General features: G+C 67.5%; 46 protein-coding genes and 1 riboswitch. Of the genes, 17 read left to right on the top strand and 29 right to left on the bottom strand.

All coding sequences use genetic code 11. From position 1 onward, the window contains the following. Nucleotides 1–188 precede the first annotated feature (188 nt). Both dtd and AC1DXX_RS23465 read right to left on the bottom strand, forming a co-directional pair. Nucleotides 189–629: a D-aminoacyl-tRNA deacylase gene (gene dtd, locus AC1DXX_RS23470; RefSeq protein WP_478136609.1), complete on the bottom strand. Its 441-nt coding sequence runs from the start codon at nt 627–629 to the stop codon at nt 189–191. Next, the gene (locus AC1DXX_RS23465; RefSeq protein ID WP_478136608.1) at nt 626–1,543 is read right to left on the bottom strand and encodes a cation diffusion facilitator family transporter; all 918 of its coding nucleotides are present in this window, start codon (nt 1,541–1,543) and stop codon (nt 626–628) included. The genes dtd and AC1DXX_RS23465 overlap by 4 nt, the downstream gene beginning before the upstream one ends. Before the next feature lie 154 nt (nt 1,544–1,697). On the opposite strand from AC1DXX_RS23465, the gene AC1DXX_RS23460 reads away from it, so the two are divergent. Together AC1DXX_RS23460 and AC1DXX_RS23455 are read left to right on the top strand one after the other, a co-directional pair. After that, nucleotides 1,698–2,195, top strand: a complete 498-nt coding sequence (locus AC1DXX_RS23460) for a FecR family protein (protein ID WP_478136607.1) — start codon at nt 1,698–1,700, stop codon at nt 2,193–2,195. Nucleotides 2,196–2,200: 5 nt separating this feature from the next. Next, the gene (locus tag AC1DXX_RS23455; RefSeq protein ID WP_478136606.1) at nt 2,201–2,812 is read left to right on the top strand and encodes an OmpA family protein; all 612 of its coding nucleotides are present in this window, start codon (nt 2,201–2,203) and stop codon (nt 2,810–2,812) included. A 4-nt stretch (nt 2,813–2,816) separates the two neighbouring features. On the opposite strand, the gene tyrS is transcribed toward AC1DXX_RS23455, so the two are convergent. Next, nucleotides 2,817–4,049, bottom strand: a complete 1,233-nt coding sequence (tyrS, locus tag AC1DXX_RS23450; RefSeq protein WP_478136605.1) for a tyrosine--tRNA ligase — start codon at nt 4,047–4,049, stop codon at nt 2,817–2,819. A gap of 159 nt (nt 4,050–4,208) precedes the next feature. Here tyrS and AC1DXX_RS23445 point away from each other — a divergent pair, with 159 nt between their 5' ends. Both AC1DXX_RS23445 and AC1DXX_RS23440 read left to right on the top strand, forming a co-directional pair. Then, nucleotides 4,209–5,555 (top strand): peptidoglycan DD-metalloendopeptidase family protein, encoded by a 1,347-nt coding sequence (locus AC1DXX_RS23445; protein WP_478136604.1) that lies wholly within the window; start codon nt 4,209–4,211, stop codon nt 5,553–5,555. 38 nt (nt 5,556–5,593) lie between these two features. Then, complete coding sequence (locus AC1DXX_RS23440) at nt 5,594–6,718, top strand: anhydro-N-acetylmuramic acid kinase (RefSeq protein WP_478136603.1); 1,125 nt, start codon at nt 5,594–5,596, stop codon at nt 6,716–6,718. 15 nt (nt 6,719–6,733) lie between these two features. Here AC1DXX_RS23440 and mdtD read toward each other — a convergent pair whose 3' ends face one another. From mdtD to rplM, 4 genes are all read right to left on the bottom strand, one after another. Continuing rightward, nucleotides 6,734–8,170 carry a multidrug transporter subunit MdtD gene (mdtD, locus tag AC1DXX_RS23435; protein WP_478136602.1) on the bottom strand — a complete coding sequence of 479 codons (1,437 nt, stop codon included), beginning with the start codon at nt 8,168–8,170 and terminating at the stop codon, nt 6,734–6,736. Between the two features lie 93 nt (nt 8,171–8,263). Further along, complete coding sequence (gene erpA / locus AC1DXX_RS23430; RefSeq protein ID WP_013543663.1) at nt 8,264–8,629, bottom strand: iron-sulfur cluster insertion protein ErpA; 366 nt, start codon at nt 8,627–8,629, stop codon at nt 8,264–8,266. Nucleotides 8,630–8,812: 183 nt separating this feature from the next. Next, nucleotides 8,813–9,205, bottom strand: a complete 393-nt coding sequence (rpsI, locus tag AC1DXX_RS23425; protein WP_007827948.1) for a 30S ribosomal protein S9 — start codon at nt 9,203–9,205, stop codon at nt 8,813–8,815. 12 nt (nt 9,206–9,217) lie between these two features. Next, a complete protein-coding gene (gene rplM, locus AC1DXX_RS23420) occupies nt 9,218–9,649 on the bottom strand; it encodes a 50S ribosomal protein L13 (RefSeq protein ID WP_028259766.1) in 432 nt (143 codons plus the stop codon). A 230-nt stretch (nt 9,650–9,879) separates the two neighbouring features. Here rplM and AC1DXX_RS23415 point away from each other — a divergent pair, with 230 nt between their 5' ends. Continuing rightward, entirely contained in the window at nt 9,880–10,830 is a 951-nt protein-coding gene (locus tag AC1DXX_RS23415) for a 23S rRNA (adenine(2030)-N(6))-methyltransferase RlmJ (RefSeq protein ID WP_478136601.1), read from the top strand. 9 nt (nt 10,831–10,839) lie between these two features. On the opposite strand, the gene AC1DXX_RS23410 is transcribed toward AC1DXX_RS23415, so the two are convergent. The 4 genes from AC1DXX_RS23410 to ahcY form a co-directional block, all read right to left on the bottom strand. Then, nucleotides 10,840–11,463, bottom strand: coding sequence for a septal ring lytic transglycosylase RlpA family protein (locus AC1DXX_RS23410; protein ID WP_478136612.1), 624 nt, complete (start codon nt 11,461–11,463; stop codon nt 10,840–10,842). A 92-nt stretch (nt 11,464–11,555) separates the two neighbouring features. After that, a complete protein-coding gene (metF, locus tag AC1DXX_RS23405) occupies nt 11,556–12,380 on the bottom strand; it encodes a methylenetetrahydrofolate reductase [NAD(P)H] (protein WP_478136611.1) in 825 nt (274 codons plus the stop codon). A 10-nt stretch (nt 12,381–12,390) separates the two neighbouring features. After that, entirely contained in the window at nt 12,391–13,158 is a 768-nt protein-coding gene (locus AC1DXX_RS23400; protein WP_478136600.1) for a TlyA family RNA methyltransferase, read from the bottom strand. An 8-nt stretch (nt 13,159–13,166) separates the two neighbouring features. After that, on the bottom strand, nt 13,167–14,606 hold the full coding sequence (ahcY, locus tag AC1DXX_RS23395; RefSeq protein WP_478136599.1) for an adenosylhomocysteinase: 1,440 nt from the start codon (nt 14,604–14,606) through the stop codon (nt 13,167–13,169). A 63-nt stretch (nt 14,607–14,669) separates the two neighbouring features. After that, nucleotides 14,670–14,738: riboswitch (S-adenosyl-L-homocysteine riboswitch) on the bottom strand. A 118-nt stretch (nt 14,739–14,856) separates the two neighbouring features. On the opposite strand from ahcY, the gene AC1DXX_RS23390 reads away from it, so the two are divergent. From AC1DXX_RS23390 to AC1DXX_RS23355, 8 genes are all read left to right on the top strand, one after another. Further along, nucleotides 14,857–15,489: a hypothetical protein gene (locus AC1DXX_RS23390; RefSeq protein ID WP_478136598.1), complete on the top strand. Its 633-nt coding sequence runs from the start codon at nt 14,857–14,859 to the stop codon at nt 15,487–15,489. Between the two features lie 139 nt (nt 15,490–15,628). Then, the gene (gene phaP, locus AC1DXX_RS23385; protein WP_478136597.1) at nt 15,629–16,126 is read left to right on the top strand and encodes a TIGR01841 family phasin; all 498 of its coding nucleotides are present in this window, start codon (nt 15,629–15,631) and stop codon (nt 16,124–16,126) included. Nucleotides 16,127–16,140: 14 nt separating this feature from the next. Beyond that, entirely contained in the window at nt 16,141–17,058 is a 918-nt protein-coding gene (locus tag AC1DXX_RS23380) for an alpha/beta fold hydrolase (protein WP_478136596.1), read from the top strand. A gap of 22 nt (nt 17,059–17,080) precedes the next feature. Beyond that, nucleotides 17,081–17,500, top strand: coding sequence for a hypothetical protein (locus tag AC1DXX_RS23375; protein ID WP_478136595.1), 420 nt, complete (start codon nt 17,081–17,083; stop codon nt 17,498–17,500). Further along, nucleotides 17,497–18,570: an alpha/beta fold hydrolase gene (locus tag AC1DXX_RS23370; RefSeq protein ID WP_478136594.1), complete on the top strand. Its 1,074-nt coding sequence runs from the start codon at nt 17,497–17,499 to the stop codon at nt 18,568–18,570. The genes AC1DXX_RS23375 and AC1DXX_RS23370 overlap by 4 nt, the downstream gene beginning before the upstream one ends. Next, nucleotides 18,567–19,169 carry an N-acetyltransferase family protein gene (locus tag AC1DXX_RS23365; RefSeq protein ID WP_478136593.1) on the top strand — a complete coding sequence of 201 codons (603 nt, stop codon included), beginning with the start codon at nt 18,567–18,569 and terminating at the stop codon, nt 19,167–19,169. The genes AC1DXX_RS23370 and AC1DXX_RS23365 overlap by 4 nt, the downstream gene beginning before the upstream one ends. Nucleotides 19,170–19,236: 67 nt before the next feature. Further along, a complete protein-coding gene (locus AC1DXX_RS23360) occupies nt 19,237–20,865 on the top strand; it encodes a peptide chain release factor 3 (protein ID WP_478136592.1) in 1,629 nt (542 codons plus the stop codon). A 7-nt stretch (nt 20,866–20,872) separates the two neighbouring features. Beyond that, entirely contained in the window at nt 20,873–21,529 is a 657-nt protein-coding gene (locus AC1DXX_RS23355; protein ID WP_478136591.1) for an SIMPL domain-containing protein, read from the top strand. Between the two features lie 9 nt (nt 21,530–21,538). Here the strand turns inward: AC1DXX_RS23355 and AC1DXX_RS23350 are convergent, their stop codons facing one another. The 3 genes from AC1DXX_RS23350 to AC1DXX_RS23340 are packed head-to-tail and all read right to left on the bottom strand — an operon-like array spanning nt 21,539 to nt 24,179. Then, nucleotides 21,539–22,342 (bottom strand): ABC transporter permease, encoded by an 804-nt coding sequence (locus tag AC1DXX_RS23350; RefSeq protein WP_478136590.1) that lies wholly within the window; start codon nt 22,340–22,342, stop codon nt 21,539–21,541. Between the two features lie 2 nt (nt 22,343–22,344). Further along, nucleotides 22,345–23,127 (bottom strand): ABC transporter permease, encoded by a 783-nt coding sequence (locus AC1DXX_RS23345; protein WP_478136610.1) that lies wholly within the window; start codon nt 23,125–23,127, stop codon nt 22,345–22,347. Nucleotides 23,128–23,183: 56 nt separating this feature from the next. Continuing rightward, nucleotides 23,184–24,179 (bottom strand): ABC transporter ATP-binding protein, encoded by a 996-nt coding sequence (locus AC1DXX_RS23340; protein ID WP_478136589.1) that lies wholly within the window; start codon nt 24,177–24,179, stop codon nt 23,184–23,186. 93 nt (nt 24,180–24,272) lie between these two features. Here AC1DXX_RS23340 and AC1DXX_RS23335 point away from each other — a divergent pair, with 93 nt between their 5' ends. Then, nucleotides 24,273–25,109 carry an HAD-IIB family hydrolase gene (locus tag AC1DXX_RS23335; RefSeq protein ID WP_478136588.1) on the top strand — a complete coding sequence of 279 codons (837 nt, stop codon included), beginning with the start codon at nt 24,273–24,275 and terminating at the stop codon, nt 25,107–25,109. Here the strand turns inward: AC1DXX_RS23335 and AC1DXX_RS23330 are convergent. Then, nucleotides 25,099–26,364 carry an MFS transporter gene (locus AC1DXX_RS23330; RefSeq protein ID WP_478136587.1) on the bottom strand — a complete coding sequence of 422 codons (1,266 nt, stop codon included), beginning with the start codon at nt 26,362–26,364 and terminating at the stop codon, nt 25,099–25,101. The two genes, AC1DXX_RS23335 and AC1DXX_RS23330, sit on opposite strands and share 11 nt — an antisense overlap. Nucleotides 26,365–26,452: 88 nt before the next feature. Between AC1DXX_RS23330 and AC1DXX_RS23325 the strand changes: the two genes are divergently transcribed. Continuing rightward, the gene (locus tag AC1DXX_RS23325; RefSeq protein WP_478136586.1) at nt 26,453–27,052 is read left to right on the top strand and encodes a TetR/AcrR family transcriptional regulator; all 600 of its coding nucleotides are present in this window, start codon (nt 26,453–26,455) and stop codon (nt 27,050–27,052) included. On the opposite strand, the gene AC1DXX_RS23320 is transcribed toward AC1DXX_RS23325, so the two are convergent. The 4 genes from AC1DXX_RS23320 to uvrA all read right to left on the bottom strand — a co-directional run bounded on the left by AC1DXX_RS23320 (nt 27,009) and on the right by uvrA (nt 36,088). Further along, nucleotides 27,009–27,986, bottom strand: a complete 978-nt coding sequence (locus tag AC1DXX_RS23320) for a Bug family tripartite tricarboxylate transporter substrate binding protein (protein WP_478136585.1) — start codon at nt 27,984–27,986, stop codon at nt 27,009–27,011. The genes AC1DXX_RS23325 and AC1DXX_RS23320 overlap by 44 nt on opposite strands. A gap of 97 nt (nt 27,987–28,083) precedes the next feature. Continuing rightward, entirely contained in the window at nt 28,084–29,130 is a 1,047-nt protein-coding gene (locus AC1DXX_RS23315) for a histone deacetylase family protein (RefSeq protein ID WP_478136584.1), read from the bottom strand. A 36-nt stretch (nt 29,131–29,166) separates the two neighbouring features. Next, nucleotides 29,167–30,216, bottom strand: coding sequence for an ornithine cyclodeaminase (locus AC1DXX_RS23310; RefSeq protein ID WP_478136583.1), 1,050 nt, complete (start codon nt 30,214–30,216; stop codon nt 29,167–29,169). Between the two features lie 118 nt (nt 30,217–30,334). Continuing rightward, a complete protein-coding gene (uvrA, locus tag AC1DXX_RS23305) occupies nt 30,335–36,088 on the bottom strand; it encodes an excinuclease ABC subunit UvrA (RefSeq protein WP_478136582.1) in 5,754 nt (1,917 codons plus the stop codon). A 174-nt stretch (nt 36,089–36,262) separates the two neighbouring features. Here uvrA and AC1DXX_RS23300 point away from each other — a divergent pair, with 174 nt between their 5' ends. Together AC1DXX_RS23300 and AC1DXX_RS23295 are read left to right on the top strand one after the other, a co-directional pair. Then, entirely contained in the window at nt 36,263–37,375 is a 1,113-nt protein-coding gene (locus tag AC1DXX_RS23300) for an ABC transporter substrate-binding protein (RefSeq protein ID WP_478136581.1), read from the top strand. A 182-nt stretch (nt 37,376–37,557) separates the two neighbouring features. Then, nucleotides 37,558–38,670, top strand: a complete 1,113-nt coding sequence (locus AC1DXX_RS23295; RefSeq protein ID WP_478136580.1) for an ABC transporter substrate-binding protein — start codon at nt 37,558–37,560, stop codon at nt 38,668–38,670. Between the two features lie 16 nt (nt 38,671–38,686). Here AC1DXX_RS23295 and AC1DXX_RS23290 read toward each other — a convergent pair whose 3' ends face one another. The 10 genes from AC1DXX_RS23290 to AC1DXX_RS23245 form a co-directional block, all read right to left on the bottom strand. Continuing rightward, on the bottom strand, nt 38,687–38,833 hold the full coding sequence (locus tag AC1DXX_RS23290; protein WP_478136579.1) for a hypothetical protein: 147 nt from the start codon (nt 38,831–38,833) through the stop codon (nt 38,687–38,689). Nucleotides 38,834–38,943: 110 nt separating this feature from the next. Continuing rightward, on the bottom strand, nt 38,944–40,638 hold the full coding sequence (locus AC1DXX_RS23285) for an MFS transporter (RefSeq protein WP_478136578.1): 1,695 nt from the start codon (nt 40,636–40,638) through the stop codon (nt 38,944–38,946). 167 nt (nt 40,639–40,805) lie between these two features. Beyond that, the gene (locus tag AC1DXX_RS23280) at nt 40,806–41,450 is read right to left on the bottom strand and encodes a DsbA family protein (protein ID WP_478136577.1); all 645 of its coding nucleotides are present in this window, start codon (nt 41,448–41,450) and stop codon (nt 40,806–40,808) included. Beyond that, nucleotides 41,447–41,704: a DUF1289 domain-containing protein gene (locus tag AC1DXX_RS23275; protein ID WP_478136576.1), complete on the bottom strand. Its 258-nt coding sequence runs from the start codon at nt 41,702–41,704 to the stop codon at nt 41,447–41,449. The genes AC1DXX_RS23280 and AC1DXX_RS23275 overlap by 4 nt, the downstream gene beginning before the upstream one ends. Continuing rightward, the gene (locus tag AC1DXX_RS23270) at nt 41,701–42,189 is read right to left on the bottom strand and encodes a YbaK/EbsC family protein (RefSeq protein ID WP_478136575.1); all 489 of its coding nucleotides are present in this window, start codon (nt 42,187–42,189) and stop codon (nt 41,701–41,703) included. The genes AC1DXX_RS23275 and AC1DXX_RS23270 overlap by 4 nt, the downstream gene beginning before the upstream one ends. 4 nt (nt 42,190–42,193) lie before the next feature. Continuing rightward, nucleotides 42,194–43,114: a hydroxymethylglutaryl-CoA lyase gene (locus AC1DXX_RS23265; protein WP_478136574.1), complete on the bottom strand. Its 921-nt coding sequence runs from the start codon at nt 43,112–43,114 to the stop codon at nt 42,194–42,196. A gap of 130 nt (nt 43,115–43,244) precedes the next feature. After that, on the bottom strand, nt 43,245–43,535 hold the full coding sequence (locus tag AC1DXX_RS23260; RefSeq protein WP_478136573.1) for an acylphosphatase: 291 nt from the start codon (nt 43,533–43,535) through the stop codon (nt 43,245–43,247). Nucleotides 43,536–43,548: 13 nt separating this feature from the next. After that, nucleotides 43,549–44,718: an acyl-CoA dehydrogenase family protein gene (locus AC1DXX_RS23255; RefSeq protein WP_478136572.1), complete on the bottom strand. Its 1,170-nt coding sequence runs from the start codon at nt 44,716–44,718 to the stop codon at nt 43,549–43,551. Continuing rightward, nucleotides 44,715–45,947, bottom strand: coding sequence for a CaiB/BaiF CoA transferase family protein (locus tag AC1DXX_RS23250; RefSeq protein ID WP_478136571.1), 1,233 nt, complete (start codon nt 45,945–45,947; stop codon nt 44,715–44,717). The genes AC1DXX_RS23255 and AC1DXX_RS23250 overlap by 4 nt, the downstream gene beginning before the upstream one ends. Nucleotides 45,948–46,077: 130 nt before the next feature. Beyond that, a partial coding sequence (locus AC1DXX_RS23245) for a Bug family tripartite tricarboxylate transporter substrate binding protein (RefSeq protein WP_478136570.1) occupies nt 46,078–46,382 on the bottom strand: 305 nt, incomplete at its 5' end.

Below are 46,382 nucleotides of genomic sequence, written 5' to 3'. Positions count from 1 at the left end.
GGCTGGTGCCTTGCAAGCGCGGGCAACGCCGCAGACGGCCCCTTTGCGAAGCAACCCGAAGGGAAGCTCGCCACAGCCCGCCCCTCGGCGTTGCGTTCCTTGTGCGTGCGGACGCACGCACGGCGTCACGCGCCTTGATGGGCGGGCTGTGGCGAGCTTCGCGACCCCTTGCATAGCGTTAACAGGCCCTAGTTCATCTGCAGCGGAATCGTCACCGGCCCGTCGTTGAGCAGGTGCACCTGCATGTCGGCGCCGAACTCGCCGGTCGCCACCACCGGATGCACGGCACGCGCCTGCGCCACGAAGTATTCGTAGAGTCGCCGCCCCTCGTCGGGCGGCGCGGCCAGCGTGAAACTGGGGCGGTTGCCGCCGCTCACATCGGCCGCCAGCGTGAACTGGCTCACGACCAGCAGCCCGCCGCCGATGTCCTGCACGCTGCGGTTCATCTTGCCGGCCTCGTCCGGGAAGATGCGCAGCTTGAGGATCTTGGTGAGCATGCGACCGGCGAGCGCATCGCCGTCACCGCGCTCGGCACACAGAAGGATCAGGAGACCGGCATCGATGGCGCCGACGGTCTCGCCGGCGATGTCGACGCGCGCGTTCGCGACGCGCTGGAGGATGGCTTTCACGGATGTTGTGGTTCCACGATTTGAGTCGCGCGCGCTTCCATGGTCAGCGGCAGCAATTGGATGGTGACGCGCAGGCCGGGCACGGCGTCCATCAGGGCCTGCTCCAGTTCGTCGCGCATGCCGGCGGCACGCTGCAGGGTCCAGTCGCCGGGCACGTGCATGTGCAGGTCGGCGAAGCGGCGCTGGCCGGCGCCGCGCGTCACCATGTCGTCGAAGCGCAGCCGGTTGCCATCGGGCTGGCGTGCCGCGAAGGCATCGAGCGTGGCACGCACGGTCGCGAGCGTTTCGGCGTCGAGGGCCTCGTCCATCAGGCCCTGCGACGAGCGCCACACCAGCTTGAAGCCTTCGCGCGCGATGTTCAGCGCCACGCCGATGGCCAGCAGCGGGTCGAGCCAGAGCCAGCCGCTGAAGTGCACGGCGACGATGCCGACCACCACCCCGGCCGAGGTCCAGACGTCGGTCATCAGGTGGCGGCCGTCGGCCTCCAGTGCAATGGAGCGGTAGGTGCGCGCCGCACGGAACAGCGCAACGGCCAGCGCCGCATTGAAGCCCGAGCTGACCACCGACAGTGCCAGGCCCCAGCCCAATTGCTCGAGCGGCTGGGGCGACAGCAGCCGCTGCACGGACACCCAGAGGATCGCCGCTGCGGCCCCGATGATCAGGATGCCTTCGAAGCCAGAGGAAAAATACTCGGCCTTGTGATGGCCGTAGGGATGATCCTCGTCGGCCGGCCGCTCGGCGATGGTCACCATGGCCAAGGCGAACATGGCGCTGGCAAGATTGACGAAGGACTCCATCGCATCGGAGATCAGGCCCATCGAATTCGTGATGTAGCCTGCCAGGCCCTTGAGCACGATCGTGAGCAAGGCGACGGCGACGGAGACGCGGAGCAGTGTTTTGGGCGTGAGCGCCATGGACAATCGGAGCGGCTTATCGACAAAAGACGACGCCAAAAGCGGCAAAAGGCCGCAAGATGACGCTGAATTATGGGCGCAGTGTCCATGTGTAACGCCTTCGCCTTAGTATTTATGACTATTGCGAAACATTCCATTCGCAGAGAGTCGGACGATGAAAAATTTCCTGATCGCTTGGGGTGGCCTCACCCTGCTGGGCGCCACCCTGCTGGCCCAGGCCCAGACGTCTCCGCCCGCCCCGGCAGCGCCGGTTGCGGCCACCGCCGAGCTCCAGGCCGGCTTCGTGAAGTCGGTGCGCGGTGACGTGCAGCTGCTCAGCGGCGCCGGCACCGCGCGCCGCGCGAGCCCGGGCGATGCGCTGGGCGCCGTGGACCGCATCGTGACGGGCCCGGACTCCTCGGCCTCCGTGGTGCTGCGCGACGACACGACCCTGGTGGTCGGCCCCTCGTCGCGGATGGACCTGAAGGAGTTCCACTTCGACGCCACCACGCGCGACGGCGGCCTGCTGGTGTCGCTGCTGCGCGGCTCGATGCGCATGATCACCGGCCTGATCGGCAAGACGAACCCGGACGCGGTGCGGGTCGAGACGCAAACGGCCACCATCGGTATTCGCGGCACCGACTTCATCGTGCAAGCCGACGCCCAGCCATGATGACGATGACGTTGCACCGCCCTCCACTCCTTCTTGCAACCGCACTGACCACCGTATTCCTTGCCGCTTGTTCGACGCCGGGCACGCGGGTGGTCCTGCTTCCGCAGGCCGACGCCACGCCGTCCGCCGTCGTGGTGCGCGCCAAGGACGGGGAAGAAGTCCTCTCCAAGCCCTACCAGCGGGCAACGGCCGCAGTGGGCGCCAGCGGCGCTCCGGTGGTCGACCAGGCCGATGCGGCCCGGGTTCAGGCCGAGAACAAGCCGCTTTTCGACATGCGTCCACCTCCGCCGCAGCGCTACACGGTGTTTTTCGAGGTCGGCGGCACCACGCTGACCCCGGCTTCGCAGCAGATCATGACCGAGGCGCTGGCGGCGGCGCTGGCGCGCAGCGGCGGTGACATCGTGGTGACGGGCCATACCGACACCAAGGGCAGCGGCGAGCAGAACGACCAGTTGTCGCGCCGCCGGGCGCAGGAAGTGGTTCAGCTGTTCGTGGAGCGCCAGTTCCCGGCCAGCCGCATCGAGGCGGTCGGCCGCGGCGAGCGCGACCTGGCCGTGCAGACCGCCGACGAGGTGGACGAGCCGCGCAACCGGCGCGTCACCATCGAAGTCCGGTAATCGATCAGCTCAGCGTGACCCGCGCAAACTTGCGCTTGCCGACCTGCACCACGTAGCTGCCCGCGGGCAGCTTCAGTGCCTTGTCGCTGATCACCGCCGAATCGACCCGCACGCCGCCGCCGTCGATCAGGCGGTTGCCCTCCCCGGCTGAAGACGCCAGATTCGCCTGCTTGAGCACCTGCGCGATGCCCAGCGGTGCGCCAGCGAGCGACACCTCGGGAATCTCGTCCGGCACGCCGCCCTTGCTGCGGTTGATGAAATCCTGCTCGGCCGTGTCGGCCGCCGCCGCGCTGTGGAAGCGCGTGGTGATTTCCTTGGCCAGCGCAACTTTCGCATCCTTGGGGTTGCGGCCGCCCGCAATCTCCGTCTTCAGCGCTTCGATCTGTGCCAACGACTGGAAGCTCAGCAGCGTGTACCAGCGCCACATCAGGTCGTCGGAAATCGACAGCACCTTGGCGAACATGGTGTTGGGGTCTTCGCTGATGCCGATGTAGTTGTTCTTGCTCTTGGACATCTTTTCGACGCCGTCGAGCCCCTCCAGCAGAGGCATAGTGAGTATGCACTGCGGCTCTTGGCCATATTCCTGCTGGAGATGGCGGCCAACGAGCAGGTTGAATTTCTGATCGGTACCGCCCAGCTCGAGGTCGCTCCGGAGCGCCACCGAGTCGTAGCCCTGCATCAGCGGGTAGAGGAACTCGTGCACCGAGATCGACTGGCCGGCCTTGAAGCGCTTGTTGAAGTCGTCGCGCTCCATCATCCGGGCCACCGTGTACTTGGCGGCAAGCTGGATCATGCCGCGGGCGCCCAGCGGGTCGCTCCACTCGGAGTTGTAGCGAATCTCGGTCTTTTCGGGGTCCAGCACCAGGCTGGCCTGCCTGTAGTAGGTCTGGGCGTTGGCCTCGATCTGCTCCCGGGTGAGCGGCGGGCGGGTGTTGTTGCGCCCGGAGGGGTCGCCGATGGTGCTGGTGAAGTCGCCGATCAGGAAGATGACCCGGTGTCCCAGGTCCTGGAGCTGGCGCATCTTGTTGAGCACCACGGTGTGTCCGATATGAATATCCGGGGCGGTCGGATCGAGCCCCAGCTTGATGCGCAGGGGGGTTCCGGTGGCCTCGGCGCGCTGGAGCTTGCGCACCCACTCGTCCTGGGGCAGCAATTCATCGGCGCCGCGGAGGGATATTTCGAGCGCACGTCCTACACTATTTGAGAGGCTCATGGATGTAACAGATTCGGCGTTCATGGGCTTTTTTTAGCTGACTTTGGGTTGCCGAAGCTATACTCAGCCCGACCTTTCAAGCGCCGAATTCTAAGCGGCGCTTTTTCCGCACCGTCTCCTGCCGCCCTGAACGCACTGGGCCTTGCAGCACGGATTTGCAGAACCTGAGCTGGAATTCAAAGTTTGATCAACGGCATTCTTGCCGCCGAGGAGCTTCTCGCTTCTCGCGTGGCCTATACGTTCCGGACCTACCCCAAGCAGATCACCGCTGTCATCGCGGCGGCCTTGCTGAGCGCCGGCACCCTCGCGGTGGCCTCGCTGGGTCCTGACGCCTCCGACCTCCCGGTCCACCAGATTCTCGAAGCCACCGCGCCCCAGTCCTTCTCGGACCAGACCGCTTCGCTCGAAAACTTCAGCTTCACGCTGTTTCGCACCGATATCACCCGCTCGAGCGACACGGCCGAGGCCCTGCTGAAGCGCCTGGGCATTTCCGACCCCGCCGCCACCGCCTTCGTGCGCGGCAGCGGCGAAGCTCGCAATGCGCTGTTCGCCCGCGCCGGCCGCACCATCACGGCCGAAGCCACGCAGGAAAACCAGCTCAAGAAGCTCAGCGCCCGCTGGATTCCCGACGGCGACGGCGGCTTCAAGCGCTTCGTCATCGAGCGCACGCCGGTCGGTTTTGTCGCCCTCACCGAGCGCGATACGCTGACGCCAGGCTCCCGCCTTGCCAGCGGCACCATCCGCACCTCGCTGTTCGCCGCCACCGACGACTCGCGCATTCCCGATGCGGTGGCGAGCCAGCTGGCCGACATCTTTGCAGGCGACGTCGATGTGCGCGCGCTGCGCAAGGGCGACCGCTTCGCCGTGGTCTACGAAACCTTCGAAGCCGACGGCCAGGCGCTGCGCAGCGGCCGCGTGCTCTCGGCCGAGTTCGAGAACAACGGCAAGATCCACCAGGCCGTGTGGTTCCAGCCCCCGGGCGCGGGCCAGAAGGGCAGCTACTACCGCCCGAACGGCGACAGCCTGCGCAAGGCCTATCTGGCCACGCCGGTCGAGTTCTCGCGCGTGTCGAGCGGCTTTGCGATGCGCATGCATCCGATCCTGAACAGCTGGCGCCAGCACAACGGCATCGACTACGCAGCGCCCACCGGCACCTCGGTGCGTACGGTCGGCGACGGCACTGTCGATTTCGCGGGCACGCAGAGCGGCTACGGCAACATCGTCATCATCAATCACCGCAACAACCAGCAGACCGCGTATGCGCACCTGAGCCGCGTCGACGTCAAGGCCGGCGACAGCGTGACCCAGGGCCAGACGGTCGGCGCGGTGGGCTCCACGGGCTGGGCCACCGGACCTCACCTGCACTTCGAATTCCGCGTGGGCGGCGTCTACCAGGACCCGACTTCCATCGCGCAAGAAGGCGGTGCACCGATCACCGCGGCACTGCGCCCGGCCTTCGAGCGGATCGCCGTCGGCGCCCGCACCGAGCTGGCTGCAGCGTTCTCCGTCATCCAGGCCAGCGCGGACTGATCCGTCCCGCAGCGCAGCCTTCTCGCGTCGAACCCGGAATGGCTGCCGAACTTTTCATCGGCCTGATGTCGGGCACATCGCTCGACGGCGTCGACGGTGTGCTCGCAGACTTTTCCGACGGCCGCATCGCGGTGCAGGCCTACGCCACCGCCGAGTTTCCCGTGTCCTTGCGCGCAGAGCTCATGGCGCTCAACACGCCGGGCGACAACGAACTGCATCGCGCGGCGCTGGCTGGCAACGAACTCGCCACGGCCTATGCCGGCGTGGTCCACCAGCTCCTGGCGGACAGCGGCGCCACCGCCGGAGCGATCGTCGCCATCGGCGCGCACGGGCAGACGGTGCGCCACCGGCCGCTCGAGTTCGACGACGTCGGCTATACCCTGCAGATCAACAACCCCTCGCTGCTGGCCGAACTGACGGGCATCGACGTGGTCAGCGACTTTCGCAGCCGCGATCTCGCTGCCGGCGGCCAGGGCGCTCCGCTGGTGCCGGCGTTTCACCGCGCACTGTTTGCGCGCGCCGACGAAACCGTTGCGGTGCTGAACATCGGGGGCATTTCCAACCTGAGCCTGCTGCCGGCCACCAACGCACCCGAGGGCGCCATCGTGCGCGGCTTCGATTGCGGACCCGGCAACGCGCTGATGGACCACTGGTGCCAGACCCACCTGGGCCAGCCCTTCGACCGCGGCGGCCAATGGGCAGCCAGCGGACAGGTGCTGCCCGAATTGCTGGCACAACTGCGGGCCGAGCCGTATTTCACCCAGTCGCCGCCGAAAAGCACGGGGCGCGACCTGTTCAATCCGACCTGGCTCGCCACCTGCCTCGGTACCACGACCATGGCACCGGCCGATGTGCAGGCAACGCTGGCCGAATTGACCGCCAGCACCTGTGCAACCGACGTCGCCAGCCACGGAAAAGACAGCAAATTGCTGATCGTGTGTGGCGGTGGCGCGCTGAACGACCATCTGCTCGAGCGCCTGCGCGCGCTGCTTCCCGGCGTGCAGGTGGTGGCGTCGGCCGAACAAGGCCTGCCGCCCCAGCAGGTCGAGGCCGCGGCATTTGCCTGGCTCGCCCGCTGCACCGTGCGGCGCGAAGCGGGCAATCTCGCCAGCGTGACCGGCGCGCGCGGGGCACGGGTGCTGGGCGCCATCTACCCCGCCTGAGGGCCACCCGGTCCGTCAGCCCTGACCGGAAACTTCCGGCTGCGCAGGGTGGGCAGCACGCACTTCTGCCGGCAAATGCCAGAATATCAGCGCAGATGCCACCGTGATCAGCCCCATGCTCGCAAAAGTGGCCTGAAAGGCGTCCAACGTGCGGGCCGGCGTCTCGGCACCGAAAATGCCGTTGTAGCCTGCCAGCACGGCACCCGCGGCCGCCACGCCCAGGCTCATCGCCAGCATCTGCACCATCGACAGCAGGCTGTTGCCGCTGCTGGCCATGCTGCCGTCCAAGTCCTTGAGCGTGATCGTGTTCATCGCCGTGAACTGCAGGGAATTGACCGCRCCGAAGGCCAGCAGCTGCAGCACATGCAGTACCACAGGCTGGTCGGGCGCCGTCAGGCCAAAGCTGGCCATCGCGAGCCCCACCAGCACGGTATTGACCACCAGCACCCTGCGGTAGCCGTGGCGCGTGATCAGCGGCGTGGCAAAGCGCTTCATCGCCATGCCGGCCAGCGCGATCGGCAGCATCATCAGCCCCGCACGCAACGGCGAATAGCCCATGGACACCTGCAGCAGCAGCGGCACCAGAAAAGGCATGCAGCTGCTGCCGAGCCGCGAGAACAGGTTGCCGATCAGGCCGATGCTGAGCGTCGGCACGTTGAACAGCGATGGCGCGAACAACGGCTCGGGCGTGCGCGCCGCCCGCAGCCAGTAGGCCACCACGCTCGCGAAGCCGAAGATCAGCACGACCATCACGCCGCCCTGGCGCAGCCCCAGTTCGGACACGCCGTCGAGCGCCAGCGAGATCGCCACCATGCCGAAGGCCAGCATCCCGTAGCCCACGCTGTCGAAACGCTTCTGGATGACGCCGCGCAGGTCCGGCATGTACTTGAGCGTGGCGATGCAGCCTGCCAGCCCCACCGGCACGTTGATCAGGAAGATCCAGTGCCAGGAGGCGTACTGCACCAGCCACCCACCCAGCGTGGGGCCCAGCAGGGGCCCGATGAGCCCCGGGATGGCGACAAAGCTCATCGCCTGCAGGAACTCGCCGCGCGGCACGGTTCGCAGCAGCGCCAGGCGCCCCACGGGCAGCAGCAAGGCGCCGCCCAGGCCCTGCACCACCCGCGCAGCCACCAGCTGGCCCAGCCCCTGCGACAGGGCGCAGAGAACCGAGCCGACAGCAAACAGCACGATGGCCGAGAAGAAGATGCGCCGCGTGCCGAAGCGGTCGGCGATCCAGCCCGAAGCCGGGATCAGCATCGCCATGGTGAGCGCGTAGGCCACCACCACCGACTGCATGCGCAGCGGGCTTTCGCCCAGGCTCGCGGCCATCGCCGGCAGCGCGGTGTTGATGATGGTGGCGTCGAGCGTCTGCATGAAGAAGCCGACGGCCACGAGCCACAGCAGGCTCTTGCGGGAGGCATCGACGGTGGCGGGGGCGGCCTCGGACGTCATGGAAGAAGAAGAAAGGAGGCAAGAAACGACAGGCAGCAAAAAGCCGCCCGGAGGCGGCTTTTTCGATGAGGCCTTGTCAGCAGCATCCAGGCATCAGGCCGAGAAGCTCGATCCGCAGCCACAGGTGCTGGTGGCATTCGGGTTCTTGATCACGAACTGGGCGCCTTGCAGGTCTTCCTTGTAGTCGATCTCGGCGCCGACCAGGTACTGGTAGCTCATGGCATCGATCAGCAGCGACACGCCATTCTTGGTCATGGTGGTGTCGTCTTCGTTGGTGATCTCGTCGAAGGTGAAGCCGTACTGGAAGCCGGAGCAGCCGCCACCCTGCACGAACACGCGCAGCTTCAGTTCGGGGTTGCCCTCTTCGGCGATCAGGTCGGCGACCTTGGCGGCCGCGCTGTCGGTGAAGACGATCGGCTCGGGCATCTGGGTCTGGATGTTTTCGGCTACGGCGCTCATGGGGTGATTACTCCTGGGGGGCCGAACAAGCGGCCAATGAAACGAATGCTACTGCAATGCCGCATTTCCGGCAGGCAGACTGTGGCGTGCACCCCTACGCAAGTGGGGTTGGATGGCAGCCTGCCAAGGTGCAGCAACGAAAAAGCCGCCCAAAGGCGGCTTTTGTGTTCGCAAGGAACAGGATCAGCGCTTGCTGAACTGCTTGCGGCGACGGGCGGAGTGCAGACCGACCTTCTTACGCTCGACTTCACGCGCATCGCGCGTCACGAAGCCGGCTTGGCTCAGCACGGGCTTGAGCGTTGCGTCGTAGTCGATCAGCGCACGGGTGATGCCGTGGCGCGTTGCGCCGGCCTGGCCCGATTCGCCGCCACCGTTCACGTTGACCATGACATCGAATGCTTCGAGGTTGTTGGTCAGCGCCAGGGGCTGCTTGGCAATCATGATCGAGGTTTCGCGGCCGAAGAACTCTTGGATGTCCTTGCCGTTGACCGTGATCTTGCCGGTGCCTTTTTTCAGAAACACACGGGCGACGCTCGATTTGCGACGGCCGGTGCCATTGTTCCATTCACCAATCATTCTCAAGGCTCCTTACAGTTCCAGCACTTTGGGCTGTTGGGCGGTATGCGGGTGCTCAGCACCACCGTACACCTTGAGTTTCTTGATCATCGCGTATCCGAGCGGGCCCTTGGGCAGCATGCCCTTGACAGCCTTTTCCAGGGCGCGGCCCGGGTGCTTGGATTGCATGTCGCGGAAGTTGGTCGCCGTGATACCGCCGGGATAGCCCGAGTGACGGTAGTACACCTTGTCGATCGACTTGGCGCCGGTGACGCGCAGTTGCGCTGCGTTGATGATGACGATGAAGTCACCGGTATCGACGTGAGGCGTGTAAATGGCCTTGTGTTTGCCGCGCAAACGGAGAGCAACTTCGCTGGCTACTCGTCCGAGGACCTTGTCGGTCGCGTCAATCACAAACCACTCGTGCGTCACGTCAGCGGGTTTGGCGCTGAACGTTTTGGTCATGAGTTTTTCTCTTGAAAAGAGGGTTTGGCGAGCCCTTTTCCACGGTCGGCGTTCCTCTGACGGGAATCTCTTAGGTGGGTTTCACGCCTCCCCGCCTGCAATGGGCGGGGGGATGTGCCTTCGCCGCGGGGCCACAAAAACGCTGCGAAGCCCGCGATTATACGAAGAATCGGCCCCTCGAAGCAAATTGAAGCCTGTCAAGGGGCCCGAGACGTTACCATCCTCCCCCTATGTTCAGTTACCGCCACGCCTTCCATGCCGGCAACCACGCCGACGTGCTCAAGCACACGGTGCTGATTGCCACACTCGACCACCTGCTTGAAAAAGAGGCAGCCCTGACGGTCGTCGACACCCACGCGGGCGCCGGCCTGTACCGGCTCGACGGCGACTACGCCGGAACCAGCGGCGAGGCAGCCGATGGCGTGCTGCGTCTGTTTTCCGAGGCAACAGAGCCTGCTGCGCCCGCCCCCGCAGCCAAATCAGCTACAAAAAAGGTAGCGCCCAAAGCAGACGTCCCGGTGGCCGACGCGATTGCGCGCTACCTGAGCGTGATCCACGACTTCAACCCCAAGGGTGGCGCCCGCGTCTACCCGGGTTCGCCGTTCATCGTGCACCACCTGCTGCGCGACCACGACAAGCTCAAGCTGTTCGAGCTGCACCCGACCGACGCACGCACGCTGGACGCCAACATCGCCCAGCTCGAAGCCGGCCGCCAGATCGCGGTGCTGCGCGAAGACGGGTTCGGCAGCGCCACAAAGTTCCTGCCGCCGCCCTCGCGCCGCGCCCTGGTGCTGATGGACCCGAGCTACGAGATCAAGAGCGACTACGGCCGCGTGCTCGACTTCGCCGCCGAGGCGCTCAAGCGCTTTGCCACGGGCACCTACGCCATCTGGTATCCGATCATTCCGAGGCCTGAGGCGCACGACCTGCCGCGCCGGCTCAAGACCATGGCGACCAAGGCCGGCAAGCCATGGCTGCATGCCACGCTGACGGTCAAGTCGAGCAAGCTGACGGCCACGTCGACCGGCGAGACCAAGCGCCCCGGACTGCCGGCCAGCGGCATGTTCCTGATCAACCCGCCCTACACCTTGAAGCCGCTGCTCGCGGCGGCACTGCCGCAACTGGTCGAGAAACTGGCGCAGGACCGCCACGCCACCTTCTCGCTCGACAGCGGCGGTTGACCAGGCCCTTCAACGGCGGCGGCGCGGCGGCACGATCACCTTGCGGCGCGCCGGGACAGTGGCCTTGGCGCGTTCGGCCCCCGGTGCCACCGGCGCCGCGACATCGGCCGGCTCCACAGCGACACCGCCGCAGCGCATGCCCGCGGGGCCGACGACCGACAACGCCACCTGCTTGATCCCGAGCCCCGTCAGGCCGATACGGTCGGCCGCAGCCCGGCTCAGGTCGATCACACGGCCTTGCGCATAGGGTCCGCGGTCGTTGATGCGCACCAGCACCTCGCTGCCATTGACCAGGCTGCGCACGCAGACACGGGTGTTGAACGGCAGGGTCTTGTGGGCGGCCGTCATGGCCATCATGTCGAAGCGCTCGCCGTTCGCCGTCTTGCGCTGGTGGAACTGGATGCCGTACCAGGACGCGCCACCGCGTTCGAAGATTTCGCGGCGGCCGTCGTCACCAGGCACGCCGTCGTCGGGCGTCAGCTCGCCGGTGCCCGACACCGCCAGGTCGTAGCGCACCGAAGGCACGCTCGAGCGTGCCGCAGCACCCGGCGGAACCGCCAGCCCCGCCGACAGCGGCCGCAGGCGCGAGCCCGCCGCGGCGCCCGGATCGGCGCCCTCGGAGGCGGGCGGCATGGCGCAGCCCGCGAGCACGCAGGTGGCGGCGACGAGCGCGAAACGAACACCCGCGCGCAGCGACCACCCCGCCGCTCCTGCCGCGCCCCCACTCAATCGAGGCGCTCCAGTACAGCCAGCGTCGCCGCCGACTGGTTCATCGTGTAGAAGTGGATCGCGGGTGCGCCACCGTCGCGCAGGCGCGCGCAGAGGTCGGTCACCACGTCGAGGCCGAAGGCCTTGATCGATGCCGTGTCGTCGCCGAAGCCCTGCAGCCGCAGGCGGATCCAGCGCGGGATCTCGGCGCCGCAGGCGTCCGAGAAGCGCATCAGCTGTGTCGAGCTCGTGATCGGCATGATGCCCGGCACGATCGGCGTGTCGAGCCCGAGCTTGCGTGCGTCGTCGACAAAACGGAAATAGGCCTCGGGGCTGAAGAAGTACTGCGTGATGGCCGAATCGGCCCCCGCTCTCACCTTGGCGGCAAAGGCCTGCAGGTCGGCTTCGGGCGAACGCGCCTGCGGGTGCACCTCGGGGTAGCAGGCCACCTCGATGTGGAAATCGCGGCCGGTCTCTTCGCGGATGAAGGCGACGAGATCGCTCGCATAGTGAAACTCGCCGCCGACGCCATAGCCGCTCGGCAGATCGCCACGCAGCGCGACCAGTCGCTTCACGCCCATGGCCTTGAGTTCGGCCAGTTGCTCGCGCACCGTGGCCTTGGTGGCGCCGATGCACGAGAAGTGGCTCGCGGCGTCGACGCCTTCGCTCAGGATCTCCTGCACCGCACCGAAGGTGCCTTGGTGCGTGGAGCCGCCGGCGCCGTAGGTGACAGAGCAGAACTCGGGCTTGCGGACATACAGCTGCTGGCGCACAGCGCGCAGCTTGACCGCGCCTTCGGGCGTCTTGGTCGGAAAGAATTCGAAACTCAGCGGAAGGCGCACCTGCGTCTCCTTAAGGGCCGTTCGCATGGACGGCGTGAATGAAAAACTCGCGGTTCCCGTCGCCGCCGGCGATCGGGCTGTCGAACCACTGCAGCACCCGCAACTCGAGCGCCTCGCAGGCATCGCGCAGGCGCTTTTCGACCACCGCATACATGGCCTCGTCGCGCACGATGCCGCCCTTGCCGACCTGCCCGGGCTGCAGTTCGAACTGCGGCTTGACGAGCATCAGCAGATGCCCGTCCGCAGCAAGAAAAGGCACCACGGCCGGCAGCACCAGCGTGAGCGAGATGAACGACAGGTCGCCGACGACGAGGTCGAACTGCGACTCGCCATCTTCCCCCAGATCGTCCGGCGACAGGGCCCGCGCATTGACGCCTTCGATGGCCTCGACACGTTCGTCCTCGCGCAACCGCGCATGCAGTTGCCCGTGGCCGACATCGACACCCACGACCTTCGTCGCGCCGCGCTGCAGCAGGCAGTCGGTGAAGCCGCCGGTCGACTGGCCCACGTCGAGGCACAGCTTGCCGGCGGCATCCACGCCGCTTGCCGCAAGCGCGCCCTCGAGCTTGAGCCCGCCGCGCGAGACATACCGCGCCTCCGCCGCATCGTCGAGCTCGAGCTCGGCGGATTCGGGCACTTCGTCGCGGTTCTTGACAACGGAGCGCCACGCGTCGCTCGTGCCCGCATCGCGCCAGCGCATACCGCCGGCGATGAGCCGCACGGCCTGCGAACGCGACGCGGCGAGGCCGCGTTCCACCAGCAATTGATCGGCGCGCATGTGCGCTATCAATACCGGTACGTGTCCGGCTTGTACGGGCCGTTCTTGCTCACGCCGATGTAGGCCGCCTGCGCGTCGGTCAGCTCGGTGAGCATCGCGCCGACCTTCTTCAGGTGCAGGCGCGCGACCTTCTCGTCGAGGTGCTTCGGCAGCACGTAGACCTTGCCGGCCTGGTAGGCGTCGGGCTTGGTGAACAGCTCGATCTGGGCGATGGTCTGGTTCGCGAACGACGACGACATCACGAAGCTCGGATGGCCCGTGCCGCAGCCCAGGTTCACGAGGCGGCCCTTGGCCAGCAGGATGATCTTCTTGCCGTCGGGGAAGGTGATGTGGTCGACCTGCGGCTTGATCTCTTCCCATTCGTACTTCTCGATCGACGCGACATCGATCTCGTTGTCGAAGTGGCCGATGTTGCAGACGATGGCCTGGTCCTTCATCCTGGCCATGGTGTCATGCGTGATGACGTCCTTGTTGCCGGTGGTGGTCACGAAGATGTCGGCCTTGTCGGCGGCGTATTCCATCGTCACGACCTTGTAGCCTTCCATCGCGGCCTGCAGCGCGTTGATCGGGTCGATCTCGGTGACCCACACCTGGGCGCTCAGCGCGCGCAGTGCCTGGGCCGAGCCCTTGCCCACGTCGCCGTAGCCGGCCACGCAGGCCACCTTGCCGGCGATCATCACGTCGGTCGCGCGCTTGATGCCATCGACCAGCGATTCGCGGCAGCCGTACAGGTTGTCGAACTTGCTCTTGGTGACCGAGTCGTTCACGTTGATGGCGCGGAACAGCAGCGTGCCCTTGGCGCTCATCTCGTTCAGGCGGTGCACGCCGGTGGTCGTTTCTTCGGTCACGCCGATGATCTCGGCGGACTTGCGGGTGTACCAGGTCGAATCGACGGCCAGCTTGGCCTTGATGGCGGCGAAGAGAATGCGCTCTTCTTCGCTGCCCGGGTTGGCGAGCACGCCCAGGTCCTTCTCGGCGCGCTGGCCCAGGTGCATCAGCAGCGTGGCATCGCCGCCGTCGTCGAGGATCATGTTGGGGCCTTCGCCCTTCGAATCCTTGGGACCGAAGTCGAAGATGGCGTGGGTGTAGTCCCAGTAGTCCTTCAGCGACTCGCCCTTGATCGCGAACACCGGCGTGCCGCTGGCTGCGATGGCAGCGGCGGCGTGGTCCTGCGTCGAGAAGATGTTGCACGAGGCCCAGCGCACGGTGGCGCCGAGGGCTTGCAGCGTCTCGATCAGCACGGCCGTCTGGATGGTCATGTGCAGCGAGCCCGTGATGCGCGCGCCCTTCAGCGGCTGCGCCTTCGAGAACTCTTCGCGGATGGCCATCAGGCCGGGCATTTCGGTTTCCGCGATGCGGATTTCCTTGCGGCCCCAGGCAGCAAGGGACAGGTCGGCGATCGCCTGATCGGCGGTCGAAACGGGGGTGGGCTTGAGAACAGCGCTCATGAGAACTCCAAAACTGGTTTGAAAGATGCCACTGCGTACGGGGAAAAGACTCACCGCGAGAACAGCGGGTGAGCGTGGTTGCGATGTGGTCCGAGCCTCACGCCTGACGGCGCTGCAACGCTCCTCGGAACGGCGGATTGTAGACGGGGCGGTGGATCAAGCCAATCGGTGGGATATCCCACATACCGGAAAGCAGGCTTCATCTTCGAGGCGTACATTGATTCGCACCTCAACCACGGAAACCCCGCCCATGTTCTCCAGAATCCGCTCGACCCTGCTGGCCTCGGCCGCCCTTCTTGCCGCCGGCGCGCCGGCTCTTGCCTCCGCACAGGCCGCCTCCGATCCCGTCCGCATCCGCGGCACCATCGTCCGCGTCGACGCGAAGACCCTCGTGGTCCAGGACCGCGGCGGCGAAGTCGTCAGCCTCGCGCGGCCGGCCGACATGCCCGTGTCGGAGGTCTACCGCATCAAGCTGTCCGACATCAAGCAAGGCAGCTTCATCGGCACCGCCGCCATGCCACAGGCCGACGGCACGCAGAAGGCACTCGAAGTGGTGGTGTTCCCCGAGGCCGCGCGCGGTACCGGCGAAGGCCATCGCCCGTGGGACCTGCTGCCGCAAAGCACCATGACCAACGCCACCGTCGCCGACCTGGCCGCGGCGCCGAAGTCGGTGCGCGGCGGGCAGCAACTGCGGCTGACCTACAAGGGCGGCGAGAAGACCGTCGTCGTGCCGCCCGATGTGCCGGTCGTGACCTTCCGCCCCGGCACCGAGGACCTGCTGGTGCCCGGCGCCAAGGTGCTGGTCAACGCGCAGGAAAAGAACGGCACGCCCACGGCGCTGCGCGTGACGGCCGGCCGCAACGGCTTCGCGCCGCCGATGTAACCCAAGGGAAATCCCGCAGGCATTTTTGTCGTTGCGGTGATCTTGGCCATGCCGGTGCGGCGTATCGTGGCGAAGGACTTTTGCCGTCCGGCCGGTCCTTGCCATCCATCCGTTCACCCGACACAGGAGATACCGCACCATGGCCACTGCCAAGAAAGCCGCCGCCAAGAAGACCACTGCCAGCAGTAGCAGCAGCAAGGCGGCCGCCCCCAATGCCGCCGACATGCTCAACCCGCTCAAGAACCTGAAGGGCATGACCGATCGCCTGCAGAACCTCAACCTGACCAGCGGTGCGGGCAAGCTGCTCGACAGCGGCCGCAAGGACCTGGAGGCGCTGATGCAGGCCAACGAGCGGTCCTACCAGGGCCTGCAGACCGTGGTGCAGCGGCAGACCGAGATGATCAAGAGCGCCATCGGCGAATGGCAGACGGCGGCCAAGGAAATGCCCGGCAAGGACGCCAAGGCCAACCTGGCCAAGCTCGACGAACTCGGCCGGCAGTCGTTCCAGCGCGCCATCGACGACATCAAGGAACTGGCCAACCTCGCCGCCAAGTCGCAGGCCGATGCCTTCGACGTGGTCCGCCAGCGCATTCAGGCCAACGTGGACGAAGTGACCAAGCTGCTGCAGCGCAAGTAAGCCAGGCGCAGGCCATGACCGCCGTCCCACCCCGTACCGAGCGGCGCACGCGCGCCAACGGCATCGAGCTCGCGTGGGACAGCTTCGGCGACTCCGACGCATCGCCGCTGGTCCTGATCATGGGCCTCGGCGCCCAGATGGTCGCCTGGGACGACGCGTTCTGCGCCCGCCTCGCCGAAGCGGGCGGGCACCGCGTGATCCGCTTCGACAACCGCGACATCGGCCATTCGACGCACCTGCCGCAGTTCGGCGTGCCCGACATCCAGGCGCTGATGATGCAGGCCATGGCCGGCAAGCCGCTGCAGGTGCCCTACACGCTGCGCGACATGGCGGCCGATTGCATCGGCTTTCTGGATGCGCTCCACATCGAGCGAGCCCACATCGTCGGCGCCTCGATGGGCGGCGCCATCGGGCAGGAGATGGCCATCCACCATCCGCAGCGGATGCGCTCGTTCACCAGCATCATGTCGACCACCGGCAACCCGGCCCTGCCGCCGCCCACGCTCGAAGCGATGGCGGTGCTGTTCTCGCCCACGCCGCTGAGCTTCGATGCCTACCTGCCGTACTACAGGAAGGCGTGCCATGTGCTGCGCGGCGCCGACTTTCCGATCGACGAGGCCCATGATGCCGAGCGCGCGCAGCTCATCTTCCTGCGCGGGCTCAATCCGGGCGGCGTGGCGCGCCAGCTGGCGGCGATCTTCGCGTCCGGCAACCGCAAGCCTGCGCTGCGCGACGTGCGAGTCCCCACGCTGGTGATCCACGGCGACACGGACCCGCTCGTGCCGGTGGCCTGCGGTGTCGATGTGGCCGACGCGATCCCCGGGTCGACGCTGCTGCGCATTCCGCGCATGGGGCATGCGCTGCCGATTCCGATGTGGCCGGAGATCATCGGCGCCATCGTCGCGCACACGGCGCAGCTTCGCGATCATTGATCGACGACGGGAGCTTCTCTCCATGAACCAGTTTTCCTCCCTCGACCCGATGGCCATGTGGCGCGAACTCACGGCCCAATGGGAAAAAAGCACCAACGAGTTCGCCAACGAGGCCATGGCCTCGGACCCGTTCCGCCAGGGCATGCACGGCGGCATGAACGCCTCGCTCACGGCGCAGAAGGCGCTGGGCGACCTGATGGCGCGCTACCTCACCCTGCTGAACCTGCCGACGCGCGCCGACATCCAGGCACTGGGCGAGCAACTGCAGCGCATCGACGATCACCTGGCGAACATCAGCCGTGCAGTGGAAGGCGGGCGCCGTCCGGCGGCCAACGCGGCCGCCGATGCGCCGGCCAAGCCGCGCCGCACCAGGCAGCCGCCCCGACCACCACCCGTTGCTGCGGCACCGAAGCGCACCGCCGGAAAGCGCGGCCGCACATGAGCTCCGTCGCCGATGCACTCGCCCTGCCGGACATCGGCGCCGAGATCGAGCGTGCGATCCAGCGCAACATCAAGGGCCTCGACTTCCTGACCTCGGCCGCGCCCGCCGTGGGGCAGACGGCCAGGGACGAAATCCACCGCCGCGGCACGCTGAGCCTGTACCACTACCGCCCGCTGGTCGACGAGATCTACCGCGTGCCGCTGCTGATCGTCATGGCGACCACGAACCGCGGCTATATCCTCGACCTCGCGCCGGGCCAGAGCATGGTCGAGCACCTGCTGCTCCAGGGCTATGACGTCTACATGATGGATTGGAATGCGCCGCGCCCCCAGGAAAAGCAACTGCGCATCGAAGACTACGTGCTCGACTTCATCCCCGATTCGCTGCGGCGCGTGCAGGAGCGCTCCGGCGAGGAGGACGTCACGCTCGTCGGGTACTGCATGGGGGGCGTGCTCTCGACGCTCTACGCGACGCTGCACCCCGACGGTCCGATGAAGAACCTCGTGCTCTTCACCACGCCCATCGACTTCAGCCGCATGAAGCTCTTCCATGCGTGGTCGGACCGCCGCTACTTCGACGTCGACCGGCTGATCGACACCGTTGGCAACGTGCCGCCCGAGATGCTGTTCGCCTCGTTCGACATGCTGCGACCGGCCGGCCGCAGCGCCGGCGTCGTGCAGCTCTGGGACAACATGGCCAACGACGAGTTCGTCAAGTCGTACCGCATGTTCGACCGCTGGGGCGCGGAAATGCTGCCGCTGGCCGGCGAGTACTTCCGCCAGACCGTGAAAGAGCTGATGTGGGACAACAAGCTCTACAAGAACGAGCTGGTGCTCGGCGGCCGCAAGGTGCTGCTGAAGAACATCCTGGTGCCGGTGCTGCATGCGCTCGCGCAGCACGACCACATCGTGCCGTACGAGGCCGGCCAGCCGCTGATCGCCAACATCGGCTCGGCCGACAAGGAAGAGGTCGTCCTCAAGGGCGGCCACGTCAGCCTGGCCGCGGGCGCCAACGCAGTGCGCCGGCTGTGGCCCAAACTCGATGACTGGCTTGGAGTGCGCTCGACATGACCATCACTGTTGCATCTTCTTCGCGCCCCTACCCGCGCACCGTGGCCAACAGCGACGGCGACATCGAGCTGCGCCTGATGACCGCTTACGACGCGGCGGCCGTGCTGGCCTTCGCGCAGGCGCTGCCGGCGCACGACCTGCTCTTCCTGCCGCGCGACATCACGCAGCCCAAGGTGATGGGCGCCTGGGTCCGTGCCATCGAGCGCGGCGACATCGACAGCGTGCTTGCGCTGCGCGGCGGCACGGTGCTCGGTTGCGYGGCGGTGATCCGCGATCCGCACTCATGGTCCGGCCACGTGGCCGAACTGCGCGTGCTGGTGACGCCCGCGCTGCGCGGCAGCGGCCTGGGCCAGCAGCTCGCGCAGGAAGGCTGTTCGCTGGCCGTCGAACGCGGGCAGGAAAAGATCGTCGCGCAGATGACGGTCGACCAGCGCGGTGCGATTGCCGTGTTCCAGGCCCTGGGCTTCCGGCCCGAGGCCCTGCTGAGCAAGCACGTGAAGGACCAGCAAGGCCAGGCGCATGACCTCGTGGTGCTGAGCCACGACGTGGCGCAGTTCGAGGCGCAGATGCGGGCGTATGGGGTGACGGAGGCGTTTTAAGGGCCTCGGGCGGGCGGTTTCGGGGACGCCTTCTAAAATCGGGGCATTCCCCCGCAGATTGCCCACCTTGTCTTTTGTCTCCGAAACCCGCCGCCGCCGCACCTTTGCGATCATTTCCCACCCTGACGCCGGCAAGACCACGCTGACCGAAAAGCTGCTGCTTTTCTCCGGCGCGATCCAGATCGCCGGTTCGGTGAAGGCGCGCAAGGCCTCGCGCCACGCCACCTCCGACTGGATGGAAATCGAAAAGCAGCGCGGCATCTCGGTGGCTTCGTCGGTCATGCAGATGCTGTACCGCGACCACGTGATCAACCTGCTCGACACGCCCGGCCACAAGGACTTCTCGGAAGACACCTACCGCGTGCTCACGGCGGTCGACTCGGCCCTGATGGTGATCGATGCCGCCAACGGCGTGGAAGCGCAGACGCGCCGGCTGATCGAGGTCTGCCGCCAGCGCGACACGCCCATCATCACCTTCGTCAACAAGATGGACCGCGAAGTGCGCGAGCCGCTCGACATCCTCGACGAGGTGGAGCGCGAACTCGGCATGCCCTGCGTGCCGATGACCTGGCCGGTCGGCCAGGGCAAGAGCTTCCGCGGGATCATGAACCTGCGCACGCAGACGATGACGGTGTTCGAGTCGGGCAGCGAACGGCTGCCGCACGACTTCGAGACCATTGCGCTGACCGAACGCGACACGCTCACCAAGCGCTTCGGCGCCGATTTCGAATCCGCCATGGACAGCATGGAACTGGCCACCGGCGCCTCGCCGACCTGGGACCGCGAGGCCTTCCTGGCCGGCAAGCAGACGCCGGTGTTCTTCGGCTCCGGCGTGAACAACTTCGGCGTGATGGAAGTGCTCGACGCGCTGGTCGACCTCGCGCCCTCGCCGCAGTCGCGCACCAGCACCACGATGGTCAACCGCCAGCCGGTGGTGAAGGAGATCCAGCCCGAGGACAGGGACTTCGCGGGCGTGGTGTTCAAAGTGCAGGCCAACATGGACGCCAACCACCGCGACCGCATCGCCTTCGTGCGCATGGCCTCGGGCAAGTACACGCCGGGCATGAAGCTCAAGGTGCAACGCACCTCGAAAGAGCTGCGTCCCACCAGCGTCGTGACCTTCATGAGCCAGCGCCGCGAAGCGGTCGAGGAGGCCTATGCGGGCGACATCGTGGGCTTCACCACCCACGGCGGCGTGCAGCTCGGCGACACCATCACCGATGGCGCGAGCCTGCAGTTCACCGGCCTGCCCTTCTTCGCGCCCGAGCTGTTCATGACGGTGATCCTCAAGAATCCGCTGCGCACCAAGCAGCTGCAGCAGGGCCTGGCCCAGCTCGGCGAAGAGGGTGCGATCCAGGTGTTCCGCCCCGAGGTCGGCGGGCCCATGCTGCTGGGCGCGGTCGGCCAGCTGCAGTTCGAAGTGGTGCAGCACCGCCTGAAGGCCGAGTACGACGCCGACGTGCGGCTCGAGGGCTGCCAGTACACCGGCGCACGCTGGATCACGGCCGATACGCCGGCCGAGCTGCGCGAGTTCGTCAACGCCTACCCGGTGCGCATGGCCAAGGACGCGGCCGACACGCTGGCCTTCCTGTGCACCTCGCCTTACGACGTGCGGCTGGCGCAGGAGCGTTTTCCGAAGATCCATTTCCATCCGCTGCGGGAGCACGCGGGGCTGGCACTGCAGAGCGCGGGGTAATCACGCCATGGAAACCTACATCCAGGTCGCCGGCCAAGGCCAGCTTGTAGAGACCGTCGTCGAACAGCGAGCCATGCTGACGATCACGGTCAAGGCGTCGAAGACCGAGGTTGCACTGGCAGAAGCCGGCAGCCTGCGCAATGACGCGATCAGGGCGCTGAAGAATGCGGGGCTGAGGCCGGACGAGATCAGCGAAGGCGGACGCGAAGCCTGGCAACCGTGGTACCGGAAGCGGAGCACGGGCCAGGAAGTCTCCCAGCGCGTGCTGGTCGCTTGCCGAGAGACCCGGCGTCTCTACCAGGCACTCGACGCGCTCCAACCTCTTTTCGAGAACGCCAGGTACACGCTGAACGTCGACATGCAGCAACCCCGCTTCGAAGCACCGGAGGGCGGCGAGGCCACGGCGCGGGCAGCGGCCATCCAGCAGGCGCGAACCAATGCCCTGGCCCTTGCCCAGGAAGCGGGTGCGACGCTGGGCGCCGTGGCGCAGATCGAGGAGTTGGGATCGCAGGCAGAGAGTTCGGGCGCGTATGGTGACTACCCATGGGCCGCAGCAGCCGGCGCCATCGCAATGGGATCAACGTCTACCGACAGCTTCGAGGAGCTGGCCGGCGCCACGCGCGTGCGCACGCTGCGCTACCGTGTTCGCTTTCTGATCGGCTGAGCTGGCGGGTCAACTGCCTGTCGAGGCGTAGCGCCGCAGCCCGAAGCGCCATGCGCCGAAAGCCGCCGCGAGGAACGCAAAACCCGCGATCGGCGACACGACGCCCACCCACCCCGGCGCGCCGAGCGGATCGGCCTTGCCCAGAATCACCAACGCCGGGTAATACACCACGCAGGCCAACGGCACCGCAAAGGTCAGCACGCGCCGGAACCAGCGCGCGTACAACGCCAGCGGATACTGCGCCGCCTGCACACCGCCGTAGGTGAGCACGTTCGCGATCTCCAGGCTCTCCACAGTCCAGAACGACAGCGTGCCCTGCAGCACCAGGATGCCGAGGAACAGCGCAACGCCGCCGGCCAGCGCGAACAGCGCGATCGCCACCGTGGCAGGCGTCCACACGATGCCCGCCTGCTGCGTGGCGAAGGCCACCACGGCCAGGCCCTGGAGCAAGCGACCCATGCGGCTGAGGCGAAAGTCGTTGCCCATCAATTGCAGGGCCAACGGACGCGGGCGCAGCAGCAGGCGGTCGAAGGCGCCGGTGCGCAGGAATTCCGTGCCGAGCACGTCGAAGCCGCGGCCCAGCGCATCGGCCAGCGCGAACATGCAGTTCACCAGGCCGTAGAACAGCGCCACCTCGCCGATGCGCCAGCCCTGCACGTCGCCGAAACGGTGGAACAGCGCCCAGACGGCAATCACCTCGATGCCGGACCCCAGGAACTGGCCGAGCGTCAGCATCAACGCCGACGCCGGGTAGCGCGCCTGGCCGCCGATGGACGCACTCACCAGCCGGAAGAAGAGCGCGAGCGATCCCACCGTCAACCGCCCTGAATCTGAAGGCTGCGCATCGTGCGCCCCATGGCGAAATGCCCCAGCCCCACGAGCGCGACGGTCCAGAAGACCTGCAACCCCAGCCCGCCGATGGCCTGCCAACCGCTCAACTGCCCGAAGTACAGCCGCGCCGGAATGTCCATCAGACCGGCCAGCGGCTGCAGCAGCAACGCGGTCTGCCACGCGTCCGGCAACAGCGCGAGCGGCAGCAGGTTGCCCGAGAGCACGATCACCACGGGCGTCGCCACCGCGCTGATGCCGCGCTCGTTGAGCGCCGCCGTGATCGCCACGTTGAGCAGCATCACCATGGCGGTCGAGAGCAGCAGTGCGAGCATGGCCGACAACAAGAACGCGAGCCCCGCCGCCACATCGGCAGGCAACTGCCAGGCCCAGTCATCCAGGCCGGCCAGCGGCAGCGCGACTGCCGCGAAGGCAGCCATGAGCGCCACGCGCGGCAGCACGCGCGCGGCAATCCAGCCGGCACTGCGCGCGAACCACAGCGCGTAAGCATCGACCGGCCGCAGCCGGTCATAGGCGACAGCACCGGTGCGCACGGCCTGCGCCACCTCCGGATCGCCCAGCCAGGGCAGCAGCACGAGCAGCCCCTGCGCGAGCCAGGTGTAGGTCACGGCCTGTGCGAGCGACATCGTCGGGTTCGCGCCAGCGATGGCAGCTCCACCATAGAACGCGGCGAACACCATCACCTTGATCCCGCCCCACCAGCACTGTGTCGCGAAGCCCGCGAGCGCGGCCGTGCGGTACTGCAGCATTTGCAGGAAGCGCGAGGCAAAGGCCGCGACATAGGGGCGCAGCAAGTCGTGCAGCTTCACGCTTCGGCCGCTCCGTGCATCGCATAGAAACGCGCAATGACGGCCTCGATCGCCATGCCTTCGAGGCGGATGTCTTCCACCGCATGTTCGGCCGCAATGCGCGCGATCAGTGCCGGCGCGGTGGTCACTGCAGGATCGAAGTCGAGCACCAGCGTCTGGCCCTCGCGCGAATGCACCGTGGCGCCGGGCACCTGCGCAGGCAGCACGGCATCCTGCGCGAAGTCGACCACCAGCCGGCGCTCGGCCATCACCTGCGCGCGCAGCGCCTCGACCGGGCTGTCGGCCAGCACGCGGCCGTGGCCGATGACGATCACGCGCTGGGCCAGCGCCTCGATGTCGTGCATGTCGTGCGTGGTCAGCAGCACGGTGGTGCCGCGTTCGCGGTTGGCGCGCCGCACGAAGTCGCGCACCGCCAGCTTGGAGGGTGCGTCGAGGCCGATGGTCGGCTCGTCGAGAAACAGGATGTCGGGCTCGTGCAGCAGCGCCGCCGCGATCTCGGCGCGCATGCGCTGGCCCAGCGAGAGCTGGCGCACCGGCTGGTCGAGCACGCGCTCCAGGTGCAGCAGTGCGACCAGTTCGTCGCGCGTCCTGCGATAGCGCGCCGGATCGACGCGGTAGATGTCGCGCAGCAGATCGAAGCCGTCGCCCACGGGCAGGTCCCACCACAGCTGGGTGCGCTGGCCGAAGACCACGCCGATGCGCGCCACGTGCCGCTCGCGGTCCGCGAAGGGATCGCGCCCATCGATTTCCACGCGCCCGCCGTCTGGCCGCAGGATGCCCGCGAGGATCTTGATGGTGGTGGACTTGCCCGCGCCGTTCGGCCCGATGAAGCCGAGCAACTCGCCGCGCTGCAACTCGAAGGACACGCCGGACAACGCCTCCACCGTGCGGTGCCGCCGATGCAGCAAGCCGCGCAGCGCCCCCATCACGCCGGGGTCGCGCTCGGAAATCCGGTAGGTCTTGAGGAGGTGGTCGACGAGGATGTGGGGCATGAGAAGCGCCGCGCCGGCCTGGAAAGCGCGGCGGGGGCGGGATGCTACACGAAACCGCCGGTACGATCACAGGCTCTCCAGAGATTCCTCGCCATGCCTTCGTCGTCTTCCCTGCCCCCTTCGCCCACCCACCTGCTGCCGCTGACCCGCTGGACGACATCGGCACGCAGCGAACTCATCGGCGTTTTCACGGACATCGACGACACCCTCACGACCGACGGTGCGATCACGCCCGATGCGCTGCAGGCGCTGGGCGATCTCAAGGCGGCGGGTCTTGCGGTGGTTGCGATCACGGGCCGGCCGGTGGGCTGGAGCATGCCCTTCGTCAACACCTGGCCGGTCGATGCCATCGTGGCGGAGAACGGCGCCGTGGCATTGCTGCCCTCGGCCGGCGGGCAGATCGAGAAGCGCTACCAGCAGGATGCGCCCACGCGCGCCGCCAACCTCCAGCGCATGCAGGCCGTGCTGGCGCGCATCGAGCGCGAGATTCCGGGCGCACGGCGGGCCACCGACTCGCCGGGCCGCGAAACCGACATCGCCATCGACCACAGCGAGTTCGTGCAACTGAGCGAGGAGACCATCGCCCACGTCGTCGCGCTGATGCGCAGCGAAGGCATGCACGCCACCGTCAGCAGCATCCACATCAACGGCTGGTACGGCGACAACGACAAGCTCGAGGGCGCACGCTGGATCGTGCGCGAGCTGTGGGGCCGCACGCTCGACGACGAGCTCGACCGCTGGGCCTACGTGGGCGACTCCACCAACGACCAGCTGATGTTCCGCACCTTCGCGAGCAGCATCGGCGTGGCGAACGTGGCGCGCTTCGTGCCCCAGCTCGAGCACCTGCCGCGCTACGTGACAGAGGGCGAGCGCGGCGTGGGCTTTGCCGAGGCGGCGCGTGCGATGCTTTCGGTGCGCCCTACTCGCTGACCGGCAGGCTGCGCGCGTTGCGGCGCAGCACCGCCCATTGGCGCCAGATGCCGAAGGCCGCGATCAACAGCAGCACCGCCGCATAACCTTCCACCGTGTTCAGCAGGCCGAGCGGCTTCACCAGGAAGCCCGCCAGCATCGCGGGCAGGCTGAACGCGAGGTAGCAGACCACGAAGATGGCGGCGAACAGCTCGCCGCGCTCGTGCGAATCGGCGAGCGGCGCCAGCGTCTGCACCAACGCCGAGAACGCGCCGCCGAAGCCCAGGCCCGCGATCGCGGTGCCGACGAAGAACAGCGCGAGCGACTTCGTCGCCAGCGACGCCAGCAGCAAGACCAGACCGACCGCGATGCTGGCCGCGCCGAAGACGACGGTCCGCGGCGCGGGGAAACGGCCAAGCAACGTGGGCGCGAGCGCACCGAAACCCGAGAGCACCGCGACCGTGAGGCCATTGACCACGCCGTTGTCGATGTGGAACACGTGCAGCATCAGTGACGGCGCCAGCGAGAGGTACAGGCCGCCCAGCGCCCACACCGCGATGAACACCGGCAGACCACGCACGAAGTCGGCCCGGGCCCGCGCGGGAATCGACACGCGCGGCACCAGCGAGGCCAGCGCGCCGGCGCGCGGCGTGACGGTCTCGGGCATCCACAGCACCACGGCCGCGCCCACCGCGAACACCACGGCCAGCACGCCGAACACCAGCGTCACCGGCTGGGCAGTGAACTTGACCGCCATGCCGGTCAGCAGCGCGCCCACCGCGAGCCCCGCGAGCGGCGACACGCTCGTGATCATCGCGCCCAGCCGCTTGCGCGATGCCGGCGCGGCCTCGACCACCGCCGCGCTCAGCGCGCCGCTCGCCACCCCCGTAGCCACGCCCTGGACGATGCGCGCGCCGATCAGCCCGGCGATGTCGTGCGCCAGCACGAAAAGCCCCATCGCCACCGCCTGCAGCACCAGCGCTGCGAGCACCACGGGCCGTCGGCCGATGTGGTCCGACAGCGAGCCCGCCACCAGCAACGAGATCAGCAGCGCGATCGCATAGATCGCAAACGCCACCGTGAGCATCGACGCCGAGAAGCCCCAGGCGTGCTGGAACACGACGAACAGCGGCGTGGGCGCGGCGGCCGCGAAGAAGAAGGCGAAGAGCACGGCGGCCAGCAGCGGGAAACCGACCGCTGCCGGCAGGCGCCAGGGCTTGGGACGGGCGGCGATGTCGGCTGTGGCAACGGCGAGTTCAGGGCAGGAGGATGGCATGGCAGGTCCTTAACGCAACTTTTTTAGCTTTTGTGATTCTAGACCTGTAGATTCACTAAAGCAAACATCTTTGCGTTAAAGTCCTTGCATGAACGATGTTGTCCTTCCCAACAAGCGTCCCGGTGGCCGCAGCGCCCAAGTGCAGGCGCTGGTGCGCACCGCCCTCGAACAACTGGTGGCCGAACAGGGGCGCGAACGCGTGACGGTGCCGGCCGTGGCCGAACGCGCGGGCGTCAGCGCCTCCAGCATCTACCGCCGCTGGGGCGACCTGTCGGGGCTGCTGGCCGAAACGGCGACGCACAAGCTGGACCCGAACCGGCCGCTGCCCGACACCGGCGTGCTGCGCGAAGACCTGACCGCGTGGGCGGAGGAGCTCATCACGCACCTGTCGCAACCCTGCAGCAAGTCCTTGCTGAAAGCCGCGGCCGCGCTGGCCAACGGCGACTCGGACACCGACTGCCTGCGCACCCGCCGCAAGGAAGCGCTGACGCTGGTCGAGCAGGCGCGCGCCCGTGGCGAGCACGCGCCGGAGGCGCAGCAGGTGATCGATCACCTGATCGCGCCCATCGTCTTTCGCCTCGTGTTCGGCGGCGACCCCGTGAAGCCGGAGTTGGCGGCGCGGCTGGTGGACGAGTTGTTTGCGATCAGTTCGTCTTCGGTTCCTTCGCCAACCCCAGCTTCTCGATAACCGCCTTCTCCCGCACCACCGTGTCCTGCGCAAACTTGGTGTACGTCGCCGAGCTCATGTAGTTCGGCAGCATGTCGTAGCGCCCCAGCGAAGCCACATAGCTGGGCTCTTCCATCGCCTGCTTGAACGCGTCGTGCAGCTTCTTCACCACTTCGGGCGACGTGCCCTTGGGCGCACCGATGCCGAAGGGCGAGTTCTGCACGATGTCGTAGCCCAGTTCCTTCAGCGTCGGCGCATCGGGGAACTTGGCCAGGCGCTTCTCGCCCCAGGTGTTGAGCACGCGCAGCTTGCCGGCCTCGACCTGTGGCGCGAAGCCGGTGCTGTCGGCCGCCGCCATGAGCTGGCCGCTGACCACTGCGAGCATCAGGTCGGCGCTGCCCTTGTAGGGCACGTGCTGCAGCTCGATGCCGGCCTTCTGCGCGACCAGTTCGGTCGTGAGGTGCGGGCTGGTGAGGTTGCCGGTCGAGCCATAGGTGAGCTTGCCGGGGTTCGCCTTGGCATAGGCGACGAAGTCGGCCCAGGTCTTGAACGGGCTGTTGGCCGGCACCACGATGCCGAAGGCATAGCCCGTGACATTGAGGACGTAAGTGATGTCCTTGAGCGGGTCCCAGTTGATCTTGGTGGTGTAGCCAAGGCGGAACACGCCGAGCGGAATCTGCGCGATGGTGTAGCCGTCGGGCTGCGCGGTCTGCAGCGCCTGCGCGGGCAGCGTGCCGCCGGCGCCGGGCTTGTTGTCGATGATCACGGGCTGGCCGATGATCTTGCTCGCGTTGTCGGCGAGCTGGCGCATCGTGATGTCGGTCGGGCCGCCCGCGGGGAAGGCGATGACCAGCTTGATCGGCTTGTTGGGAAAGGCCTGGGCAAATGCCGCCAGCGGAGAAACGAGGCCGCACGCGGCGAGCGTGGTGGCACAGAGAAGAGAACGGCGGGACATGGCTGCTGGCTCCTGAAACGTGGACAAGGCGCGGATTGGGCCTTGCCTCGCCCGTTGCGGCAATCGGTGCTCACCCGACTGCTGTCGCCGAGGCGGCTCAGCCGGCGATCTGGCCGAAGCCTTCGAGCACGTTGACGGTGTTGATGCCCACCTCGGCCACCGCGTAGCCGCCCTCGAACACGAACACCGTCGGCAACCCGGCGCGCGCCAGGTCTTCGCCCATGCGCAGGTAGTCGGCGCTCTTCAGCGTGAAGCCCGAGATCGGATCGCCCTCGAAGGTGTCGACGCCGAGCGAGACCACCAGCGCGCCCGCCTTCGCCGCCGCRATGCCGTCGAGTGCCGTCTTCAGCGCCGCGCGCCAGACCGTGAAATCGGTGCCGCGCGGCAGCGGCAGGTTGTGGTTGAAGCCCTCGCCTTCGCCGGCGCCGCGCTCGTCGGCGTGGCCGAGGTAGTACGGATAGTCGGTGAGCGGATCACCATGCAGGCTCGCGAAATGCACGTCGCCGCGTTCGTAGAAGATGGCCTGCGTGCCGTTGCCATGGTGGTAGTCCACGTCGAGCACGGCGACACGCGCCACCCCCGCATCGCGCAGCGCCTGCGCAGCCACCGCGGCGTTGTTGACGAAGCAGTAGCCGCCGAAGAAATCGGCGCCCGCATGGTGGCCCGGCGGCCGCGTGAGCGCAAAGGCCGCGCGCTGGCCGCCGACGACGCGCTGCGCCGCGGTCCACGCGCAGGCGGCGCCCTGCCGCGCGGCGGCCCAGCTGCCGGCCGTCAGCGGCGTGCCTGCATCGAACGAGAACAGGCCCATGCGCGCCGGAAAGCTCTTCGGCAGCACATCGGTGCGCATGCCGCGCGTGGGCCAGTACGAAGGCAATGCGTCGCGCGACGCATTGGCCGGATCCAGCGCCACCCACTCTTCCCAGGCATGGGCGATGAAGTCCAGGTAGCGCGGTGCGTGCACCTTCGCCAGCAGCGCATCGTCGAACGCATCGGGCACCTGCAGCGGACCGAGGCCACGGCGCTCCAGCTCATGCTTCACATGGTCGACGCGGGCGGGTACCTCGAAGCAAGGCACCAACTCGCCGCGGAACATTTCGACTTTGCCCTGGTGCAGTGCGTGCTGGTCGTTGTAGATGGTGCGCATGAAGGAAAACAGGATCGGCGTTGCGGATGCCGCCCATCATGCCGCACGCCGCAGCACCGCCCGGCGCCGGCCCGACGCGGTGAGTCCGAACAGATCCTTCGGGTCGTCGAGCTCGGGCACCAGCGCGATCTGCTGGCCCACGCCGCGCTCGATGGCCAGCTGGTGGATGTAGCGCAGCGCGGTGTAGTCCTCCAGCGCGAAGCCGACCGAATCGAACACCGTGACCTGCCCGGCGCTCTCGCGCCCGGGCACCTCGCCGAGCAGCACCCTCCAGAGTTCGTGCACCGGGAAGTCGGCAGCCAGCTGCTGGATCTCGCCCTCGATGCGGGTCTGCGGCTCGTATTCGACGAACACGCGCGCACGGCGCAGCACGTCGGGGTGCAGCTCGGTCTTGCCCGGCGAATCGCCGCCGACCGCATTGATGTGCATGCCCGGCTCGATCATCCCGGGCGTAAGGATCGCCGCGTGGCCCTGGTGGGCGGTGACGGTGGTGACGATGTCGGCGCCCCGCACCGCTTCGGCGACGGAATGGGCGCGCACGATCTCGAGCGGGGTGCAGGCCGACAGGTGCCGCACCAGCTTGTCGGTGGCGTGCGGATCGGTGTCGAACACGCGCACTTCCTCGATGCCGAGCAGTGCATGGAAGGCCAGCGCCTGGAACTCGCTCTGCGAGCCGTTGCCGATCAGCGCCAGGCTGCGCGAACCGGGCCGCGCCAAAGCCTGCGCCGCCATCGCCGAGGTGGCGGCGGTGCGCAGCGCGGTGGTGAGCGTGAGTTCGGACAGCAGCACGGGGTACCCCGTGTCGACCTCGGCCAGCACGCCGAAGGCCATGACGGTAGGCAGCCCGAGCGAGGTGTTGTGCGGATGGCCGTTGACGTACTTGAAGGCGTAGGCGCCGTCGTCGGCCACCGGCATCAGCTCGATCACGCCAAGGTGCGAATGACTGGCGACGCGCGCTTTCTTGTCGAACTCGCGCCAGCGCAGGAAATCGTCGCGCAGCGCGTCGGACAGGGCCTGGAGGAATTGCGGAATGCCGGTTTCATCCACCAGGCGAACCAGGCTGTGAACATCGATGAAGCGGGTCATGGCACGGCTCCTTGCGTAGCCCGGCACGGCGCTTCACCCCTTCACACGATTCACTCCACCATGGCTGATTCAGGATGCGCCTGCGCCAAGGGTTGAAGCCATTGTGCGCCCGCGCGCATCAACGTGCCAGCACCGGTGCCAGCGCCACGCCGGTGTGGGTACCCAGTCGAACGACCTCTTCCGGCGGCGCCGCCGCAACGATGCGCCCGCCGGCATTGCCGCCCTCGGGCCCGAGGTCGATGATCCAGTCGGCCTCGGCGATCAGGTCGAGGTCGTGCTCGATCACGATCACGCTGTGGCCGCCGTTCACCAGCCGGTGCAGCACGTGGATCAGCTTCTCGACGTCGGCCATGTGCAGGCCCACGGTCGGCTCGTCGAGCACGTAGAGCGTGTGCGGCGCCTTCTGGCCGCGGCGGGTGATGTCGTCGCGCACCTTGCTGAGTTCGGTCACCAGCTTGATGCGCTGCGCCTCGCCGCCCGAGAGCGTGGGCGACGGCTGGCCCAGCGTGAGGTAGCCCAGCCCCACGTCCTTCAGCAGTTGCAGCGGATGGCTGATGTTGGGCATGGCCGAGAAGAACTCGACCGCCTCGTCCACTTCCATCTGCAGCACGTCGCCGATGCTCTTGCCGCGCCAGCTCACCGCCAGCGTCTCGGGGTTGAAGCGCGCGCCGTGGCACACCTCGCAGGGCACCTTCACGTCGGGCAGGAAGCTCATCTCGATGGTGCGCACGCCCGCGCCCTCGCAGCCCGGGCAGCGGCCTTCGCCGGTGTTGAAGCTGAAGCGCGCCGGGCCGTAGCCGCGCGCCTTGGCTTCGAGCGTGTCGGCGAAGAGCTTGCGGATCGTGTCCCAGAAACCGATGTAGGTGGCCGGGCAGCTGCGCGGCGTCTTGCCGATCGGGGTCTGGTCGACTTCGAGCACGCGATCGACGGTCTCGTAGCCCTCGACGCGATCGCAGCCGGACCACGCCGGCCGCTTGCCGGCGGCGTCGGCGTCGCGGCCGGCCTTGGTCATGCGCTGGATCACGACGGCCTGCACGCTGGCCAGCAGCACGTCGCGCGCGAGCGTGGACTTGCCCGACCCGCTCACGCCGGTCACCACCACCAGGCGATGCAGCGGCAGCGTGGCGGTCAGGTCCTGCAGGTTGTGCAGGTCGGCGCCATGAACGGTGAGCCATTGGCCACTGTTTTCCGCCTTCGGGTCAGGCGAGGGAATGAGCCGCCGTGCCTGCAGCGGATGTTTGATGGCATCGCGCAGGTAGCGGCCGGTCTGCGACTCGCTCGCCGCCTGGATGTCGGCCACCGAGCCTTCGGCCACGAGGCGGCCGCCGCGCTTGCCGGCGCTCGGGCCGATGTCGATGATGTGGTCGGCGCGGCGGATGGTGTCCTCGTCGTGCTCCACCACCACCAGCGTGTTGCCCTTGTCGCCGAGCTTGTGCAGCGCGTCGAGCAGGATCTGGTTGTCGCGCGCATGCAGGCCGATGGTCGGCTCGTCGAGCACATAGCACACGCCCTGCAGGTTGCTGCCGAGCTGCGCCGCGAGGCGGATGCGCTGGGCCTCGCCGCCGCTCAGGGTCGGCGCCCCACGGTCGAGCGTGAGGTAGCCCAGGCCCACTTCCTCGAGGAATTCGAGACGGCTCTTGATCTCGGGCACCAGGTCGCGTGCGATCTCGGCTTCGCGGCCCGTGAGCGCCAGCCCTTCGAACCACTGCCGCACCTCGGTCACGCTCATGCGCGCGAGCTCGGTGATGCCGATGCCGCCCGAGCCGTCCGCCAGCGATGCGCCGAAGCCCACCGCGCGCGCCGTGGCGTTGAGCCGCGTGCCGGAACAGGTCGGGCAGGCGGTGTCGGCCAGGTCTTCCACCTCGGGTTCGGCGAAGGTCTGCTCGCGGCCCTTGTTGTCGTCGTCGCGGATGGAATCGTCGAAGACCTTGCGCTGGTCCTTGCTGAGCTTGACGCCGGTGCCCACGCAGTCGGGGCACCAGCCGTGCTTGCTGTTGTAGCTGAACAGGCGCGGATCGAGCTCGGCATAGCTGGTGCTGCAGACCGGGCAGGCGCGCAGCGTGGAGAACACGTTCACGCGGCCGATGCCGGCAGCCGACACGCCGGCCATCATCGCGGCCCTGAGCCCGTCGAGCTGGCTCAGCACATGCACCACGCCCTTGCCGTGTTCGAGCGCCTTGGTCAGCGCCTCGCGCAGCTCGGTTTCCTTCGAAGGCAGCACGTCGAGGCTCGCCACCGGCAGCTCGATGCTGTGTTCCTTGAAGCGGTCGATGCGCGGGAAGCCCGTGGTCGGCAGGAAGTCGCCGTCAACGCGCAGGTGGGTGAAGCCGCGCGGCCGCGCCCAGTCGGCCAGCTCGGTGTAGACGCCCTTGCGGTTGCTCACCAGCGGCGCGAGCAGGCCGATGTGCTGGCCCTTGAAGTTGCGCATCAGCTGCGCCGCGATGCTGTCGGGCGTCTGCGGCTGAACGGCCGCGCCGTCGTGGATGCAGTGCTGGATGCCGAGCTTCACGTACAAGAGGCGCAGGAAGTGCCAGACCTCGGTGGTGGTGCCCACCGTGCTCTTGCGGCCGCCGCGCGACAGGCGCTGCTCGATCGCCACCGTCGGCGGAATGCCGTAGACCGCATCGACCTCGGGCCGGCCCGCGGGCTGCACGATGCTGCGGGCGTAGGCGTTGAGCGATTCGAGATAGCGCCGCTGCCCTTCGTTGAACAGGATGTCGAAGGCCAGCGTCGATTTGCCCGAACCGCTGACGCCCGTGACCACGCTGAACTTGCCGCGCGGAATGTCCACGCTGAGGTTCTTCAGGTTGTGCTCGCGCGCGTTGACGATCTCGATGGCGTTGCTGCCGGGCACCGTCTTGGCGTTGGCGATGTAGCGCCGCGCCGCGCGCTCGGCCACCTTGTAGGCCTCGGGGCCGATGGCCAGCTCGTAGTCGGCCAGCGCCGCACCCGTGAGCGAGGCGCGGTTCTCGCGCAGCTGCTCGGGCGTGCCCTCGGCCACCACCTGCCCGCCGCCCTCGCCGCCTTCGGGGCCGAGGTCGATGAGCCAGTCGCTCGCGCGGATCACGTCGAGGTTGTGCTCGATCACGATCAGCGAATGGCCGGCGTCGAGCAGCTTGCGCAGCGCGCGCATCAGGCGCGCGATGTCGTCGAAGTGCAGGCCGGTGGTCGGCTCGTCGAACAGGAACAGCGTGCCCTTGCGCGCCACCGACTGCTTGCTCGCGGTCGCGCTCTTCACAGCTTCGGCGAGGAACCCGGCGAGCTTGAGGCGCTGGGCCTCGCCGCCGCTCAGCGTGGGCACCGGCTGGCCGAGCTTGACGTAGTCGAGCCCCACGTCGGAGATCGGCTGCAGCACGCGCAGCACGTCGCGGTCGGCCTCGAACACCGCGGCCGCTTCGGCCACCGTGAGGTCGAGCACGTCGGCCACGTTGTAGTTCTTGCCCTTGCGCTCGACCTTCACTTCGAGGATCTCGGGGCGGTAGCGCTTGCCGTCGCAATCGGGGCAGCGCAGGTACACGTCCGACAGGAACTGCATCTCGACGTGCTCGAAGCCCGAGCCGCCGCAGGTCGGGCAGCGCCCGTCGCCGGAGTTGAAGCTGAACTTGCTCGCGGTGTAGCCGCGCTGGCGCGAGAGCGCCGCGGTGGCGAAGATCTCGCGGATCGCGTCCCACGCGCCCACATAGCTCGCGGGGTTGGAGCGCGCGGTCTTGCCGATGGGCGACTGGTCGACGAAGACCACGTCGCCGAGGTGATCGGCGCCGAGCATGCGATCGTGTGCGCCCGGCGTTTCCGTGGCCTTGCCGAAATGGCGCATGAGCGCCGGCGCCAGCACGTCCTGGATCAGCGTGGACTTGCCCGAGCCGCTGACGCCGGTGACGCACACCAGGCGCGCGAGCGGAAACTCGACCGTCACGTTCTGCAGGTTGTGCTCGCGCGCGCCCTCGAGGATGAGCCGATGCGTGTTCTCGCTCACGAGCCGCTTGAAGCCCATGCCGATCTTCTTGCGGCCACCGAGATACTGGCCGGTCAGCGTGTCGGCGTCGCGCAGCTGGTCGGTGGTGCCATCGAACACGATCTGCCCGCCGCGGATGCCGGGGCCGGGGCCCATGTCGATCACGCGGTCGGCCGCGAGCATCACGGCCGGGTCGTGCTCGACCACCACCAGCGTGTTGCCCGCATCGCGCAGGCGCAGCATGGCCTCGGTGATGCGGTTCATGTCGCGCGGATGCAGGCCGATGCTGGGCTCGTCGAGCACGAACAGCGTGTTGACCAGCGAGGTGCCCAGCGCCGTCGTGAGGTTGATGCGCTGCACCTCGCCGCCCGAGAGCGTGCGGCTCTGACGGTCGAGCGTGAGATAGCCGATGCCGACGTCGTGCAGGTAGCGCAGGCGGGTGGTGATTTCCTCGAACAGCAGCTTCAGCGCCTGCGCCTCGCCTTCGCTCGTGGTGTTGCCGTTGCCGTGGCGCTCGACGCGGTCGAAGAAGCGGCGCAGCCGCTCGATGGGCAGCAGCATCAGGTCATGCAGGCACAGGCCGGGCAGCGCTTCAAGCTGTGCGCGCGTCCACTTGGCGCCGGTCGGCATGAAGCGCTTGGCGGGCTCGAGCACCGCATCGGCATCTTCCTTGCTGCCGATGCGCCACAGCAGGCTGTCGAGCTTGAGCCGCGCGCCGCTGCAGACGGGGCACGGCGTGTAGCTGCGGTATTTGGACAAGAGCACGCGGATGTGCATCTTGTAGGCCTTGCTCTCCAGGTAGCCGAAGAAGCGGCGCACGCCATACCACTGCTTGTTCCAGTTGCCGTCCTTGTAGTTGGGCGTGCCCTCGATCACCCAGTGCTTCTGCTCGTCGGTGAGCTTGTTCCAGGGCGTGTCGCGCGGAATGCCGGCCGCCTCGGCGTGGCGCATGAGATCGTCCTGCGCTTCCTTCCAGGCGGGTGTCTGGATGGTCTTGATCGCGCCGGCGCGCAGCGTGAGCTTGTCGTTCGGAATCACGAGGCCCAGGTCGACGCCGATCACGCGGCCGAAGCCGCGGCAGGTTTCGCAGGCACCGACGGCCGAGTTGAACGAGAACATCGACGGGATCGGGTCGGTGTAGCGGATGTCGCTCTCGGGGCAGTGCAGTCCGGTCGAGAACTTCCACACGTCGGGCGGCGTAGCTTCGTCGGCCGCCAGCGCATGCACCGTGACGCGCCCGCTGCCGCGCTTGAGCGCGACCTCGATGGCCTCGACCACGCGCGAACGCTCGGCGCCCGATACCCGGAAGCGGTCGGCCACCACGTCGAGCACCTTGCGCGGCCCGGTGGGCGTGGCCACCTCGCGCTCCGATTGGACGCGTGTGAAGCCGCTGGCCGACAGCCACTGCGTCACCTCTTCCGCCGGCGTGCCCGCAGGCAGCTCGACCGGGAAAGTAACGACCAGCCGCGGATCGCCCGCTGCAGCCGCCCGCCCCGCGATCTGCGCATAGATGCTGTCGGGCGAATCGTGGCGCACCGGCAGCGCGGTTTCGCGGTCGAACAGCTGGGCCGCGCGCGCATAGAGCAGCTTCAGGTGGTCGTTCAGCTCGGTCATCGTGCCGACCGTGGAGCGCGAGGAGCGCACCGGGTTGGTCTGGTCGATGGCGATGGCGGGGGGCACGCCCTCGACCTTGTCGACGGCCGGCTTGTCCATGCGGTCCAGGAACTGGCGCGCATAGGCGGAGAAGGTCTCCACATAGCGCCGCTGGCCTTCGGCATAGAGGGTGTCGAACACGAGGCTCGATTTGCCCGAGCCGCTGGGCCCGGTGACCACGGTCATCTCGCCTGTGCGGATGTCGAGGTCGAGGTTCTGGAGGTTGTGCTGGCGCGCGCCGCGAATCCGGATGGAGCCCTGTGTCATGAGTGCCTTGGGGGGTGGGGCAAACATTCTAGGGAGTGGCCCGTGACGTATTCGTGCACTGCGTCACATGGTCTGCGCCCGCGCAGGGGTTTGTACGGATTCAATTCAAGACACTTTTAGAAACAAATACCACATTTGTTTTCATTCTTTTCCCGACCCGCCCGAAAGGCTCCCATGACGAAGACGCGCACGTTTTGCACCGCTGCCCTGCTGGCACTGGCCAGCATGGGCGCCTCGGCCCAGATCCTCATCGGGCAGACGACCGGCATGACCGGCTCGGTGGCCGCCGGCGTGAACGAGACCATCGCCGGCGCGCAGCTGGTGATCGACGCGGCCAACGCCCAGGGCGGCATCCACGGCGAGAAGATCGAGGTGCTGCGCATGGACGACGCCTTCGACGTCAAGCGCGCCAGCGAGAACGCCCGCGTGCTGATCGAGGAGAAAAAGGTGCTGGCGCTCTTCATGAGCCGCGGCACGCCGCACTCGCAGGCCATCATCCCCTGGCTCGACAAGAACGACGTGGCGCTGATCGGCCCCTCCACCGGCGCCATGGTGCTGCACAAGCCGCTGCAGAAGCATGTGTTCAACGTGCGCGCCACCTACCAGCGCGAGGCCGAGAAGGCGGTGCAGCACCTGCTCACCATCGGCCTCACGCGCATCGCCGTGGTCTACGTGACCGATTCGTTCGGAAAAGACGCGCTCGAAGGCGCCATGACCGGCTTCGCCAAGGGCAAGGCCACGCCCACGGTGACCGTGCCGGCCGACCGCGACAAGCCCGACTACGCGACCATCGTGCCGGCCATCAAGGACGCCAACGCGCAGGCCGTGCTGTGGATCGGCTCGGGCGTTGCGGTGGTCGACGGCATCAAGGCGCTGCGCGCGGCAGGCTCGGCGGCGCAGGTGGTCACGCTGTCGAACAACGCTTCGTCGGGGTTCATCAAGCAGCTCGGCGGCGCGAGCAGCGGCGTGATCGTCACGCAGGTGTTCCCGAACGAGCGCTCGCTCGGGCAGCCGATGGTGAAGGAAGCCCTCGCGCTCGCGAAGGCCAAGGGCCAGGCCGAGCTCTCGCCGGCCGCGCTCGAGGGCTTCGCCGCGGCCAAGGTGCTGGTCGAGGCGCTGCGCCGTGCCGGACCCAAGCCCACGCGCGCCAAGCTGCTCGCGGCGCTCGAAAGCCTCAAGGGCTACGACCTCGGCGGCGGGCTCGAAGTGAGCTATTCGCCGCAGGACCACAGCGGCATCGACTTCGCGGACCTCTCGATCATCAGCGACGGGCGCTTCAAGCGCTGATCGCAGCCCCTCTCCCTCCGTCAACCCGCAGCCCCGGCCCGCCGAGCACCGGCGGGCCGGGGCTTTCGGCATTCTGGAAACAATGGTTTGACAGGGTTTCCACGAGCAGGCAAATGTCACTTGTAGCAACACATTACACATCTTCTGACAGGGGCGCACGCCTCGTGGAAAGGCTTTGCTCGATGAAGACGATGTTCACGTCCTGCGCCGCTGCGCTTCTCCTGGCAGCGGCTGTTCCGGGCGCGTCGGCCCAGATCCTGATCGGCCAGTCGGCCGATCTCTCGGGCCCGGTGTCGGCCAGCGTGAAGGAGACGATCCTGGGTTCGCAGCTGGTCATCGACCAGGTCAACGCCCAGGGCGGCATCAACGGCGAGCAGATCGAGGTGATCCGGCTGGACGACGGCCTCGACGCCAAGCGCTCGCTGGAGAACACGCGCGTCCTGATCGAGGACAAGAAGGTGCTCGCGCTGCTGCTGAACCGCGGCACGCCCAACACGATCGCGGTGATTCCCCTGCTCGACAAGCACGGCGTGGCGCTCATCGCCCCTTCGACCGGCGCGATGGTGCTGCACAAGCCCCTGCAGAAGAACATCTTCAATGTGCGCTCGACCTACCAGCGCGAAGCCGAGAAAGCGGTGCAGCACCTGCAGACCACCGGCATCCAGCGCATTGCCGTGGTCCAGGCCGACGACGCCTTCGGCAAGGATGCGATGGAGGGGGCCAACAAGGGCTTCGAGAAGGCGAACCTGAAGCCGGCGGTGGTTGCGCTGGCCGACCGCAGCAAGCCCGACTACGCGGCGATCGTGCCGCAACTCACCAAGGCCAACGCACAGGCCGTGCTGTGGATCGGCTCGGGCACCGCGGTGACCGAAGGCGTGAAGGCGCTGCGGGCCGCGGGCTCGGCGGCGCAGATCATCACGCTGTCGAACAACGCGGCCTCGGGCTTCATCAAGGAACTGGGCTCGGCCAGCGCCGGCGTGATCATCACGCAGGTGCTGCCCTACGAGCGCTCCTTCGGCCATCCGCTGATCAAGGAAGCGCTGGCACTCGCGAAGGCCAAGGGCCAGAACGAACTGTCGCCCGCGCTGCTCGAAGGCTTCGTCGCCACCAAGGTGATGGTGGAGGCGCTGCGCCGCACGGGCCCGAAGCCCACGCGCGCCAAGCTCATCGCCACGCTCAACAGCTTCCAGTACGACGTGGGCGGCGGGCTCGACGTGAACTACTCGCCGACGGACCACACGGGCATCGACTACGTCGATCTTTCGATCGTCAGCGAAGGCCGCTTTAAAAGGTAGCTCGCCGCGCAGCCCTTTACTTGGGCGCAGCAGCGGGCGCAGGCTCGTGCGTGGTGTCGCCACCGTGCTTCTCACCCGACATGTCGATCTTGTCGCCGGCCTTCGAGATCACGTACAGGGCAATGGCGGCAAAGATGACGAAGCCGACGACGAGTTTCCACATGGGTTCTATCTCCTGATGATGTTGAGGTTCAAAAAAAGGGCCTCATGCGGACGGCATGAAGCCCCTTTGTTGAACGGAGGGCCTTCGCCCTCCGGGTTCGCGGATGAAGGTCAGTCGTTCGCGTAGATGTCGACGTCCTTCGTCTCGCGGATGAAGATCGTGCCCACCACCAGCGTGATGCCCGCGATGATGATCGGGTACCAGAGGCCGTTGTACATGTTGCCGGTGGAGGCCACGATGGCGAAGGCGGTGGTCGGCAGCAGGCCGCCGAACCAGCCGTTGCCGATGTGGTACGGCAGGCTCATCGAGGTGTAGCGGATGCGGGTGGGGAACAGTTCGACCAGCATCGCTGCGATCGGGCCGTAGACCATCGTCACCAGCAGCACCAGCCAGAACAGCAGCAGCACCGTCACCACCTTGTTGATCTTCGCAGGGTCGGCCTTGGCCGGGTAGCCCGCAACCTTCAGGTCTTCGGCCATGCCCTTCTTGAAGGTCGCGATTTCCTTGGCGGAGTTCTCGTCGAACTTGCTGTTCACGACGTTGCCGATGGGCGCCTCGACCGTCTTGCTGCCGATCTTCACGACGGCCTTCGAGCCCGGCGCGCCGGCCACGTTCTCATAGCTCACCGAGTTCTGCACGAGGTAGCGCTTGGCGATGTCGCACGAGCTCCTGAAGTCGATCTCGCGGGCCACCGGGTTGCCCTGGAATGAGCAGGTCGCCGGGTCGGCCGTCACCGTGACGCCGGCCGAGGCTTGTGCACGGGCCAGATCGGGGTTGGCGGCTTCGGTCAGCATCTTGAAGACCGGGAAGTAGGTGACCACGGCCAGCAGGCAGCCGGCCATGATGATCGGCTTGCGGCCGATCTTGTCGGACAGCGTACCGAAGACCACGAAGAACGGCGTGCCGAGCAGCAGCGCGGCGGCGATCATCAGGTTGGCCGTGGTCGCATCGACCTTGAGCTGCTGCGTCAGGAAGAAGAGCGCATAGAACTGGCCCGAATACCAGACCACGGCCTGCCCTGCCGTGAGGCCGACCAGCGCCAGGATCACGATCTTGAGGTTCTTCCACTCACCGAAGGATTCGGACAGCGGCGCCTTCGAGGTCTTGCCCTCGGCCTTCATCTTCTGGAAGGCGGGCGATTCGCTCAGCGAGAGGCGGATCCACACCGAGACCCCGAGCAGTGCGATCGACACCAGGAACGGAACGCGCCAGCCCCACTCGCCGAACGCCTGTTCGCCGAGCCAGGTGCGCACGCCCAGGATCACCAGCAGGCTCAGGAACAGGCCGAGCGTTGCCGTGGTCTGGATCCACGAGGTGTAGGCACCGCGCTTGCCGTGCGGCGAGTGCTCGGCCACGTACGTGGCGGCACCGCCGTACTCGCCGCCGAGCGCGAGGCCCTGCAGCATGCGCAGCGCGATCAGGATCACCGGCGCCGCGACGCCGATGGTCGCGTAGCTGGGCAGCAGGCCGACGATGAAGGTCGACAGGCCCATGATCAGGATCGTGACCAGGAAGGTGTACTTGCGGCCGATCATGTCGCCGAGCCGGCCGAACACGATGGCGCCGAATGGACGCACCAGGAAGCCGGCGGCAAAGGCCAGCAGCGCGAAGATGAAGGCAGCGCCCGCATCCAGTCCGCTGAAGAACTGCTTCGCAATGATCGCGGCCAGCGAACCGTAGAGGTAGAAGTCGTACCACTCGAACACGGTGCCGAGGGAGGAGGCGAAGATGACTTTCTTCTCCTCCGAGGACATGGGCCGGGGGGCCGGGTGCGGCACTCCCCGTGAATCTAGTGTGGCGGCCATTGCGTCGTCTCCTGTGTGTATGCGTACATTCGTTCCCGGTATTCGGGACCGTGAGGCATTCTTGGGGGCGCGACTGACCCGAGCCTTTCGCGAAACTGAACCGACGCTTACGGATTAAGGTGAAACCCGCGGAGTACGTTTCAGCCTGTAAGAAATCCGGCCTTTGCTCAGCCTTTGCTGCTTCGCAGCAGGGAAGGACGCTGGTCGGCGCCGGTCCATTCCGGCCCGTCGAACCAGGCGTCTCCGGCGAGGTAGGCGCGCAGCATCGCGAGGCCGTCGAAACCCCAGAAGAGGCGCCCGTCCACCACATAGGCCGGGGTGCCGAACACGCCGAGCGCCAGTGCTTCGTCGGTGTTGCGCTTGAGCAGGGCCTTGTTCTCGTCGCTGTTGATCTCGCGCTTCGGATTCAGTTGCGCGGCGAGCGCGGCAAGGCGCGTGGCATCGCCCGCCTCTTCACCGCCGCGCCACACTTGGCGGAAGATGGTCTCGGCCACGAGGCGGCTGATGCTGCCGTCGTCCGAGGTCGAGAGCGCGAGCCGCAGGTGCGAGAGGGGGTTGTAGGGGTGCGAGGCCGGCATCTCGATCTGGATGCCGTTCGCATGGCCGAGCCAGAGCACGTGGCGGTAGGTCCAGCTGCGCTTCGAAGGGATCTCGGCCGGGCCGAGCTGGCCATGCTGCTTGAGCAGTGCGCCGAGCAGCACCGGCTTGTAGGCCACGCTGTAGCTCAGGCCTTCGAACGCCTGCGGCAGGTGCTCGAAGGCAAGGTGCGCATAGGGCGAGATGAAGTCGAGATAGAAGTCGATGTGCTTCATGTGTCGTTGTCTCCGGAGGCCCGCCAGATGCCGGCCCGTGCCCGCAACTCTATCGCGCGCCAGACGTTGCGCCGCGCGTCGTCCTCCATCTTGCTCCAGCCCGCGATCTCGGGGATGGTGCGCAGGCACCCTTCGCAGAAGCCGCTCAGGCGGTCCATGCGGCAGACCGAGGTGCAGGGCGAGGGAACGTCCTGCGGCAAGAGGCGCACGGCGACGGCACGTTCCGCCAGTGCTTCCGCTTCCCCGAAGTTCACACCACGTCCGCCACCGGTGCCCCGGTGAGCGTTTCGAGGTCTTGCGGCCTGAGTTGGAACACCGCATGCGGATGGCCCGCCGCGGCCCAGATTTCCTCGAAGCGGAACAGCTCGCGATCGATCAGCACCACGGGCGGCGTGGCGTGCGCCACCGGCGACACGCCGCCGATGGTGAAGCCGGTGCGCGCCTTCACGAACTCGGCATCGGCGCGGCCGGTCTTGCCGACCAGCGCATCGACTTTTTTCTCGTCGACCCGCTTGTCGCCCGAGGTGATGACCAGCACCGCCACATCGTCGCTCTTGCGGCGAAAGATGATGCTCTTGGCGATCTGCCCGACCAGGATGCCGAGCGCATCGGCCGCCTGCTGCGCGGTGCGGCAGGCGTCGTCGAGCATGCGCGGCGAATGGAGGTGGCCCGCGTCCTGCAGCACGCGCGAGACGCGCTGCACGCCTTCGGGCAGCGAATGGAGTTCAGCGCCGCACATCGTTTCAACCCGCCCGTTTCGTGCGAATCGCCTTCGACGCCCGCGAATTCGGCTCGCGCCCCAGCGCCTCGCTGATATAGACACCCGCGTCGATCAGCTTGTCGAGATCGATGCCCGTTTCGATGCCCATGCCGTGCAGCATGTAGACCACGTCCTCGGTGGCCACATTGCCCGTCGCGCCCTTGGCATAGGGGCAGCCACCGAGGCCGGCCGAGGACGACTGGAAGTTCCACACGCCCAGTTCGAGCGCCGCCAGCGTGTTGACCAGCGCCTGCCCGTAGGTGTCGTGAAAGTGGCCGGAGATGGCGTCGACATCGAAGTGCGCCAGTGTGGCCTCCATCGCCCCTTGCACCTTGCGCGGCGTGCCCACGCCGATGGTGTCGGCCACGTCCACGCGCTGCACGCCGATGCCCTTCATCAGTTGCGCGAGGTAGGCGACCTTGGCCGGGGCGATCTCACCCTCATAAGGGCAGCCCACGGTGCACGACATCGCGCCGCGCACGTAGATGCCCTTCTCGCGCGCCGCGGCCACCACGGGCGCAAAGCGCTCGATGCTCTCGGCGATCGAGCAGTTGATGTTCTTCTGGCTGAAGGCCTCGCTCGCGGCGCCGAACACCACGATCTCGTCGGGCCACTCTTCACGCGGCGCGGCGATGGCTGCCTCGAAGCCCTTCATGTTGGGCGTGAGCACCGAGTAGCGCACGCCGGGCTTGCGGGTGATGCCGTGCATCACCTCGGCGTTGTCGGCCATCTGCGGCACCCACTTGGGCGACACGAAGCTGGTGACTTCGATCTCTTTCAGGCCGGCGTCCTGCAGGCGGTGCACGAGGCCGATCTTGATTTCGGCCGAGACCGGCTGCTTTTCGTTCTGCAGTCCGTCGCGCGGACCGACGTCGACGATCTTGACCTTGGCGGGGAGTTTCATGGGATGTCTCTTGTGTCGCGGGAGGATGAAAAACCGTCGTCCATTGTCCGACACATGGAAATGCCCTGCCGGGTACACAAGTCGCGGAAGGTAGCAATGCGCGCCTGCGAGGTTGCAAATGGTGCCAACGCTAGACAGTTTCGCGCTGCTCGAAGCCGTCGGGCACGCCGTCCGTGCCCGCATCGGCCACATCGACCGCATCCACGCGCGCGCCGTCCGGCCCCTGGCGCGCCCAGCGGATCAGTTTCTCGACCGCTGCGGCCTCGCCGGCCGCAAGCGCCTCCACGCTGCCGTCACGGCGGTTGCGCACCCAGCCGCGCACGCCCAGGCGCCGTGCGGCCTGCACCATCGACCAGCGATAGCTCACGCCCTGCACGAGGCCGCGGACGACGAGCCGGCGGGTGACGGCGGGTGGATTCATGGCATTGGCAACATCAGTACGACCTGGGCAGCCCGAGCGCCTTCTCCGCGATGAAGTTCAGGATCATCTGCGGACTGACCGGCGCGATGCGCGGAATGTAGCTCTCGCGCAGCAGGCGCTCGACATGGTATTCCTTCGCGTAGCCCATGCCGCCCAGCGTGAGGATCGCGTTCTGGCAGGCGTCGTGCGCCGCCTCGGCCGCAAGGTACTTGGCGGCGTTGGCCTCGATGCCGCAGGGTTCGCCCGCGTCGTACAGCGTGGCCGCCTTGAACACCATCAGGTCGGCCGCCTCGAGGTTGGCCCAGGCACGCGCCAGCGGATGCGCCACGCCCTGGTTCTGGCCGATGGGCCGGCCGAAGACCACGCGCTCCTGGGCGTACTGCGAGGCGATGCGCAGGGCCGCACGGCCGATGCCGATGGCCTCGGCCGCGATCAGGATGCGCTCGGGGTTGAGCCCGTGCAGGATGTATTCGAACCCGCGCCCTTCCTCGCCGATGCGGTCCGCTTCCGGCACTTCGAGGCCGTCGATGAAGAGCATGTTCGAGTCCACCGCCGCGCGCCCGAGCTTGTGGATCTCGCGCACCTCGACCTTGCTGCGGTCCAGCGCCGTGTAGAACAGCGTGAGGCCCTGCGTCGGCTTCTTCACCTGGTCGATCGGCGTGGTGCGCGTGAGAATCAGCATGCGGTCGGCCACCTGCGCGGTCGAGATCCAGATCTTGCGGCCGTGCAGCAGGTAGCCGCCGTTGGGCTGGCGCACCGCCTGCGTCTTGAGGCTGGTGGTGTCGAGCCCCGCGTCGGGCTCGGTCACGGCGAAGCAGGCCTTCTCGGTGCCTGCAATCAGCGGGGGCAGGAAGCGCTGGCGCTGTTCCTCGGTGCCGAACACCACCACCGGGTTGAGGCCGAAGATGTTCATGTGCACCGACGAGGCACCCGACATGCCCGCGCCCGAGGCGCTGATGGCGCGCATCATCAGCGCCGCCTCGGTGATGCCGAGCCCCGCGCCGCCCTGCGCCTCGGGCATCGCGATGCCGAGCCAGCCGCTGTCGGCCACCGCGCGGTGGAACGCGTGCGGGAACACGGCGCGATCGTCGTGGTCACGCCAGTAGTCGGGGGGGAAGTCTTCGCAGAGCCGTTCGATGGCCGCCACCAGCGAGCGCTGGTCTTCGTCGAGGGAGTAGTTCATTCGCTGTCGTCCTTCGGTGGGTTCGGCTGCGGCTGCAGCGTGACGCCGCGCGCGAGCATCGCGTCGATCGCTTCGTCGTCATAGCCTGCTTCGCGCAGCAGCTCGACGCTCTGTTCGCCGATGCGCGGCGCGGGGCGGCGGATGGCAGCGGGCGTGGCGCTGTAGCGGCCGACCGGCGCGAGGGTGCGGATGCGGCCCTCGCTCGGGTGATCGAACTCGGGGAAGAAATCGACGGCGCGCAGGTGCGGGTCGTCGAGCAGGGTTTCGGTGCTGTGCAGCCGCGCGACCGGGATGTCGGCTGCCTCCAGCGCAGCCATCCACGCATCGCTGCTGCGCGTGGCCATCACCTCGGCCACGAAGGCGTAGACCGCGCCGATGTTCGCGGCACGCGCCGTGTGCGTGCCGAACATCGCCGAATCGCGCAGCGCGGGACGGCCGATGACGTCGAAGAAGGCCTGCCAGTGCTTGTCGTTGTAGATCAGCACGCTGAGGTGGCCGTCGGCCGTGGCGTAGGGCTTGCGGTGCGGCGCAAGCAGGCGCGCGTAGCCGGTGGGGCCGAGCGGCGGCTCGAAACTGTGGCCACCGAGGTGGTCGCCCATCACGAACTGCGAGAGCGCCTCGAACATCGGCACCTCGACCGCCTGGCCCTTGCCGGTGCGCTGCGCATGCAGCACGGCGGCGAGCAAGGCGATGGCCGCCTGCAATCCCACGGCACGGTCGGCCAGCGTGACGGGCGCGTAGCGCGGCGCACCGCCGCTCTGCTGCGCAAACAGCGAGGCCACGCCGGCCGCTCCCTGGATCAGGTCGTCGTAGGCAGGCTTGCCGGCATAGGGGCCTTCTTCGCCGTAGCCGAAGGCGCCGAGGTAGACGATCTTCGGATTGACCGCGGCCACCGCCGCGTAGCCGAGCCCGAGCCGCGCCATCGCCTGCGGCCGCGTGTTGTAGATCAGTGCGTCAGAGCCGGCCGCGAGCCGCAGGCAGGCTTCGAGGCCTTCGGGCTGCTTGAGGTCGAGCACGATCGAGCGCTTGTTGCGGTTGAGGTGCATCGCCATCGCGCCCATGCCGACGTGGCGCATCGGGCCGACCGCGCGCAGGTTGTCGCCGCCGGGCGGCTCGACCTTGATGATGTCGGCACCCAGATCACCCAGCGTCTGCGTGGCGTAGGGCCCCATCACCACGGCGGTGAGGTCGAGGATGCGGATGCCGTCGAGAGGTCCCGTGGTGTTCATGTCCTTGCTCCTTCCCCTTCCGGGGGAAGGTTGGGATGGGGGCAGGCAGGGCGCGCGATGGATGCGCCGCTTGCCCCCACCCCGGCCCTCCCCCGGGAGGGGAGGGAGAAATACAAACTCGAAAGCGCGCTCATTCCGGTTGAATGCCTGCGGCCTGGATCAGCTTCTTCCACTTGGCCAGTTCGGACACGGTGAACGCCCCGAGTTCCTCCGGCGTGCTGCCGAAGGCATCGAAACCCAGCTTCGCCACGCGCTCGCGGAACGCGGCGCCATTCGCCATCTCCGACAGCGCCTTGTTGAGCTTCAGCAAGATGTCGCGCGGCGTGCCGGCCGGTGCGAACACGCCGTTCCACGAGGTGATGTCGAAGCCCCTGAGCTCGGGCGTATCGGCCAGCGGCGGCAGCTCGGGAAAGAGCTGCGTGCGCTCCTGCGTGG

This window comes from Variovorax sp. P4_B10 (genome assembly GCF_056402375.1).
Note: the sequence above shows the minus strand (reverse complement) of the source record. Positions and strands in the feature narration are given on the sequence as shown.

Excerpts from the sequence above, each read along its gene's own strand:
- AC1DXX_RS23465 (WP_478136608.1), bottom strand. The coding sequence starts at position 1,543 with ATGGCGCTCACGCCCAAAACACTGCTCCGCGTCTCCGTCGCCGTCGCC.
- AC1DXX_RS23460 (WP_478136607.1), top strand. The coding sequence starts at position 1,698 with ATGAAAAATTTCCTGATCGCTTGGGGTGGCCTCACCCTGCTGGGCGCC.
- AC1DXX_RS23455 (WP_478136606.1), top strand. The coding sequence starts at position 2,201 with ATGACGTTGCACCGCCCTCCACTCCTTCTTGCAACCGCACTGACCACC.
- tyrS (WP_478136605.1), bottom strand. The coding sequence starts at position 4,049 with ATGAACGCCGAATCTGTTACATCCATGAGCCTCTCAAATAGTGTAGGA.
- AC1DXX_RS23440 (WP_478136603.1), top strand. The coding sequence starts at position 5,594 with ATGGCTGCCGAACTTTTCATCGGCCTGATGTCGGGCACATCGCTCGAC.
- erpA (WP_013543663.1), bottom strand. The coding sequence starts at position 8,629 with ATGAGCGCCGTAGCCGAAAACATCCAGACCCAGATGCCCGAGCCGATC.
- rpsI (WP_007827948.1), bottom strand. The coding sequence starts at position 9,205 with ATGATTGGTGAATGGAACAATGGCACCGGCCGTCGCAAATCGAGCGTC.
- rplM (WP_028259766.1), bottom strand. The coding sequence starts at position 9,649 with ATGACCAAAACGTTCAGCGCCAAACCCGCTGACGTGACGCACGAGTGG.
- AC1DXX_RS23415 (WP_478136601.1), top strand. The coding sequence starts at position 9,880 with ATGTTCAGTTACCGCCACGCCTTCCATGCCGGCAACCACGCCGACGTG.
- AC1DXX_RS23410 (WP_478136612.1), bottom strand. The coding sequence starts at position 11,463 with ATGCCGCCCGCCTCCGAGGGCGCCGATCCGGGCGCCGCGGCGGGCTCG.
- AC1DXX_RS23400 (WP_478136600.1), bottom strand. The coding sequence starts at position 13,158 with ATGCGCGCCGATCAATTGCTGGTGGAACGCGGCCTCGCCGCGTCGCGT.
- ahcY (WP_478136599.1), bottom strand. The coding sequence starts at position 14,606 with ATGAGCGCTGTTCTCAAGCCCACCCCCGTTTCGACCGCCGATCAGGCG.
- AC1DXX_RS23390 (WP_478136598.1), top strand. The coding sequence starts at position 14,857 with ATGTTCTCCAGAATCCGCTCGACCCTGCTGGCCTCGGCCGCCCTTCTT.
- phaP (WP_478136597.1), top strand. The coding sequence starts at position 15,629 with ATGGCCACTGCCAAGAAAGCCGCCGCCAAGAAGACCACTGCCAGCAGT.
- AC1DXX_RS23380 (WP_478136596.1), top strand. The coding sequence starts at position 16,141 with ATGACCGCCGTCCCACCCCGTACCGAGCGGCGCACGCGCGCCAACGGC.
- AC1DXX_RS23375 (WP_478136595.1), top strand. The coding sequence starts at position 17,081 with ATGAACCAGTTTTCCTCCCTCGACCCGATGGCCATGTGGCGCGAACTC.
- AC1DXX_RS23370 (WP_478136594.1), top strand. The coding sequence starts at position 17,497 with ATGAGCTCCGTCGCCGATGCACTCGCCCTGCCGGACATCGGCGCCGAG.
- AC1DXX_RS23355 (WP_478136591.1), top strand. The coding sequence starts at position 20,873 with ATGGAAACCTACATCCAGGTCGCCGGCCAAGGCCAGCTTGTAGAGACC.
- AC1DXX_RS23345 (WP_478136610.1), bottom strand. The coding sequence starts at position 23,127 with ATGCTGCAGTACCGCACGGCCGCGCTCGCGGGCTTCGCGACACAGTGC.
- AC1DXX_RS23340 (WP_478136589.1), bottom strand. The coding sequence starts at position 24,179 with ATGCCCCACATCCTCGTCGACCACCTCCTCAAGACCTACCGGATTTCC.
- AC1DXX_RS23335 (WP_478136588.1), top strand. The coding sequence starts at position 24,273 with ATGCCTTCGTCGTCTTCCCTGCCCCCTTCGCCCACCCACCTGCTGCCG.
- AC1DXX_RS23330 (WP_478136587.1), bottom strand. The coding sequence starts at position 26,364 with ATGCCATCCTCCTGCCCTGAACTCGCCGTTGCCACAGCCGACATCGCC.
- AC1DXX_RS23325 (WP_478136586.1), top strand. The coding sequence starts at position 26,453 with ATGAACGATGTTGTCCTTCCCAACAAGCGTCCCGGTGGCCGCAGCGCC.
- AC1DXX_RS23320 (WP_478136585.1), bottom strand. The coding sequence starts at position 27,986 with ATGTCCCGCCGTTCTCTTCTCTGTGCCACCACGCTCGCCGCGTGCGGC.
- AC1DXX_RS23310 (WP_478136583.1), bottom strand. The coding sequence starts at position 30,216 with ATGACCCGCTTCATCGATGTTCACAGCCTGGTTCGCCTGGTGGATGAA.
- uvrA (WP_478136582.1), bottom strand. The coding sequence starts at position 36,088 with ATGACACAGGGCTCCATCCGGATTCGCGGCGCGCGCCAGCACAACCTC.
- AC1DXX_RS23300 (WP_478136581.1), top strand. The coding sequence starts at position 36,263 with ATGACGAAGACGCGCACGTTTTGCACCGCTGCCCTGCTGGCACTGGCC.
- AC1DXX_RS23295 (WP_478136580.1), top strand. The coding sequence starts at position 37,558 with ATGAAGACGATGTTCACGTCCTGCGCCGCTGCGCTTCTCCTGGCAGCG.
- AC1DXX_RS23290 (WP_478136579.1), bottom strand. The coding sequence starts at position 38,833 with ATGTGGAAACTCGTCGTCGGCTTCGTCATCTTTGCCGCCATTGCCCTG.
- AC1DXX_RS23285 (WP_478136578.1), bottom strand. The coding sequence starts at position 40,638 with ATGGCCGCCACACTAGATTCACGGGGAGTGCCGCACCCGGCCCCCCGG.
- AC1DXX_RS23280 (WP_478136577.1), bottom strand. The coding sequence starts at position 41,450 with ATGAAGCACATCGACTTCTATCTCGACTTCATCTCGCCCTATGCGCAC.
- AC1DXX_RS23270 (WP_478136575.1), bottom strand. The coding sequence starts at position 42,189 with ATGTGCGGCGCTGAACTCCATTCGCTGCCCGAAGGCGTGCAGCGCGTC.
- AC1DXX_RS23265 (WP_478136574.1), bottom strand. The coding sequence starts at position 43,114 with ATGAAACTCCCCGCCAAGGTCAAGATCGTCGACGTCGGTCCGCGCGAC.
- AC1DXX_RS23260 (WP_478136573.1), bottom strand. The coding sequence starts at position 43,535 with ATGAATCCACCCGCCGTCACCCGCCGGCTCGTCGTCCGCGGCCTCGTG.
- AC1DXX_RS23255 (WP_478136572.1), bottom strand. The coding sequence starts at position 44,718 with ATGAACTACTCCCTCGACGAAGACCAGCGCTCGCTGGTGGCGGCCATC.
- AC1DXX_RS23250 (WP_478136571.1), bottom strand. The coding sequence starts at position 45,947 with ATGAACACCACGGGACCTCTCGACGGCATCCGCATCCTCGACCTCACC.